This window comes from Paucibacter sp. M5-1, from assembly GCF_027498415.2.
Taxonomy (GTDB): Bacteria; Pseudomonadota; Gammaproteobacteria; order Burkholderiales; family Burkholderiaceae_C; genus Roseateles_E.
On record NZ_JAPZLM020000001.1, the window covers coordinates 4,302,653 to 4,355,632 of the forward strand.

A 52,980-nucleotide genomic window follows, 5' to 3' on the forward strand; every position below is an offset into this window, starting at 1 on the left:
TAGCTGGCCGCCACGCCCCGGTCCAGCACATGTCTGAGCTCGGCCAGCATGCTGGGTGTGCCTATCCATTGAGCCTGACCGGACTCCAGCTCGGCCGCCAGGGCCTGGGTCGAGGAGTCCTTGAAGATCAGCCAGTCCATCACGACCTGGGTGTCGATGACCAGCAGCGGGCGCTCGTCGGGTGTCGGAATCAGCATGGCAGCCCTTGGGTTTGGGCGCGCAGCATACCCTGGCGAAGCGGTCGCTGGCGGGGTCCAACCGAGCCGGCTTGTGTGCTGGCGCCGAGCTGGGCTACAATCGCAGGCTCTTCGGCAGGTCTAGCTGCGTCTACAGCCACCTCTGACTGAAATGAAAACGCACCGCGCCCAGGCGTGGTGCTTTTGTTCGTTTCTAGCGGTGGTGGGGATCTGAGGCGTTTTGAAAGCCATTGGGGCTGCTGCTGCCGAGAGATCTGTGACTTCAAACGGGAACAAGTTACTTATGCCAACTATCAATCAGCTCGTGCGCCACGGCCGTCAGGCCGAGGTCACGAAATCCAAGTCGCCGGCGATGCAGGACTGCCCTCAGCGTCGTGGCGTGTGCACCCGCGTGTACACCACCACGCCTAAGAAGCCGAACTCCGCGCTGCGTAAGGTCGCCAAGGTGCGTCTGACCAACGGTTTCGAGGTCATCTCGTACATCGGCGGTGAAGGCCACAACCTGCAAGAGCACAGCGTCGTGCTGGTGCGCGGCGGTCGTGTCAAGGACTTGCCGGGTGTGCGTTACCACATCGTGCGCGGTTCGCTGGACTTGCAAGGCGTGAAAGACCGCAAGCAGTCGCGTTCCAAGTACGGCGCGAAGCGTCCGAAGAAGTAATCATCAGGTTGTCATGGTGCGGCCCCAGGCTGTCGCCAGATTTTTTGCGGTTTGTGCAGTGCCCAAGGCATGCAGCAGCCGAGTAAGTGGATGGCCCCTGATGTCGGTGGTCGTCCAAGGTCGTCGGGCAGATGCCCGCACCAACTGAAGCAAGAGGAAGATTCCCATGCCACGTCGTCGCGAAGTACCCAAGCGCGAAATCCTGCCGGATCCCAAGTTCGGTAGCGTCGATCTGTCCAAGTTCATGAACGTCATCATGGAATCGGGCAAGAAGGCCGTCGCCGAGCGCATCATTTACGGTGCCCTCGACCAGGTCGAGAAGAAGATCGGCAAGGATCCGCTGGAAGTGTTCATGGTCGCCCTGAACAACGTGAAGCCCATGGTCGAAGTGAAGTCCCGCCGCGTCGGCGGTGCGAACTACCAAGTTCCCGTGGAAGTTCGTCCCGTCCGTCGTATGGCTCTGGCCATGCGCTGGCTCAAAGAGTCGGCCCGCAAGCGCGGTGAAAAGTCCATGGCCCAGCGTCTGGCCAATGAGCTGCTGGAGGCCGCTGAAGGCCGCGGCGGTGCCATGAAGAAGCGTGATGAAGTTCACCGCATGGCCGAAGCGAACAAGGCGTTCTCGCACTTCCGCTTCTAATCTTCCCCGTTCCGGCCGCCTCGGGTTACTACTGACCCGTTGGCGGCTCACTGCATTTGGAGTGACACCATGGCCCGCAAGACCCCCATCGAGCGCTACCGCAATATCGGTATCTCTGCGCACATCGATGCCGGCAAGACCACGACAACCGAGCGCATCCTGTTTTACACGGGTGTGAACCACAAGATTGGTGAAGTGCATGATGGCGCCGCCACCATGGACTGGATGGAGCAAGAGCAGGAGCGTGGCATCACGATCACCTCGGCTGCCACCACCTGCTTCTGGAAGGGCATGGATCTGGCCCGCCCCGAGCATCGCATCAACATCATCGACACCCCCGGACACGTGGACTTCACGATTGAAGTCGAGCGCTCGATGCGCGTGCTGGACGGTGCTTGCATGGTCTATTGCGCCGTGGGCGGCGTGCAGCCTCAGTCTGAGACGGTCTGGCGTCAGGCCAACAAGTACAAGGTGCCCCGCCTGGCCTTCGTCAACAAGATGGACCGCACCGGCGCGAACTTCTACAAAGTCGTCGAGCAGATGAAGGTTCGCCTGAAGGCCAACCCTGTGCCCGTCGTGCTGCCCATCGGTGCCGAGGAAAACTTCCTTGGTGTGATCGACCTGATCAAGATGAAGGCAATCTACTGGGACGATGCCTCCCAGGGCATGAAGTTCGACTATCGCGACATCCCGGCCGAAATGCAGGCCGATGCTCAGAAGTGGCGCGACAACCTGGTCGAGGCTGCAGCCGAGTCCAGCGAAGACATGATGAACAAGTACCTCGAGTCGGGCGAGCTGTCCGAAGAGGAAATTGTTCTGGGCATCCGCACCCGCACCATCGCCGCTGAAATCCAGCCGATGTTCTGCGGCACCGCCTTCAAGAACAAGGGCGTGCAGCGCATGCTGGACGGCGTGATCGACTTCATGCCTTCGCCGATCGATGTGCCGCCGGTGCCGGGCACCGACGAAGACGACCAGCCGACCACCCGCGACGCTTCGGACGAGGCCAAGTTCTCGGCCCTGGCCTTCAAGCTGATGACCGACCCCTATGTCGGCCAGCTGACTTTCGTGCGCGTCTATTCGGGCGTGCTGAAGTCGGGCGATTCGGTGTTCAACCCGATTCGCGGCAAGAAGGAGCGTATCGGCCGTATTCTGCAGATGCACGCCAACCAGCGTGAAGAAATCTCGGAAATTCTGGCCGGCGACATCGCCGCCTGCGTGGGCCTGAAGGACGTGACCACCGGCGAAACGCTGTGCGATCCGGAATCGATCATCACCTTGGAAAAGATGGTGTTCCCGGAGCCGGTGATCTCGCAGGCCGTCGAGCCCAAGACCAAGGCCGACCAGGAAAAGATGGGTATCGCCCTGGGCCGTCTGGCCAAGGAAGATCCGTCCTTCCGTCTGCGCACCGATGAAGAGTCGGGCCAGACCATCATCTCGGGCATGGGCGAGCTGCACCTGGAAATCATCGTCGACCGCATGAAGCGCGAGTTCGGCGTGGAAGCCAATGTCGGCAAGCCGCAAGTGGCCTACCGCGAAACGATCCGCAAGACGGCTTCGGACGTCGAAGGCAAGTTCGTGCGTCAGTCGGGCGGTAAGGGCCAGTACGGCCACGTCGTGCTGACCGTCGAGCCGCAGGAGCCCGGCAAGGGCTTCGAGTTCGTCGATGCGATCAAGGGCGGTGTGGTTCCTCGCGAATACATCCCGGCGGTCGAGAAGGGCATCATTGACTCGCTGCCCAACGGTGTGCTGGCCGGCTTCCCGGTGGTGGACGTCAAGGTCACGCTGACCTTCGGTTCCTACCACGAAGTCGACTCGAACGAAAACGCCTTCAAGATGGCCGCGTCCATGGGCTTCAAGGAAGGCTGCCGCAAGGCTTCGCCGGTGATCCTGGAGCCGATGATGGCCGTGGAAGTCGAAACGCCGGAAGACTATGCTGGTAACGTGATGGGCGATCTGTCCTCGCGTCGCGGCATGGTGCAAGGCATGGACGATATGGTCGGCGGTGGCAAGTCCATCAAGGCCGAAGTGCCGTTGTCGGAAATGTTCGGCTACTCGACGACCCTGCGCTCGATGTCGCAAGGCCGTGCCACGTACACGATGGAGTTCAAGCACTATTCGGAAGCTCCGAAGAATGTGGCTGACGCCATCATTACCGCACGCGGCAAGTAAGTACTGAGCCGAGGCCCGATGGCCTCGGCTTTCCCTATTCGTCTTCGTCGAAGCTCTCCCGTTTGCCAGTCGGCGGGAATCAAGGGTTCGATGGAAACGCTAAACCAACAGACTGGCGCATGCTCTTTTCTGGAGATTTGAAATGGCAAAAGGCAAATTTGAACGCACCAAGCCGCACGTCAATGTGGGCACCATCGGTCACGTTGACCATGGCAAGACCACGCTGACGGCTGCTATTGCAACCGTGCTGTCGAAGAAGTTCGGCGGCGAGGCCAAGGCCTACGACCAGATCGACGCAGCGCCTGAAGAGAAGGCACGCGGCATCACGATCAACACCGCTCACGTTGAGTACGAAACGGCCAATCGCCATTACGCTCACGTGGACTGCCCCGGCCACGCTGACTATGTGAAGAACATGATCACCGGCGCCGCCCAGATGGACGGTGCGATCCTGGTGTGCTCGGCCGCTGACGGCCCGATGCCCCAGACCCGCGAGCACATCCTGCTGGCGCGTCAGGTCGGTGTGAAGTTCATCATCGTCTTCCTGAACAAGTGCGACATGGTCGACGACGCCGAGCTGCTCGAGCTGGTCGAAATGGAAGTGCGCGAGCTGCTGAGCAAGTACGACTTCCCGGGCGACGACACCCCCATCATCAAGGGTTCGGCCAAGCTGGCGCTGGAAGGCGACACGGGCGACCTGGGCGAGCAAGCCATCATGCGCCTGGCCGATGCGCTGGACACCTACATCCCCCAGCCGGACCGCGCCGTTGACGGCACCTTCCTGCTGCCGGTGGAAGACGTGTTCTCGATCTCGGGCCGTGGCACCGTGGTGACCGGTCGCGTCGAGCGCGGCATCATCAAGGTCGGCGAGGAAATCGAAATCGTCGGTATCCGCGACGTGCAGAAGACCACCGTGACCGGCGTGGAAATGTTCCGCAAGCTGCTGGACCAGGGTCAGGCCGGCGACAACGTCGGTATCCTGCTGCGCGGCACCAAGCGTGAAGACGTCGAGCGCGGCCAAGTGCTGGCCAAGCCCGGCTCGATCAAGCCGCACACCCACTTCACGGCCGAGATCTATGTCTTGTCCAAGGAAGAGGGCGGCCGTCACACCCCGTTCTTCAACAACTACCGTCCCCAGTTCTACTTCCGCACGACGGACGTGACCGGTGCCGTGGAGTTGCCGGCGGACAAGGAAATGGTCATGCCTGGCGACAACGTCAGCATCACCGTGAAGCTGATCGCTCCGATCGCGATGGAAACCGGCCTGCGCTTCGCCATCCGTGAAGGCGGTCGTACCGTCGGCTCCGGCGTCGTGGCGACCATCATCGCCTAAGTCTTTTGCGTGACCGGCCCGGACCTGTTGAGGGTTCGGGCCTCACAAACCTCGTGGCCTCGGCCACACGCTCTTTGAAGGAATAGTCATGCAAAAGCAAAAGATCCGCATCCGCCTGAAGGCCTTCGACTACAAGCTGATCGACCAGTCGGCGCTTGAAATCGTCGAAACCGCCAAGCGTACCGGTGCCATCGTCAAGGGCCCCGTGCCCCTGCCGACGCGCATGGAGCGTTTCGACATCCTGCGTTCGCCGCACGTCAACAAGACTTCGCGCGACCAGTTCGAAATCCGCACCCACCAGCGCCTGATGGACATCGTCGATCCGACCGACAAGACGGTTGATGCGCTGATGAAGCTCGACCTGCCTGCCGGCGTCGATGTGGAAATCAAGCTGCAGTGATCGCAGTAGAGCTGTCGGAGATGACAGCTTCAAGAAGGGTGGCCCGCAACGGCCGCCCTTTTTGTTTGGCGATGCCTGGCGCGCCCTTGCGTAATTCCTAGGGTTCACGCTATACTCGCCAGCTTTTCCGCGCTGGTTCGTCCTGCGCGGGATTTGGCGCAGGGTCGGTTCTTGACTTGTCGAGATTCGGCGCTGCACTTATCGGCCCGACCAATCGATGTCGGGTGTACGTAAATGGCTTCCTGTGCGAGCAGAGGGGCTGGAGAAAAACCATGAGTCTAAGCAATCGTCTCGGATTGCTGGGCCGCAAGGTGGGCATGATGCGCATCTTCACGGACGATGGCGACGCCATCCCTGTGACGGTGCTGGATGTGTCCAACAACCGCGTGACCCAGATCAAGACTGTAGAAAACGACGGCTACAGCGCCATTCAAGTGGCGTTCGGTACGCGCAAAGCTTCGCGCGTCACCAAGCCGGAAGCCGGTCACCTCGCGAAAGCGGGCGTTGAAGCCGGTCGTATCCTGAAGGAATTCCGTGTCGACGCCGCCGTCGCCGCCGAATACAAGGCGGGCGCCCAGGTGCCGGTCTCGCTGTTCGCTGCCGGCCAGGCCGTTGACGTGCAAGGCACGTCCATCGGTAAGGGTTTCGAAGGCACGATCAAGCGCCACAACTTCGGTTCGCAACGCGCTTCCCACGGTAACAGCCGCTCGCACAATGTTCCTGGCTCCATCTCGATGGCGCAGGATCCGGGCCGCGTGTTCCCTGGCAAGAAGATGTCGGGCCATATGGGCGACGAAACCGTGACCACCCAGAACCTGGACATCGTGCGCGTTGACGAAGCTCGTCAGCTGCTGCTGGTCCGTGGTGCTGTGCCGGGCGCCAAGAACGGCCACGTGGTCGTGCGTCCTGCTGTCAAGGTCAAGCTCAAGAAAGGAGCCAACTGATGCAGCTCGAGCTCCTGAATGAGCAAGGTCAGGCCACCGCCAAGGTGGATGCTCCTGACACCGTCTTCGCTCGCGATTACAACGAAGCCCTGGTGCACCAGGTGGTCGTGGCCTTCCAGGCCAATGCCCGCCAAGGTACCCGTGCCCAGAAGGATCGTGAACAGGTCAAGCACTCGACCAAGAAGCCGTTCCGTCAAAAGGGAACCGGCCGCGCACGTGCCGGTATGACGTCCTCGCCGCTGTGGCGCGGGGGTGGTCGGATTTTCCCGAACATGCCGGACGAGAACTTCACGCACAAGCTGAACAAGAAGATGTACCGCGCCGGTATGGCCGCCATCCTCTCGCAGCTGGCTCGTGAAGGCCGCCTGTCGGTGGTCGAGGCAATCGATATCGAAGCCCCGAAGACCAAGCTGCTGGCTGCCAAGTTCAAGGCCATGGGTCTGGAGTCGGTGATGCTGATCGCCAACGAAGTCTCCGACAACATGCTGCTGGCCTCGCGCAATCTGCACAACGTGCTGGTTTGCGAGCCGCGCTACGCCGATCCGCTGTCCCTGGTTCACTACAAGAAGGTGTTGGTGACCAAGGCTGCGATGGAGCAACTCAAGGAGATGCTGGCATGAGCGCCCCCACCAAGTATTCCGAAGGCCGTCTGGCCTCTGTGCTGCTGGCTCCCATCGTGTCCGAGAAGGCCACGTCGGTTGCCGAGAAGCACAACCAAGTGTTGTTCAAGGTGCTGCGCGACGCCACCAAGCCCGAAATCAAGGCCGCTGTTGAACTGATGTTCAAGGTCGAGGTCGAGGCTGTGAACGTCGTCAACGTCAAGGGCAAGGTCAAGCGCTTCGGCCGTTCCATCGGTCGCCGCGACCACGTCAAGAAGGCGTATGTGTCGCTGAAGGCGGGCCAAGAGCTCAACTTCTCCGGGGAGGCTGCGTAATGGCCGTCGTTAAAGTCAAACCGACCTCGCCCGGCCGCCGTGCCGTGGTCAAGGTGGTGCACAAGCACCTGCACAAGGGCGCGCCCGAGGCGTCGCTGCTTGAGCCGCAAAAGCAGAACTCTGGCCGTAACAACAACGGTCACATCACGATTCGCCACAAGGGCGGTGGTCACAAGCACCATTACCGCGTGGTCGACTTCAAGCGCAACAAGGACGGTATCCCGGCCAAGGTTGAGCGCATCGAGTACGACCCGAACCGTACGGCCCACATCGCTCTGGTGTGCTATGCCGACGGCGAGCGTCGCTACATCATCGCTCCGCGTGGTCTGGAAGTCGGTGCAACGATCTTGAGCGGCGCGGAAGCCCCGATCAAGGCCGGCAACACGCTGCCGATCCGCAACATCCCGGTGGGTTCGACGATCCATTGCATCGAGATGCTGCCTGGCAAGGGTGCGCAGATCGCGCGTTCGGCCGGCGTGTCCGTGGTGCTGATGGCCCGCGAAGGTGTCTACGCCCAGCTGCGCCTGCGCTCGGGTGAAGTGCGCCGCATCCACATCGACTGCCGCGCCACGATCGGCGAGGTCAGCAACGAAGAGCATCAGCTGCGCCAGTACGGCAAGGCCGGTGCAATCCGTTGGAAGGGTATCCGCCCGACCGTTCGCGGTACGGCGATGAACCCGGTGGATCACCCGCACGGTGGTGGTGAAGGTCGTACCGGCGAAGGCCAAGCGCCTGTGTCGCCGTGGAACACCCTCACGAAGGGCTACCGCACTCGTAACAACAAGCGTACGCAGACGTTCATCGTTTCGCGTCGCAAGAAGTAAAGGGTAGGCCATGACTCGTTCATTGAAGAAGGGCCCGTTCGTTGACCATCACCTGTTGGCCAAGGTCGACAAGGCGGTTGCCAACAAGGACAAAAAGCCTATCAAGACCTGGTCGCGTCGCTCGACGATCCTGCCCGAGTTCATCGGTCTGACGATCGCTGTGCACAACGGCAAGCAACACGTGCCGGTGTATGTGTCTGACCAGATGGTCGGCCACAAGCTGGGTGAATTCGCACTGACCCGCACCTTCAAAGGCCATCCGGCCGACAAGAAGGCCGGGAAGAAGTAAGGATGCCAACGATGGAAACCAAAGCAATCGTTCGCGGCGTTCGCCTCTCGTGTGACAAGGGTCGCCTGGTGGCTGACCTGATCCGCGGCAAGAAGGTGGACCAGGCGCTCAACATCCTGGAATTCACCCAGAAGAAGGCAGCCGTGATCATCAAGAAGGCGCTCGAGAGCGCCATCGCCAACGCCGAGCACAACGACGGCGCTGACATTGATGAACTCAAGGTCACCACGATCTATGTGGAGCAAGGTGCCACTCTGAAGCGTTTCTCCGCTCGTGCCAAGGGCCGCGGTAATCGCATCAGCAAGCCCACCTGCCACATCTTCGTGTCGGTCGGCAACTGAAGGCTGAAAGAAGACTATGGGACAAAAAATCCACCCAACCGGCTTCCGCCTGCCCGTCACCCGTAACTGGGCGTCGCGCTGGTACGCGTCGAACCAGAACTTCGCCACGATGCTGGCCGAAGATCTGCGCGTTCGCGAGTTCCTGAAGGCCCGCCTGAAGAGTGCCGCCGTGTCGCGCATTCTGATCGAACGCCCCGCCAAGAACGCCCGCATCACCATCTACTCGGCACGTCCGGGCGTGGTGATCGGCAAGAAGGGCGAGGACATCGAAAACCTGAAGGCCGAACTGACCAAGCGTCTGGGCGTGCCGGTGGCAGTCAACATCGAAGAAGTGCGCAAGCCCGAAATCGATGCTCAGCTGATCGCCGACTCGATCACCCAGCAGCTGGAAAAGCGCATCATGTTCCGTCGCGCCATGAAGCGTGCGATGCAGAACGCGATGCGCCTGGGCGCCCAGGGCATCAAGATCATGTCTGCCGGCCGTCTGAATGGCATCGAAATCGCTCGTACCGAGTGGTATCGCGAAGGCCGTGTGCCTCTGCACACCCTGAAGGCTGACATCGACTACGGCTTCTCCGAAGCGAAGACCACCTACGGCGTCATCGGCGTCAAGGTCTGGGTCTACCGTGGTGACCGCCTCGCCAATGGCGAAGCGCCGGTGATCAATACGCCGGCAGGTGCCGAAGACGACCGTCGTCCGCGTCGCAACACCCGTCCGGGTGCGCCGACCGGCCGTGGCCGTCCCGGTGGTGATCGTGGTCCGCGTGACGCCGCCCCGGCAGCTGACGCAGGCGCCGCCGGCCAGCCCGCCGCCAAGCGCGTCGTCCGCAAGCCCGCCGCCCCCGTGGCCGGCGAGCCCAAAGGAGAATAAAAAATGCTGCAACCAGCTCGTCGCAAATACCGCAAGGAGCAAAAGGGTCGCAACACCGGTGTTGCAACCCGCGGCGCTGCCGTGTCTTTTGGCGATTTCGGCCTGAAGGCAACTGAGCGTGGTCGTCTGACGGCCCGCCAGATCGAAGCTGCACGTCGTGCGATCTCGCGCCACATCAAGCGCGGTGGTCGTATCTTCATCCGCATCTTCCCGGACAAGCCGATCTCCCAGAAGCCCGCCGAAGTCCGTATGGGTAACGGTAAGGGCAACCCTGAGTACTACGTCGCTGAGATTCAGCCTGGCAAGGTGCTCTATGAAGTCAACGGTGTGCCGGAAGCCCTGGCTCGCGAAGCGTTCACGCTGGCTGCTGCAAAGCTGCCGCTGAGCTGCACCTTCGTGACCCGCCAGGTCGGCAGCTGAAGAGGAAAGACACCATGAAAGCATCTGAACTGCGTGGCAAGGATGTCGCTGCCTTGGAAAAGGAAGTGACCGACCTGCTGAAGGCCCATTTCGGCCTGCGCATGCAAAAAGCGACGCAACAATTGACCAACCACACCGTGTTGGGCAATACGCGCCGTGACATTGCTCGCGTCAAGACCGTGTTGGCCGAGAAGAAGAAGGGAGCCGCGAAATGACTACGCAAGCTCAAGAAAAGAACACGCGTACCCTGATCGGTCGCGTGGTCAGCGACAAGCGCTCCAAGACCGTGACCGTGCTGATCGAGCGCCGTGCCAAGCACGAGCTCTACGGCAAGATCGTGGCCCGTTCCCGCAAGTACCACGCCCATGACGAAAAGGGCGAGTACAAGATGGGTGATGTGGTCGAGATCGCCGAAGGCCGTCCGCTGTCCAAGACCAAGAGCTGGGTCGTGACCCGTCTGGTCGAGAAGGCGCAAGTCGTTTAATCGCCGCTGAAGTCCAGGCTGTTGCGGGGTTTTGTACTCCGCGATGGCTCAGACGGCCGGAACGCTGGAATACTGGCGTCCGGCCGTTTTTCGTTGTGAACAAGGAGATCAACAATGCTGAAAGTCGGAGACAAGCTGCCCGCAGGCACGCTCAATGAGTTCATCGAGGTCGAGGGCAATGGCTGCTCGCTAGGCCCCAATAGCTTTGACATCGAGAAGGCCACCGCCGGCAAGAAAATTGCGATCTTCGCGCTGCCCGGCGCGTTCACGCCTACCTGCTCGGCCCAGCATGTGCCTGGCTATGTGCAGCAGGCCGAGGCCTTCAAGGCGGCCGGTGTCGACGAGATCTGGTGCGTGTCCGTCAATGATGCCTTCGTGATGGGCGCCTGGGGTCGCGAACAGAAGACCGCCGGCAAGGTCCGCATGATGGCTGACGGCAGCGCTGACTTCGCCAAAGCCACCGGCCTGACGCTGGACCTGGTGGCACGGGGCATGGGTCTGCGCTCGCAGCGCTACTCGATGCTGGTCGTTGATGGCGTCGTCAAGTCGCTGAATGTCGAGGCGCCCGGCAAGTTCGAGGTCAGCGATGCTGCCACCTTGCTGGCTCAGGCCAAGGCGCTCTGAACTTTCACGGATCGGGCTGGCATCGCGGGGTCCGCGGTGCTGGCTTGCAAAGTTCTTCGGGGTTAACGCTTGACATGAGCGTAGGCCCTGACGCATAATCCAAAGCTTCGCCGAACGTCAGGCGCACTTTCTAGTGCGTTATGGCCTCGGGTTCGCCCATAACTGCCGGGCGCAAGGGTCTCAAAGATCCGAGCGAACGGTCCACGGGCCCAAGACTGACCGCTGAAGGTGGCTGCAAATTGGTTGCAGCGCTGGACGAGGGAAAAGTTGGGGACAGACATGATTCAAATGCAATCGCGGCTCGACGTCGCGGACAACACTGGCGCTAAATCCGTCATGTGCATCAAGGTGCTTGGCGGGTCCAAGCGTCGTTATGCCGGCATTGGCGACATCATCAAGGTCAGCATCAAAGAAGCTGCTCCGCGCGGTCGCGTCAAAAAAGGCGAGATCTACAGCGCGGTGGTGGTTCGCACTGCCAAGGGCGTGCGCCGCCAAGACGGCTCTTTGGTCAAGTTCGACGGCAATGCCGCCGTGCTGCTGAACGCCAAGCTGGAGCCCATCGGCACTCGTATCTTCGGCCCGGTGACGCGTGAACTGCGTACCGAGCGTTTCATGAAGATCGTGTCGCTGGCGCCTGAGGTGCTCTGAGCACAGCCACAGACAAAGGTATTGCCATGAACAAGATTCGTAAAGGCGACCAGGTCATCGTGTTGACCGGCCGCGACAAGGGCAAGCGCGGCACTGTGTCGCAGCGTGTCGACGACGCCCACCTCGTGGTGGACGGCGTCAATGTCGTCAAGAAGCACGTCAAGCCCAACCCGATGAAGGGCACCACCGGCGGTGTGGTCGATAAGACGATGCCGATCCATCAATCCAACGTGGCGATTTTTAACGCTGCATCCGGCAAGGCCGATCGCGTGGGCATCAAGTTGCTCGCCGATGGCAAGAAGGTGCGCGTTTACAAGTCGACCGGCGAAGAGATCAAGGCTTAAGAGGTCCGACATGGCTCGTTTGCAAGCGTTTTATCGCGAAAAAGTTGTGCCAGGCCTCGTTGAGAAGTTTGGCTACAAGTCGGTCATGGAAGTGCCGCGCATCACCAAGATCACGCTCAATATGGGTGTGAGCGAGGCGGTTGCGGACAAGAAGGTGATGGACCACGCCGTCGGCGACCTCACCAAGATCGCCGGCCAAAAGCCCGTGGTCACCAAGTCCAAGAAGGCAATCGCGGGTTTCAAGATCCGTGAGCAGGTGCCGATCGGCTGCATGGTCACCCTGCGTGGCGTTCAGATGTATGAATTCCTGGATCGCTTCGTGACGGTCGCGCTGCCGCGCGTTCGTGACTTCCGTGGTATCTCGGGTCGCTCGTTCGATGGTCGTGGTAACTACAACATCGGCGTCAAAGAGCAGATCATTTTCCCGGAAATCGATTACGACAAGGTTGACGCGCTGCGTGGTCTGAATATCAGCATCACCACCACGGCCAAGTCGGACGATGAGTGCAAGGCCCTGCTGGCTGCATTCAAGTTCCCGTTCAAGAACTGAGGTGACCTGTGGCAAAACTCTCGATTAAGCAACGTGAGCTGAAGCGCGAACAACTGGTCGCCAAGTACGCCAAGAAGTATGCGGAACTGAAGGCCATCATCGACGACTTCAAGAAGTCGGAAGAAGAGCGCTATGCAGCCCGCCTGGAGCTGCAAAAGCTCCCCCGTAACGCCTACCCGACCCGCCTGCGTAACCGCTGCGAGTTGACCGGCCGTCCCCGCGGCACGTTCCGCAAGTTCGGCCTGGGCCGTAACAAAATTCGCGAGCTGGCCTTCAAGGGCGACATCCCCGGTGTCGTCAAGGCCAGCTGGTAATCGGCAGGTTTAGGAGATTTTCATATGAGCATGAGTGATCCTATCGCCGATATGCTGACTCGCATTCGCAACGCCCAAAGCGTTGAGAAAGCCAGCGTCGTGATGCCTTCGTCTAAGTTGAAGATCGCGATCGCCAAGGTCCTGAAGGACGAGGGTTATATCGATGGATTCGCGGTGCGCGGTGAAGCCGCCCGCCCCGAGTTGGAGATTGCGCTGAAGTATTACGCCGGTCGTCCGGTGATCGAGCGCATCGAGCGCGTGAGCCGTCCCGGCCTGCGCATTTACAAGGGCCGCCACGACATCCCGCAGGTCATGAATGGCCTGGGTGTGGCGATTGTCACCACCCCCAAGGGTGTGATGACCGACCGCAAAGCACGTCAAGCCGGTATCGGCGGCGAAGTGCTCTGCTACGTCGCCTAAGCGCAAGGAGATTTAAACAATGTCCCGCGTAGGAAAAATGCCGGTCGCCGTCCCCGCAGGTGTGGACGTGACGATCACCGCTGAGCAGATCAGCGTGAAGGGTGCCCAGGGCACGTTGGTGCGTGCTGCCAACCCCCAGGTCACCATCAAGAATGAAGCTGGCAAGCTGACTTTCGCCCCCGCCAACGAATCGGCCGATGCCGATGCGCTGAGCGGCACGATGCGCGCACTGGTGGCCAATATGGTCAACGGCGTGAGCAAGGGTTTCGAGAAGAAGCTGAATCTGGTGGGCGTGGGCTTCCGTGCCCAGGCTCAGGGCCAGAAGCTGAACCTGCAGATCGGTTTCTCTCACCCTGTGGTGAAGGACATGCCGGCTGGTATCAAGGTTGAGTGCCCGACCCAGACCGAAATCCTGATCAAGGGCGCGGACCGCCAAGTGGTCGGACAGATCGCCGCTGAAGTGCGCGCCTTCCGTCCGCCAGAGCCCTATAAGGGCAAGGGCATCCGCTATTCCGACGAGAAGGTCTCCCTCAAAGAGACCAAGAAGAAGTAAGGAGCAGCGCAATGTTGACCAAAAAAGAACAGCGCATCCGTCGCTCGCGTCAAACCCGCGCCCGGATTGCAATCCAGCGCGTGGCACGCCTGACGGTGTTCCGCTCCAACCTGCACATCTACGCCAGCGTCATTTCCGACTGCGGCACCAAGGTGCTGGCCAGCGCTTCGACCGCCGAGAAGGAAGTCCGCGCCGAACTGGGTGGCAATGGCAAGGGCGGCAACGTCGCTGCTGCCGTCCTGGTGGGCAAGCGTGTCGCCGAGAAGGCCAAGGCTGCCGGCGTCGAGAAGGTGGCTTTCGACCGTGCAGGCTTTGCCTACCATGGCCGAGTCAAGGCACTGGCCGAAGCAGCCCGCGAAGCCGGCCTGCAGTTCTGACGCAACAAGGAATACGAAATGGCAAAATTTCAACCCCGCGCGCAGACCGAAGGCAATGACGACGGCCTGAAGGAAAAGATGATCGCGGTCAATCGCGTCACCAAGGTGGTCAAGGGCGGCCGTACGCTGTCCTTCGCAGCACTGACGGTGGTCGGCGACGGCGATGGCCGTATCGGCATGGGCAAGGGCAAGGCGAAGGAAGTTCCGGTCGCCGTGCAAAAGGCAATGGAAGCCGCCCGCCGCAATATGGTCAAGGTCGATCTGCGCAATGGCACGATTCACCACAGCGTGAACGGTGACCATGGTGCTGCTCACGTGATGATGATCCCGGCCAAGGCCGGTACCGGCGTGATCGCCGGCGGCCCGATGCGCGCCGTCTTCGAAGTGATGGGCGTGACCGACATCGTGACCAAGAGCCACGGTTCGACCAACCCTTACAACATGGTTCGCGCCACGCTGGACGCTCTGAAGCGTTCCACCACGGCCGCGCAAGTCGCAGCCAAGCGCGGCAAGACAGTTGAAGACATCCTCAACTGAAGCTGCACTGGAGAGACTGATGTCTGACAAGAAAACTTTGACGGTCAAGCTGGTCCGCAGCCCCATTGGTACCCGTGCCTCGCACCGTGCCACCGTGGTTGGTCTGGGTCTGCGTAAGCTGAACAGCACCAGCGTGTTGGAAGACACGCCGGCGGTGCGCGGCATGATCAACAAGATCGCCTATCTCGTGCAGGTGCTGTAAGCGCCACACGAACTGAGGACTAGAAGATGCAACTCAATACCATCAAGCCTGCCGCTGGCGCCAAGCACGCCAAGCGTCGCGTGGGTCGTGGCATTGGCTCCGGTCTGGGCAAGACTGCTGGCCGCGGCCACAAGGGTCAAAAGTCGCGTGCCGGTGGCTACCACAAGGTGGGCTTCGAAGGCGGTCAAATGCCTTTGCAGCGTCGCCTGCCCAAGCGCGGTTTCAAGTCGCAATCGCTGAAGTACAACGCCGAGATCACGCTGAGCGATCTGCAGGTGCTGGCCGGTGACGAGATCGACGTGCTGACCCTGAAGGCCGTCGGCCTGGTTCCCGAACTGGCGAAGACCGTCAAGGTCATCCTGTCGGGCGCTATCAGCCGCAAGATCACGCTGAAGGGCGTGGGCGCAACGGCGGGTGCCAAGGCAGCCATCGAAGCCGCTGGCGGCACGGTCGCTTAATCGAGCTACAGGATAGGCACAGTGGCAACCAACGCAAACCAACTGGCCAAGAGCGGCAAGTTTGGCGACCTCCGTCGTCGGCTTGTGTTCCTGCTGCTGGCGCTGGTGGTGTATCGGATCGGGGCGCATATCCCCGTGCCCGGCATCGACCCGGCCCAGCTGCAGCAGCTCTTCAAGGGTCAGCAGGGCGGCATCCTGAGCCTGTTCAATATGTTCTCGGGCGGCGCGCTGTCCCGTTTCGCTGTCTTGGCGCTGGGCATCACGCCCTACATCTCGGCCTCCATCGTCATGCAGTTGATGACGCATGTGGTGCCGAGCTTGGAAGCGCTGAAGAAGGAAGGCGAAGCAGGGCGCCGCAAGATCACGCAGTACACCCGTTACGGCACCCTGGGTCTGGCCATCTTCCAATCGCTGAGCATTGCGCTGGCGCTGGAGAGCTCGCCGGGTCTGGTGATTGATCCTGGTTTTGGTTTCCGCATGACTGCGGTGACCAGCCTGGTGGCCGGCACGATGTTCCTGATGTGGCTGGGTGAGCAGATCACCGAGCGCGGTCTGGGCAACGGCATCTCGATTCTGATCTTCGGCGGTATCGCTGCGGGTCTGCCGGGTGCGGTGGCCGGGTTGCTGGAGCTGGTGCGGACTGGCGCAATGAGCATCATTGCTTCGATCTTCATCGTGGCCTTGGTGATCGGTGTGACCTACGCTGTGGTCTTTGTTGAACGTGGCCAGCGCAAGATCTTGGTGAACTATGCCAAGCGCCAGGTCGGCAACAAGGTCTATGGCGGTCAAAGCTCGCACCTGCCGCTGAAGCTGAACATGTCGGGCGTGATCCCGCCGATCTTCGCGTCATCCATCATCCTGCTGCCGACCACCGTGGTGAGTTGGTTTGCTACCGGTGATGGCCTGCGCTGGTTGAAAGACCTCGCTGACATGCTGCGTCCGGGCCAGCCGATCTATGTGCTGCTCTACGCTGCTGCCATCGTGTTCTTCTGCTTCTTCTACACGGCGCTGGTGTTCAACAGCCGTGAGACCGCAGACAACCTGAAGAAGAGTGGTGCGTTCATCCCCGGGATCCGTCCCGGCGATCAGACCGCCAAGCATATTGACAAGATCTTGTCGCGACTGACCTTGGCCGGCGCCATCTATATCACCGCCGTCTGTCTGCTGCCTGAGTTTTTGGTTCTGAAGTACAACGTACCGTTCTATTTTGGCGGTACCTCCTTGTTGATCATCGTCGTGGTCACCATGGACTTCTGGGCTCAGGTGCAGTCTTATGTGATGAGTCAGCAGTACGAGTCGCTGCTGAAGAAGGCAAATTTCAAGGCCAGCTGACAAGCTGAGGTAATACCAACGGTTCCAACCGAACCTGAACGGCATGGCGAAAGACGACGTCATTCAGATGCAGGGTGAGATCCAAGAAAATCTCCCCAACGCAACGTTTCGCGTGAAGTTGGAAAACGGGCATGTGGTCCTCGGTCACATCTCCGGCAAGATGCGGATGCACTACATCCGCATCCTGCCTGGAGACAAAGTGACGGTGGAACTCACGCCCTACGATTTGAGTCGTGCTCGCATCGTTTTCCGGGCGAAGTGAGCTTGTTCATTCCCCGGACGCGCTGTTTGAGCGATTTAGAGTAGGTCAAGGAGCAGACCATGAAAGTTTCGGCATCCGTTAAGCAAATGTGCCGCAATTGCAAGATCATCCGCCGCAAGGGCGTGGTGCGTGTGATCTGTACCGATCCCCGCCACAAGCAGCGCCAGGGCTGATTGCTGCACGACACGAGCGAATTAGAGGACGCACATGGCACGTATTGCTGGTATCAACATTCCGCCGCAAAAGCACACTGAGATCGGTCTGACTTCGATCTACGGCATTGGCCGTACGACCGCACAGAAGATCTGCACAACTTGCGGCATCCCGTTCGACAAGAAGGTCAAGGACCTCACCGACGCTGATCTGGAAAAGATCCGTGAAGAAGTGGGCCGCATGACCATCGAAGGCGATCTGCGCCGCGAGATGTCGATCAACATCAAGCGCTTGATGGATCTGGGCTGCTACCGCGGCTTCCGTCATCGCCGTGGCCTGCCGATGCGCGGTCAACGCACCCGCACGAATGCCCGTACCCGCAAGGGTCCGCGCAAGTCGGCTGCGACCGGCAAGAAGTGATCACGCTGCCACAGCATTGAAAGAAGGTTCACATGGCAAAAGCACCTAATAACTCGGCTGCCCAGCGCGTTCGCAAGAAGGTTCGCAAGAACGTTGCCGACGGCGTTGCGCACGTCCACGCTTCGTTCAACAACACCATCATCACGATCACCGATCGTCAAGGTGGCGCTCTGTCCTGGGCCTCTTCCGGTGGTCAAGGCTTCAAGGGCTCGCGCAAGTCGACTCCCTTCGCTGCCCAGGTGGCTGCCGAAGTGGCCGGCCGCGCTGCTCAGGAGCAGGGCATCAAGAATCTGGACGTCAAGATCAAGGGCCCCGGCCCGGGTCGCGAATCGTCGGTGCGCGCTCTGGCCGCATTGGGCATCCGCATCAACTCGATCTCTGACGTGACGCCGGTGCCGCACAACGGCTGCCGTCCTCAAAAGCGTCGTCGTATCTAAACCTCTCGGTTTAGTGCGATAATCGCCGATTCGATTTTCCCAAGCCGGCTGGCGCGCAAGTGCCAGCCGGCCGTTTTGCTGAAGTCGAGGCCTCGTGTGAGCGCAGGCCGACACTTCAATAAGCCCACCGTCTGAGCTGATAAAAACACTGGCCAGACTCGCGCACAAGTCGACGGACTTTGTGCGTCAGATTGAACAAGGACACGCAAAGTGGCACGTTACCTCGGCCCCAAGGCCAAACTTTCCCGCCGCGAAGGCACCGACCTGTTCCTGAAGAGCGCCCGCCGCTCGATCAGCGACAAGGCCAAGTTTGATTCGAAGCCCGGCCAGCACGGCCGCACTTCCGGTCAGCGCACCTCCGACTTCGGTCTGCAACTGCGTGAAAAGCAGAAGGTCAAGCGCATGTACGGCGTGCTGGAGCGTCAGTTCCGCCGCTACTTCGCCGAAGCCGAGCGTCGCAAGGGCTCGACCGGCGTGAACCTGCTGCAACTGCTGGAATCACGTCTGGACAACGTCGTCTACCGCATGGGCTTCGGTTCGACCCGCGCCGAAGCGCGTCAGCTGGTCTCCCACAAGGGCATCACCGTGAATGGCGAAGTGGTCAACATCGCTTCCTACCTGGTGAAGGCCGGTGACACCGTCGCCGTGCGTGAGAAGGCCAAGAAGCAGCTGCGCATCGTTGACGCGTTCAAGCTGGCCGAGTCCATCGGCATGCCTGCCTGGGTGCAGGTGGATGGTACGAAGCTGGAAGGCGTGTTCAAGAAGGCTCCCGACCGCGACGAGTTCGGCGCCGAGATCAACGAATCGCTGATCGTTGAGTTGTACTCGCGTTAATCGAAGTGCTCCGGCCGGGCGGCTCGTCAGGAGCGCGCTCGGCCTTGCCGTTTTCTTCGGCTTTATCTCGTCCGGGCCGGGCCCGTTCCGGCCGCGCCCGGTTGGTCCCTCAGCCTTATCGGTGTAACGAACCGAGGGTATTGAAAGAAAGACCTCATGCAAACAAACCTGCTGAAACCCAAATCCATCAATGTGGAGCCCCTGGGCGGCCATCGCGCCAAGGTGACGCTGGAGCCGTTCGAGCGCGGTTATGGCCACACCCTGGGCAATGCCCTGCGTCGTGTGCTGCTGTCCTCGATGGTGGGTTACGCGCCGACTGAAGTGACGATTGCCGGTGTGCTGCACGAGTACTCGGCCATCGACGGTGTGCAAGAAGACGTGGTTCACATCATGCTGAACCTCAAGGGCGTGGTGTTCCGCCTGCACAACCGCGAAGAAGTGACCCTGGTCCTGCGCAAGGAAGGTGAAGGCCCGGTCACGGCTGCCGACATCCAGACCCCGCACGACGTTGAGATCATCAATCCCGAGCACGTCATTGCCCATCTGTCGCAAGGCGGCAAGCTGGACATGCAGATCAAGGTCGAGAAGGGCCGTGGCTATGTGCCGGGCACGATGCGCCGCTACGGCGACGAGCCGACCAAGAGCATCGGCCGCATCGTGCTGGACGCCTCGTTCTCGCCCGTGCGCCGCGTCAGCTACGCCGTCGAGAACGCCCGCGTCGAGCAGCGTACCGATCTGGACAAGCTGGTCATGGAAATCGAAACCAACGGCGCCATCTCGCCCGAGGAAGCGATCCGCGCTTCGGCCAAGATCCTGGTCGAGCAGCTGGCCGTGTTCGCACAGCTGCAGGGCACCGATCTGGTCGACGCCTTCGACCAGCCGGCCCAGCGTTCCAGCAGCTTCGACCCGATCCTGCTGCGCCCTGTCGATGAGCTCGAGTTGACCGTTCGTTCGGCCAACTGCCTGAAGGCCGAGAACATCTACTACATCGGCGATCTGATCCAGCGCACCGAGACCGAGCTGCTGAAGACCCCGAATCTGGGTCGCAAGTCGCTCAACGAAATCAAGGAAGTCCTTGCTTCGCGTGGCCTGACTCTGGGCGCCCGCCTGGAAAACTGGCCGCCGCAAGGTCTGGACAAGCGTTAATTAGTTTTTGAAAGAGGGTGGCGTTAAGCCACCCGGTGCCCCCGGGCAGTACCTGATACGGCTGCTGGGATCAATCTAGAAAGGAAAAGCACCATGCGTCACCGTAACGGCCTCCGTAAGCTCAACCGCACCAGCGAACACCGCAAGGCAATGCTGCGCAATATGTGCGTCTCGCTGCTGCAGCATGAAGCCATCAAGACCACGGTCCCCAAGGCCAAGGAACTGCGTCGCGTCGTCGAGCCCCTGATCACCCTGGCCAAGGAACCCACGCTGGCCAATCGCCGCCTGGCTTTCGACCGTCTGCGTGACCGCGACATCGTCACCAAGCTGTTCAACGAACTGGGCCCGCGTTTCAAGGCGCGTCCGGGCGGCTACACCCGCATCCTGAAGATGGGCTTCCGTGTTGGCGACAACGCGCCGATGGCCTATGTGGAACTGGTTGACCGCGCTGAAGGCGAGACCGCCGGCGAAGCCGTCGAGTAAATCGGCAGCGCTTGCGCTCCAGCCGTCCCGGTCGGAGTGCTCGTCCTGAGAAGGCCGGCCTGATGCTGGCCTTTTTTACGTCTGTACCCGCAGCAATGGTGACGAAGTCACCGAACTGCGCTATACTGCTAGCTTCAGTCGCGGGGTGGAGCAGTCTGGTAGCTCGTTGGGCTCATAACCCAAAGGTCGTAGGTTCAAATCCTGCCCCCGCAACCAGAGAACATTGAAAAGGGCCGCTTGTCTTTGAGCGGCTTTTTTTGTCGGCGCGATGAGTGGGTCCGACGTTAAGCAAGAACAGTCGCGGGGTGGAGCAGTCTGGTAGCTCGTTGGGCTCATAACCCAAAGGTCGTAGGTTCAAATCCTGCCCCCGCAACCATCAAGTACAAACGCCCTCGCATGCTGCGAGGGCGTTTTGCTTTGTGCGGTTCGATCCGTCAGATCATGCCAGTCAGCGCCTCACCCATCTCGGTCGTCGAGGCCTGGCCCCCCAGATCGCGCGTGCGCGGCCCCTCGACCAGCACCGTCTCGATGGCCTTCAGGATCGCATCATGCGCGGCCCGCTCGCCCAGGAAGTCCAGCATCAGCGCCGCCGACCAGATCATCGCGACCGGGTTGGCAATGTTCTGCCCATAGATGTCTGGCGCCGAACCATGCACCGGCTCGAACAGCGAGGGAAACTTGCGCTCCGGGTTCAAATTGGCCGAGGGCGCCAGGCCAATCGTGCCGGTGGTCGCCGGCCCCAGGTCCGACAGGATGTCGCCGAACAGATTGCTGGCCACCACCACATCAAAGCGCCCCGGCTGCAGCACAAAGCGCGCGCTGAGGATGTCGATGTGCTGCTTGTCCACCGTGACCGCCGGATAGCCCTGTGCCACCGCATCGGCGCGGCCGTCCCACCAGGGCATGCTGATCGCGATGCCATTGCTCTTGGTTGCCACCGTCAGGTGCTTGCGCGCGCGGCTGTCGGCCAGCTCGAAGGCGTACTTCAGCACCCGATCGGTGCCGTGGCGCGAGTAGACCGACTCCTGGATCACGATCTCGCGCTCGGTGCCGGCATACATGATGCCGCCCAGATTGGTGTACTCGCCCTCGGTGTTCTCGCGCACGACGAAGTAGTCGATCTCGCCGGCCTTGCGCCCGGCCAATGGGCAGGGCACGCCGTCGAACAGGCGCACCGGGCGCAGATTGATGTACTGGTCGAACTCGCGGCGGAACTTCAGCAGCGAGCCCCACAGCGAGACATGGTCGGGCACCGTGGCCGGCCAGCCGACCGCGCCGAACAGGATAGCGTCCATGCCCTCGAGCTGGGCCTTCCAATCGTCGGGCATCATCGAGCCGGTCTGGGCGTAGTAGTCGCAGCTGGCCCAGTCGATGTGGGTCAGTGCCAGCTGGAAGCCAAAGCGCTGGGCCGCAGCCTGCAGCGCGCGCAGGCCCTCGGGCATCACTTCCTTGCCGATGCCGTCGCCGGGAATCACGGCGATCTTGTAGGTCTTCATGGGTTCGTTCGCTTTCTTGCTATTGGTTTCAGTAGGCGGCAGAGCTGGGCTGGGCCGGAGGCGCCTCGCCCAGGCCGAACTCGGCGGCCAGACGTCGGCTGGCCTGGGCCAGCAGGCTGACATCGATACCGACCGCGACAAAGCGCGCGCCGAGCGTCAGATAGCGCCGTGCCGCCGCCACATCGCTGGTCAGGGTGCCGGCCGCCTTGCCGCTGGCCGTGATCGTGCGGATGGCCTGCTCGATCGCCGCCTGCACCTCCGGGTGGCCGGGCTTGCCGCGATGGCCCATCGAGGCGGCCAGATCGGCCGGGCCGATGAAGACGCCGTCGACACCGTCCACCGCGCAGATCGCTTGCAGATTGCGCAGCGCCGTGACGGTCTCGGCCTGCACCAGCAGGCAGACCTCGTCATTGGCCTCGTCCAGATAATTCTTGCGCGCATTCCAGCGCGAGACCCGGGCGATTGCCGAGCCGACACCGCGCACGCCCTGCGGCGGATAGCGGCAGGCCGAGACCAGGGCCCGCGCCTGCTCGGCCGTGTCCACCATGGGCACCAGCAAGGTCTGGGCCCCGATGTCCAGCAGCTGCTTGATCAGCGCGGTCTCGCCCTGCACCGCCCGCACCACCGGATGGGCCGGATAGGCGGCCACCGCCTGCAGCGCGGCCAGGGTCGAGCGCACATCGTTGGGCGCATGCTCGCCGTCGATCAGCAGCCATTGGAAACCGGCCGTCGCGCAGATCTCGGCGCTGTAGGACTGGGCCATAGACAGCCACAGACCGATCTGGGCGTCGCCGCGCTGCAGCGCGGCCTTGAAGGTGTTGCTCATGATGTGATCGATCAGGCCAGGCCACCCTGGCAGAGGTATTTGAGATGCATATAGTCGTCCAGGCCCTGGCGCGAACCCTCGCGGCCGTACCCTGATTCCTTGACACCGCCGAAGGGGGCGGCCTCCGCCGCCACCGCACCCTCGTTGATGCCGACGATACCCGCTTCCAGCGCCGCCGCGACACGGTGAATGCGCTGTACGCCCTGTGAGTAGAAGTAGGCAGCCAGGCCGAAGGGCGTGTCATTGGCCAGCGCGATCGCTTCCGCCTCGGTCTTGAATCGAAACAGCGGCGCCACCGGGCCAAAAGTCTCTTCGCCGCAGACCAGGGCCGCGCCCGAGGGTTCGGCCAGCACGGTGGGCGCCACATAGTTGGGGCCTAGCTCCTCGCGCACGCGGATGCCGCCAGTCAGCAGCCGCGCGCCCTGGGCCACCGCATCGCCGATATGCAGCAGGATCTTCTCGACCGCGCGCGCATTGATCATCGGGCCGATCTGCGCATCGGCCTCGGTGGCCGGCCCGACCTTGAGCGCGCTGACCCGCGCCACCAGCTTGTAGGCAAAGGCCTCGAACACCCCGTCCTGCACATAGACCCGGTTCGGACAGACGCAGGTCTGGCCGCCGTTTCGGAACTTCGCAGCCATCAGCCCCGTGACGGCGGCGTCCAGATCGGCATCGTCGAAGACGATGAAGGGCGCGTTGCCGCCCAGCTCCAGCGACAGCTTCTTCAAGGTGGCGGCCGACTCGCGCGCCAGATGCTTGCCCACCGGCGTCGAGCCGGTGAAGCTGATCTTGCGCACGCGCCCGTCCCTGAGCCACTCGTCCACCACCACCGGCGTCTGCGCGCGCGAGGCGCAGACGATATTCAAGACGCCGGCCGGCAGCCCGGCCTGCTCGGCCAGGTACGCGAGCGCCAGCGCGGTCAGCGGTGTGTCCTCGGCCGGCTTGGCCACGACGGTGCAGCCGGCCGCCAGCGCCGGCGCGATCTTGCGGGCGATCATCGCGGCCGGGAAGTTCCAGGGCGTGATCACCGCGACCACGCCGACCGGCTCCTTGATGGCCAGCATCTGCCGGCCCGCCACCGGCGCGGCGATCACATCGCCGCAGATGCGCACGGCCTCCTCGGCAAACCATTCGACATAGCTGGCCGCATACAGCACCTCGCCCTTGCCCTCGGCGAAAGGCTTGCCCTGTTCGCGCGAGATCAGCCGGCCCAGATCGTCCTGGTGTTCCAGGATCAGCGCCAGCCAGCGCTTCAGGATCTGCGCGCGCGCCTTGGCCGGCGTGGCCCGCCAGGCCGGGAAGGCCGCGTGCGCCGCATCGACGGAGGCTTGTGCGTCGGCGGCGGCGCTGTCCGGCACCTCGGCGATCAGGCTTTGATCGGCCGGATTGACGACGGGCAGCCGCGCTGCGGAGGCCGCCGCGCACCAGGTGCCGGCGATGAAGTTCCGGGTGCGCAGCAGCTCGCTATTGCGCAGGGTCAGGTCATGACTCATCGATGGGATCTCAACTCACAATGCCCAAGTGCCAGGGAACGAACTCATGGTCGCCGAGGCCCAGTTTCTCGCTGCAGGTGGCTTCACCGGAAGCCGTGCGCAGGATGTGTTCAAAAATGGCCTGCCCCATCTGCTCGATGCTCAGTCGGCCGTCGATCACCTGGCCGCAGTTGATGTCCATGTCTTCGCCGAGACGCTCGAACATCGGCGTGTTCGAGGCCAGCTTGATCGTCGGTGCTGGCTTGGAGCCGAACATCGAACCGCGGCCGGTGGTGAAGCAGATGATGTTGGCGCCGCTGGCGATCTGGCCGGTGGTGGCCACCGGGTCGTAGCCGGGCGAGTCCATGAAGACGAAGCCGCGCTCGGTGATGGTCTCTGCGTACTCGTAGACCGCGCGCAGCGGCGTCGTGCCGGCCTTCATCGCCGAGCCCAGCGATTTCTCGACGATATTGGCCAGGCCGCCGGCCTGGTTGCCCGGGCCGACCACGCCATTGAACTGGCCGTTGTGGCCGTCCGTGTAGCGCTTCCACCAGTCCAGCCGGTCCAGTAACTTGCGGCCGACGGCCTCGCTGACCGCACGGCGTGTCAGCAGATGCTCGACACCGTGGATCTCCGGCGTCTCCGACAGGATGGCCGTGCCGCCATGGGCCACCAGGATGTCCATTGCCGCGCCCAGCGCCGGATTGGCGCTGATGCCCGAGAAGCCGTCCGAGCCGCCGCATTCCAGGCCTATCTTCAGATGGCTGGCCGGCACCGGCTCGCGCCGGATGTCATTGGCCGCCGGCAGCATGGCCTCGACGGCGGCGATGCCGGCCGCGATCGTCGCCCGCGTGCCGCCGGTCTGCTGCATCACGAAGCTCTTCAGCTGCAGCCCCTCGGCCAGGCCTTGTGAGGCCATCAGCTCCGGCACCTGGTTGCGCTCGCAGCCCAGGCCGACGACGATCACGCCGCCCAGATTCGGGTGGCGCGCATAGCCGGCCAGCGTCCTGCGCAGCACATCGAAATGCTCGCTGGGCGAGGACATGCCGCAGCCGCTGGTCTGCGCGAAAGCGACGACGCCGTCGATGTTCGGATAGGCCGCCAGCCGCTCCGGCGTGAACCACTGGGCCACCTTGTGAATCACGGTGGACGAGCAGTTCACCGAGGCGATCAGGCCGATGTAGTTGCGCGTCGCGACCCGGCCGTCGGCGCGGACGATGCCCATGAACTTGGCACGCTGGTCCTGCGGCAGCAGGGCCACCGGCTTCAGATCGGTGCCGAACTCATAGGCATAGCCCTCGTGCCGCTCCTCGTGGCGGATGTTGTGGGTGTGCAGGTACTCGCCGGCCTCGACCGCGCGTGCTGCGAAGCCGATCACCGTGTCGTACTTCAGCACGGCCTCGCCCTCGGCGATAGCCCGGGCGGCGATCTTGTGGCCGGCCGGCACCTGGGCACGGGCCCGGGCGGCCAGACCCGGCAGCGCCTCGCCCAGCGCGATGGCGCGGCGCGCGATCAGCACATTGTCCCGCGCGTGCAGGCGTATCAGCGGCGCATCGTTCATGGTGTTCAGCCCTTGGCCAGCAGCTCGCGCAGCTTCAGCCGCTCGATCAAGACCTTTTCCTTGACCACGGTCTGGGCCACGTATTTCTCATAGTCCGGGCCGTCCAGATACATCAGCGGCGCGTCGATCTTGTCGCAGGCCGCGGCGAACTCGGGGCTGGCGGCCGCCTGCTTGAAGGCGGCGCGCAGCCTGGCCAGGATGGCCGGGTCCAGGCCTTTCGGGCCGCCGATGCCGTTGGGCGCATCGACGACGACCGGATAACCCTGCTCGCTGATCGTGGGCACCTCCTTGAAGTCGTTGGTGCGCTTGGCGCCCAAGGTGCCCAGCAGGCGCAGCTTGCCCGACTGGACATGGGGCGCCCAGGAGGTCGAGTCGATCAAGAGGTTCACCTCGCCGGCCAGCACGCCCTGCAGCGCCGGCGCGCCGCCCTTGTAGGGGATGTGCAGCATCTCGATGCCGGCGGCCTGTGCGAACTCCTCCATGCCCACATGGGTGGCGCCGGCGACACCGGCGCTGGCATAGGTAAGCTTGCCCGGATTGGCCTTGGCATAAGCCACCAGTTCCTTGATGTCCTTCCACGGCGCCGAGGCCTGGCAGACGATGCCGAAGGTCTGGCCGGAGACGCGGGCGATATAGCTCAGGTCCTTCAGCGGATCCAGTGGCACGCTGCCCAGCTGCGAGAAGCGGGCCACCGAGATCGGGATCTGGCCGATGGTGTAGCCGTCGGCCTTGGCCGAGGCCATGCTGCGCAGACCCAGCATGCCGGAGGCGCCGGCCTTGTTGTCGACGACGATGGTCTGACCCAGGGTCTTGGCGGCCACGGCGCAGAGCGCGCGCATCGTCGCGTCGGCGGTGCCACCGGCGGGCCAGGGGCAGACGAAGGTGATCGCCCGCTCGGGATAGCTGCTGGCCAGCGCGCGGCCGAAGGGCAGGGCCAGGGCGGCGGCGGTGCCGAGAACGAACTGGCGTCGGCTGGATCCTTTGATCGTCATGGTGCTTGTCTCCTGCTGGTTTGTGATCTGGCTTTGGCCCATTGTTGGCGCTCTTATCATGGCGATCCAATGAGGAATAGGACTGTCTTCTTGCCGGATTCGGCATGTAGCGGAAAACAGCCATGAGCAAGATCGACCGCGTGATGCGCTCCAACCTGAAGCTGCGCCATCTGCAGCTGCTGGTGGCGCTGGACCAGTTCCGCCATCTGGGCCGGGCCGCGGAGTTCCTCGCGCTGACCCAGCCGGCCGTCTCCAAGACCCTGGCCGAGATCGAGCGCCTGTTCGAGCTGGACCTGTTCGTCCGCTCGACCCGTGGCACCGAGCCCACCGCCTATGGCCTGGCCGTGGTGCGCTTCGCGCGCTCGGTGCTGTCGGACTATGAGCGCACCCGCGACGAGATCGCCGCGGTGGCCAGCGGCGCGGCCGGGCGCACCAGCGTCGGTGCGATGGTGGTGGCCACGCCGGTGCTGCTGGCGCGCGCGGTGGCGCTGCTGAAGGCGCGCTCGGCCCAGACCACGGTGGCGATCGAGGAGGGCGACCTGACCCGCCTGCTGCCGCGCCTGCGGGTCGGCGAGCTGGATCTCTTCGTCGGCCGGCTCGAGCCCGGCTATGCGGCGCCGGACCTGGAGATGGAAGCGCTGTACGAGGAGCCGATGTGCATCGTCGCGCCGGCCGACCATGGGCTGGCAGGCAAGACCCGACCCCGCTGGGCCGATCTGGTTGGCGAGCCCTGGGTGATGCCGCCGCCCTGGGCCTCGTCGCGCATCAAGCTGAACCAGCAGTTCTACAAGAACGGGCTGAACCCGCCGGCCGACATCATCGAGTCCGCCTCCTTCCTGGTCACCTTGAACTTCATGCAGCAGCGCCGCGCCCTAGGCTTCTGGGCCCGCTCGGTGGCCCTGCACTTCGAGCGTCAGGGCCTGGTGAAGGTGCTGAAGATCGCGGTCGGCATCGAGCTGCCGCCGGTGGGCATCATCACGATGCGCGGCCGGCTGCGCACGCCGGCCAGCGAGCAGCTGATGGCCTGCCTGCGTGAGGCGGCCCTCACCAATTCTGCGACCAGCGCGCCGACAGCAGCCAGGTCCGCCCCGGCGCCGGCTCGAAGAAGCGGCCGTTCCCCTCGTTGACGATGACGCTGCCGACATAGTTTCGGTCGGCCATGTTCTCGATGCGGCCCAGCAGCTCCAGCCGGCCCGGGCCTAGTCTGGTTTGCCAGCGCGCGCGCAGGTTCAAGAGCCCGTAACCGGCGGCCGCGTCGCTGTTGATGTCATTGACCTGCTGGCGGCCCTGGGCGCGGCCTTCCAGCGCCAGTTGGGTGCTCGCGCTCGCGTCCCAGGCCAGCTCGGCGTAGGCGCTGCGCGAGATCGTGCCGGCGATGCGCCGGCCCGGCGCGACGAGCAGGGTTGGATTGGTGCAGGGCGCGGCGGCGCAGATCGTGAAGCCGTCGCGGTAGCGCGCGTCCAGCCAGCTCAGCGCGAACTGGCTGCGCCAGCCGCGTGCAATCTGCCAGCGCAGGTCCAGCTCGGCGCCCTCGCGGCGTGTGCGGCCGACATTGCGAAATGTGGCGCGGCCGCCGCTATTGCTGGCCACGCCGATCTCGTCGCGGCTATTGGCCTGGAACAGCGCCGCATCCAGGGCCAGCTCGGGCGCCGGCCGCCATTTGGCGCCCAGCTCCAGCTGGCGGCTGGTCTGGGCCCGCAGGCCGCTGTTGAAGCCGGCCTGGCCGTCGTTGCGATAAGCCAGCTCGCCCTGGGTCGGCGACTCGAAGCCGCGGCCCAGGCTCAGATAGGTGTTGAGCGTGGGCAGCGCGCGCCACTGCAGCGCGGCGAAGGGGTTGGTGTAGCGGTAGCTCTGGCGGCCCGAGTCGTCCGGGTTGGCCCCGACGATGTAACGGTCGCGGGCCTTGAACTCGGTCTCGCCGCGGCGCAGGCCCAGGCTGGCCTGCCAGCGTGCGCTCAGCTCGATATCGGCCTGGGCATAGAGATCGCGGCCGCCCAGGCGGTTGCGCTCATCGCGCCGCAGCCGGCCGGTCACGCCCAGCAGCCGGGTCTCGGCCGGGCCGGCGCTGAAGTTCTCGTAGCCGCGCCGGTCCTCGTCGCTATCGTCCAGATTGGCGCCCAGTACCAGGCGGGCGCGGCGCTCGTCGGCCAGGGGCCATTGCCAGACCAGGCGGCCGTCGATACCGTAGTAGTCGCGCTCGAAAGCAATCACGCCGCCGGGCTGGCGCTCGCTGGCCAGTTGGGTGGCGACGGGAATCGACTGCCATTGCGTCACCTCGCGGCGCCCGATATGGGCGCTGAGCAGCAGTTGCTGCAGCGCACCGGCATCGGCGAAGCGGTGCCGCCAGCTGGCGCCGAGCTGTTGCTGGCGGGTGCTCTTGCGGGTGTTGTAGCGGTCCGGCTCGCCGGCCTCGTCCTGCGGCAGGGCCAGGCCTATGGTTTGCTGCGGGTCGGCCGTCAGCTGGGCCCGGTTCAGGCCCAGTGGATCCTGGGCCGGTTGGTCGATCGCGTTGAAGATCAGCACGACGCGGTCCTGCGCGCCGTCCCAGGCCAGGCGCAGATTGGCAAGATCGCGGCGGCTGGCGCTCTGGCGCCGGAAGCCATCGGTCTCGAAGCGGGAGAGCTGGGCGCGCACGCTGAAGGGCCGCGCCTCGCTGGCCGGCAGCTCTACACCCAGGCGCCATTGGCGCAGGCCGTTGCTGGCGATATCGCTGTCCAGCAGCAGGCGGCGCTCGGTCGGCGCGGCGCTGTGCAGCAGGATGGCCCCGCCCGAGCTGTTGCCATAGAGGGCCGAGAACGGCCCACGCACCACCTCGACGCGCTGCGCCCCGGCCAGGTCGAAGTGCGAGACCTGACCCTGGCCGTCCGGGCCGCTGGCGGGAATGCCGTCGCTGTAGAGCCGCAGGCCGCGCACGCCAAAGCTGGCACGGGCGCCGAAGCCGCGCGAGCTCAGCTGCAGGTCCTGGGCATAGTTGTGGCGCTGGTTCGCGACCAGGCCGGGCACGCGCTGCAACGCCTCGCTGAGATTGACCATCGCGCCGGCATTGCGCAGCTGCTCGGCGTCGACGACGCTGACCGCGAAGGGCGTGTCGAACAGGCGCTGCTCGACGCCGCCGCTGTCCAGCACGACACGCTCCAGCGTGTGGGTTTGGGCCTGCGCGCCGGCACTCAGCAGCAGCATCCCGGCCGCGGCGAACTCAGTTCGGCGCATGGGCTTCGATGCGGATGGCGGCGTACCAGGCGGCCAGATTGGCGATATCGGCGTCGCTGAGCGGCTTGGCCATCACCGCCATCACCTCGTGCAGGCGCGCGCCACTGCGGTAGGCCTTCAGCTGGCTGCTCAGATAGATGGCGCTCTGGCCGGCCAGATGCGGGGCGTCGGGCTGGCTGGACAGGCCCAGCGGGCCATGGCAGACCGCGCAGGCCTGCGCCTTGGCCCGGCCGGCCGCGATGTCCTGGGCCCCGGCCGGCAGCGCGGCCAGCAAGGCGATAAAGAGGAGTGAACGCATGGCTTTGGAAGTAGAGGGCCCACCGCGAGGTGGGCCCGGTTCACGAGAGCTCAGGGCGCAGAATAACTGACGCGGTAGAGCGCACCGGCGAAGTCGTCGCTGATCAGCAGCGAGCCATCCTTCATCACCGCGACATCGACCGGCCGGCCGCGGTACAGGCCGTTCTCGTCCAGCCAGCCCTCGGCGAAGACCTCGGTCTTGTCGGCCGTGCCGTCGGCCTTCAGCGAGGTGAACAGCACCAGCGCGCCGACCGGCTTGGTCCGGTTCCACGAGCCATGCTGGGCCGAGAAGAAGCCGCCCTGGTACTTGGCCGGGAACTGCTTGCCGGTGTAGAAGCTCATGCCCAGATCGGCCGCATGGGCGATGGTGTAGACCTGCGGGTCGGTGATATTGGCCGGCAGCGGGTCCTTGTCATAGCCATGTTCGGTGATGCGGGTCTTGCCCTGGCGCCAGGGGTAGCCGAAGAACTGGCCCTTGGCGGTGATGCGGTTGATCTCGCCGGCCGGGATGTCGTCGCCCATGCCGTCGGTCTGGTTGTCGGTGAACCAAAGCGTGCCGTCCTTGGGGTTGAAGTCATGGCCCACCGAGTTGCGGATGCCGGTGGCATAGACCTCGCGCTTGCTGCCATCGAAGGCGTTCATGCGCACCATGCCGCCAATGCCCCACTCGTTGTAGAGCTTGAGCTTGTCGCGTGGCTGCACATTGAAGGGCTGGCCCAGCGAGACGTAGAGCAGGCCGTCCGGGCCGATCTTGCAGACCCGGGCGCCGTGGTTGAAGCTCTCCTCCTCGGGCGGGATCAGCTTGCCTTGGCCGACCACCTCGATCACCGCGACATCCGGGCCCTCGTAGAAGAACTCGGCGGCCGGGAAGTTCAGCACGCGGTTGTGTTCGGCGACGATCAGGAAGCCGTCCTTGGTCCAGCAGACACCGTTCGGGTTCGTGAACTTCAGCGAGGGCGCGAAGCTCTTGACCTCATCGGCGACACCGTCGCTGTTGCGGTCGGTGACGGCCCAGACCGAGGTCTTGCGGGTGCCGACGAAGAGCATATTGGTGTTGGGCGCCACCGCCATATGGCGGGCGTCGGGCACCACCGCATAGAGCTCGATCTTGAAGCCGGGCGGGAGCTTGATGCGCTTGAGGTTCTCGCGGATCGCATCGGCATTGCGGCCGGTCTGCGGTACGGTGGGGATGTTCAGGTCGGTGGTGGCCACCTTGAACTGCTTGAGCTTGTCGATGTTCGGCTGGGCCAGGGCCGTCGAGGCGATCAGCGCCAGGGCCGCGAGCGCCGCTTGTTGGATGGGCATGGTTGTCGTCTCCGGTTTGTTGTGGTGTCGATGCCGCACTCGGGGCACGGCGCTTTGGTCACCGCAAAGCGCGTACCAGGCCGGCTTCCCAGGGCGTAGCGCCGGAAAGCTGTTCAGTCTTGGCACAGTGGCCCTGGCACCCGTACAGATTCTGTGCAATTGCCGCAGCGCCGGTGGACCTGCTACCGTCGCCAGCCAGAACCGGCATTGATCGGTCAGCCAGGAGACAGACGATGGCAGACAGCGAGCGTACGTTGGCGCACGCGCGGGCCTTGCGCTCGCGAGGCATGGCTTGGATGCCGCCGGAAGGCATGCCGCCGGCCGCCATCCTCGACAGCTGGGCCCGCTGTGCGCGCGCCGGCCTGGCGATCGATGGCGCGCCGCAGCGCCAGGTGGTCGAGGGCATGGAACTGGCGCGCCGGCGCGAGCATGCCGCGCTGGTGCGGCGTCTGGCCCAGGCCGAGCTGGAGACCCTGTCGCAGCAGATCGCCGGCTCCAACTTCCTGCTGGCCTTTGCCGACCGCGACGGCGTCATCCTCGACCTCTATGCCGACAACCGTTTCGCGATGAGCGATGCCGATGCCGGCATCCTGGCCGGCAGCTGCTGGAGCGAGCAGCTCTGCGGCACCAACGGCCTGGGCACGGCCCTGGCCACCGGGGCGCCGGTCGCGGTAACCGGGCCGGAGCACTATTTCCTGAAGCTCGGCGACATCTCCTGCAGCGCCGCGCCGGTGCGCGATGCGCTGGGCGAGATCGTCGGCGTGCTCGATGCCTCGTCTTACTACGCCTCGCGCCAGCAGCACACCCAGGTGCTGGTCAAGATGGCCGCCACCCAGATCGAGAACAGCCTGCTGCTGCAGCAGATGCGCAGCCATCTGATACTGGCCTTGCATCCGCGCGCCGAGTTCCTGGCCACGCTCAGCGCCGGCCTGCTGGCCTTCGACGAGCGCGGCCGGCTGCTGGCGCTGAACCAGCGCGGCGCGGTCCTGCTGTCGGGGCTGGAGGCGCGTCGCGGCGCCTCGTTCGAGGAGCTGTTTGGCGAGCCCTTCGATCTGATGCTGGCGCGCCTGCACCGCCAGCCCGAGCTGCAGCTGCGCGATGCGCTGGGCAGCTCGCTGGTGGCGCGCGTGATCGCCCGTCCGCTGCCGCAGCGGCCATCGGCCGCTGCGCCGTCGGTCGCACCGGCGGCGGCACTGTCCGGGCCTTCGCCGGCCCCGCTGCCGGAGATGCTGGCCGAGGATGCGTCGGTGGCCGAGGCCTGCCGCGTGCTGCGTGCCGCCGTGGCCATGCGCGCGCCCATCCTGATCCAGGGCGAGACCGGCACCGGCAAGGAGCTGCTGGCGCGGCGCGCTCATGAGCTGAGCGGGCGGCGCGGCGAGTTTGTCGCGGTCAATTGCGGCGCGCTGCCGGCCGAGCTGTTCGAGGCCGAGCTGTTCGGCTATGTCGGCGGCGCCTTCACCGGCGCGCGCCGCGAGGGCAATGCCGGCCTGATCGCCAGCGCCGACGGCGGCAGCCTGCTGCTCGACGAGGTCGGCGAGCTGCCGCTGCCGCTGCAGGCCGTGCTCTTGCGCTTTCTCGACGACCAGCTGCTGCGCCCGGTCGGTGGCATTGCGGCCCGCAAGGTCGATGTGCAGCTGCTGGCCGCCAGCCATGTGGATCTGGAGGCCGAGGTGGCCGCGCGGCGCTTCCGCGACGACCTGCTGTACCGGCTCAACACCATCAAGATCGCGCTGCCGCCGCTGCGTTGCCGCAGCGATTTCGCGCTGGCGGTGCGCAGCGTGCTGGCCGGGCTGGACGCACGGGCGCAGATCAGCGAGGCCGCCATCGCGCGCCTGCAGCGCCATGGGTGGCCGGGCAATTTCCGCGAGCTGCGCGCGGTGCTGACGCGGATGCTGCTGCATCGCCAGGGGCAGGTCCTGACGCCGGACGATGTGGCTGCCCAGTTGCCGGCGGTCGCCGGCCTGGCTGGCTCGGCGCTGCAGCGCCACGGAACCGAGCTGGTGCTGCGCGAGTACGAGCGCTGCGGCCGCAGCGTCAGCCGCACCTCGCGCCAGCTGGGCATCTCGCGCACCACCGTCTACCGCCATCTGCGCGAGGCGGCCGACGCCGCCCTGCTCAGGAGCTAGGCGCGCCGGCCGACCCAGCGCACAAAGGCCAGCAGGCACAGCAGTTGCGTGCCGGCATAGACGAGCGCAAACAGCCAGTAGCTCGGTTCGTCGGCGGGGGTAGCCTCGGGCGGCGCCGGCAGGCTGCTGCCCCATATCAGCAGCAGCAAGGGCAGCATCAGCAGGCAGGCGAACAGATGCACAAGAGTCTGGCGCGGCGGTGTCGCCGCGGCCATCGCCGCCAGGCCCAGGGTCGGCGGCAGCGCGCAGATCGCCAGCTGCCAGGGTGTCGGCGCGAGGCCTTGCAGCCAGCGCCAACCGGGCAGCGCGGCACCGGCCAGCAGCAGCAGGGTGCAGGTGACCGCGCCGATGCCACGCAGATCGGCCGGCAGGGCCTGCTGCTTGGCCTGTTGCCGCACGCCTTGGCGGTTCACAGCTGCCGCGCCAGTGCACCCAGTGCGTAGTCCTGGCCCTTGTTGGCGCGCGCACCGGATTGTTCCAGCTGCCCGTTCTGCACCCAGAAACCGTCGCCGCCATTGCGCAGGGCCTGGACGCGGCGCAGCCGCACCGGCTGCGAGGCCGAGGTGTTGGCGTGCAGGCCGGGGCCGGCGTTGTCGCTCAGCAGCACATCGTCGACGGTGGCGCGCGCGTCCAGGCGCAGGCCGGTGCCGGCAAAGCCGCGCACATGGCCGTTGTGCACGCGCACATCGGCCGCGCTGACCTGCAGGCCGGCCAGGTCCGCGCGCGGCGCGGTGTCGCATTCGGTGCCATCGACCTCGACGCTGCACAGCACCGGGCCGCGCAGGCTGAAGCCGCCCAGGTCGAGCTCGACACCGGGCGCGCTGATCACGATGCCGCTGCGGCCGGCCGGCACGTCGATGGTCGCGCTCAGGCGGTAGCGGCCGGGCCGGTCCAGGCGCAGCGGGAACTCGGCGATCTGCGTGATCAGCTGTGGCTCATCGCGCGCCGGCGCGCCGGCCCAGGCGGAGAAGAAGGCCGCAGCGGCCAGGGCGGCCAGGGCCGGGAGGGTGGCAAGCCAGCGGTGTCGGGCGGGGTGTTGCATGGTCTGTCCTTCGCGGCGCCGGCATCGGCGCGTTGGAAGGCAGTCTGCGAGCCGCTGGCTTCAGCGGCGTTTCCGGGCCCGGCTCAGGCTGTTTCTTTTGTTGCCGGCCGGGCGCTGGGCCAGGCGCGCATCGCGGCGGCGGCGGTGGCCAGCAGGCTTTCGTGGCTGGCGCCGTCCTTGGCCTGGATGGACATGCCCTGGTAGACCGTGCTGTAGAAGCTGGCCAGCGCGGCGGCGTCGGTGTCGGCCGGCAGCTCGCCGTCGCGTATGCCCTGCTCGATGCGGCAGCGCAGGCCGCTGTCGGCGGCGGCGCGGCGCTTGGCCAGCGCCGCCTGGATATGGGCCGAGGCCTCGGAGCAGTTGGTGGCGGCCATCACGACCATGCAGCCGCGCGGGTGGCAGGGCCGGGTCAGCTCCTCGGCGGCTTCCTCCAGCAGGCGCTTGATCGCGCCATGGGCGGTCGGTTCCTCTTCCAGCGCGCGCGGATAGCCGCCGGCCGGGCCCAGCGCATAGCGCTCGATGGCCTCGAGGAACAGGCGCTCCTTGTCGCCGAAGGCGGTGTAGAGGCTGGGCGCGGTGATGCCCATCGCGGCGGTCAGCTCGGCAATCGAGGCCGCTTCATAGCCACGCTGCCAGAACACATGCATGGCTTGCTCCAGCGCCTTGTCCCGATCAAAGGACAGGGGCCGGCCGCGTGGCTTGCAAACCTTGGCGTCGTTGATTTCCATAGTGATCGATAATAAATCTCTTGACGCCATAAAACAAGGCGACTACATTGCAGTCCATAAATCGTAATGGTCATTATGAATATGGATTTAGCGCACATCATGACACGCTTTCACCGCTCCGCCTGTCGCCGCTGTTGATGCGGTCCAGGGCCGCAGCCGGCTGAGCCTCCGGGTCTCGGCCTAGGCGCCCAGCCCCCCTCTTTTTGCTCCCGTTTCGTCGTTTTCGCGCAGACCCGCCGAGGTCTGGGTGAGGCCGCTGCATTGCTTCTCAAAAAACATCCGCCAGGAGTTCATCCCATGTCTCAGAACCACACCCCGTCTCGTGGCCGCCGCCTGTGGCTGGCCGGCTCCACCTTCACCGCGCTGACCGCGATCGCCGCCGTCAGCGCGGCCTTCTTCGGACTCAACCAGGCCGCCGAGGCCGAAAGCCCGCCGGCTGCGCCGCCGGCTACTCCGGTTTCGGTAGCTGCCGTCCAGTCCAGCGAAGTGGCCACCTGGGACGAGTTCTCGGGCCGGCTCGAAGCGATCGAGCGCGTCGAGCTGCGTCCGCGCGTGCCGGGCACCGTGCAGGCCGTGCATTTCCGCGAGGGGGCGCTGGTCGGCAAGGGCGATCTGCTGATTACCATCGATCCGGCTCCCTACGCCGCCGAAGCCGAGCGCGCCGAAGCCCAGGTGGCCGCCGCCCAGGCCCGGGCGCTGAACGCGCAGACCGAGCTGGCCCGCGCCAAGCGCTTGCTGGCCGAGCAGGCGATCGCGCAGCGCGAGTTCGATGAGCGCAGCTCGGTGCTGCGCGAGGCCGAGGCCAATCTGCGCGCCGCCCAGGCCGGCCTGCAGTCCGCCAGGCTGAATCTCTCTTACACCCAGGTGCGCGCGCCGGTGTCGGGCCGGGTCGGCCGGCTCGAGATCACCGTCGGCAACCAGGTGGCCGCCGGCCCCGGCGCGCCGCTGCTGACCACCTTGATGTCGGTCAGCCCTATCTATGCCAGCTTCGATGCCGACGAGCGCGTGATCGCCAAGGCGCTCGCCGAGCGCAACAAGCTCGAGCGCATCCCGGTGCAGATGGGCACGCTGGGCCAGGACGGCACGCCGCTGGAAGGCCGCTTGCAGCTGATCGACAACCAGGTCAATGCCAAGAGCGGCACGGTGCGGGTGCGCGCGATCTTCGACAACAAGGACGGCAGCCTGATGCCCGGCCAGTTCGCCCGCGTGCGCCTGGGCCAGTCCGGCAAGCAGCAGGCCCTCTTGATCAATGAGCGCGCGGTCGGCACCGACCAGAGCAAGCGCTTCGTGATGGTGGTCGGCGCCGACAACAAGGCCGAGTACCGCGAGGTGACGCTGGGCGCGCCCGCTGGCGGGCTGCGCATCGTCAGCAGCGGCTTGAAGGCCAATGAGCGCATCGTCGTCAACGGCCTGCAGCGCGTGCGTCCCGGCTCGTTGCTGGCGCCGAGTTCGGTCGCGATGGATGCGAAGCCAGAAGTGCAAGCGAAAGAAAAAACCGCAGCCAAGACCGCGGACAAGAGCTGATCAGGCAGGAACCTCACCATGAACTTATCCAAATTCTTCATCGACCGGCCGATCTTCGCCGGCGTGATCTCGGTGCTGATGGTGCTGGCCGGCCTGATCGCCGTGCGCGCACTGCCGATCTCCGAGTATCCCGAGGTCGTGCCGCCCTCCGTGGTGGTGCGCGCCAACTATCCCGGCGCCAACCCCAAGGTGATCGCCGAAACCGTGGCCACGCCGCTGGAGGAAGCGCTCAACGGCGTCGAGGACATGCTCTATATGGGCAGCCAGGCGACGACCGACGGCTTGATGACCCTGACCGTCACCTTCAAGCTGGGCACCGACCCGGACAAGGCCCAGCAGCTGGTGCAGAACCGCGTCTCGCAGGCCGAGCCGCGCCTGCCCGAGGAGGTCCGGCGCCTGGGTGTCACGACGATCAAGAGTTCGCCCGACCTGACCATGGTCGTGCACCTGCTGTCGCCGAGCGGCCGCTACGACATGACCTATCTGCGCAATTACGCGCTGCTGAACGTCAAGGACCGGCTGGCGCGGCTGCAGGGCGTCGGCGATGTGCAGCTGTTCGGCTCGGGTGACTACTCGATGCGCGTCTGGCTCGACCCGCAGAAGGTGGCCCAGCACAGCCTCTCGGCCGGTGACGTGGTCGCCGCGATCCGTGGCCAGAACATCCAGGCCGCCGCCGGCGTGATCGGCGCCTCGCCGGGTCTGCCGGGCGTGGACATGCAACTCTCCATCAATGCGCAAGGCCGGCTGCAGAACGAAGAGGAATTCGGCGACATCATCGTCAAGACCGAGGCCTCGGGTGCGGTGACACGCCTGCGCGAACTCGGCCGCATCGAACTCGGTGCCTCGGGTTATGCCTTGCGCTCGCTGCTGGACAACAAGGACGCGGTGGCGGTGCCCATCTTCGCGGCCCCGGGTTCCAACGCGATCCAGATCTCCGACCAGGTGCGCGCGACGATGGCCGAGCTGCAAAAGAGCATGCCCGAGGGTGTCGAGTACAGCATCGTCTATGACCCGACGCAGTTCGTGCGCGCCTCGATCGAATCGGTGGTGCACACCTTGCTGGAGGCCGTGGCCCTGGTGGTGCTGGTCGTGATCCTGTTCCTGCAGACCTGGCGCGCCTCCATCATCCCGCTGCTGGCGGTGCCGGTGTCGGTGGTGGGCACCTTCGCGGTGATGCATCTGTTCGGCTTCTCGATCAACGCGCTGAGCCTGTTCGGCCTGGTGCTGGCGATCGGCATCGTGGTCGACGATGCCATCGTTGTGGTCGAGAACGTCGAGCGCAATATCGAGGCCGGCCTGAGCCCGCGCGACGCCACCTACCGCGCGATGCGCGAGGTCTCCGGCCCCATCATCGCGATTGCCCTGGTGCTGGTCGCGGTGTTCGTGCCGCTGGCCTTCATCAGCGGCCTGACCGGCCAGTTCTACCGCCAGTTCGCGCTGACCATCGCGATCTCGACGGTGATCTCGGCGATCAACTCGCTGACCCTGTCGCCGGCGCTGGCGGCGATGCTGCTGCGTGGCCATGACGCGCCCAAGGACGCGCTGACCCGCGGCATGGACAAGGTCTTCGGCCGCTTCTTCCGCGCCTTCAATCGCGTCTTCAAGCGCGGCTCCGAAGCCTATGGCGGCGGCGTGCAGCGCGCCATCGCCCGCAAGGCGGTAATGCTGGCGCTGTACGGCGGCCTGGTGCTGTTGACCGTGGGCCTGTTCAAGGCCGTGCCCGGCGGCTTTGTGCCGGCGCAGGACAAGCAATACCTGATCGGCTTTGCCCAGCTGCCCGATGGCGCGACCTTGGACCGCACCGAGGACGTGATCCGCCGCATGAGCGACATCACCTTGAAGACGCCGGGTGTCGAGCATGCGATCGCCTTCCCCGGCCTGTCGATCAACGGCTTCACCAACAGCTCGAACTCTGGCATCGTCTTTGTGTCGCTGAAGCCTTTCGAGGAGCGCACCAGCAAGGAGTTGTCGGCCGGCGCGATTGCCGGTGCGATGAATGCGCAGTTCGGCCAGATCCAGGACGCCTTCGTCGTGATGTTCCCGCCCCCGCCGGTGCAGGGCCTGGGCACGACCGGTGGCTTCAAGCTGCAGCTGGAAGACCGCGGCGGCCTCGGCTACGAGGCGCTGGATCAGGCGGTCAAGGCCTTCATGGCCAAGGCCTACCAGACGCCCGAGCTGGCCGGCATGTTCTCCAGCTACCAGGTCAATGTGCCCCAGCTCTATGCCGATATCGACCGCACCAAGGCGCGCCAGCTGGGCGTCGCGGTGACCGATGTGTTCGACACCATGCAGATCTACCTCGGCAGCCTGTATGTCAACGACTTCAACAAGTTCGGCCGGACCTACTCGGTGCGCGTGCAGGCCGATGCCGCCTATCGCGCGCGACCCGAGGATGTGGGCCAGCTGAAGGTGCGCTCCAACACCGGCGAGATGGTGCCGCTGTCGGCGCTGATGACGGTGCAGCACTCCTTCGGCCCCGAGCGGGCGATGCGCTACAACGGCTTCCTGTCGGCCGACATCAACGGCGGCCCGGCCCCGGGCTTCAGCTCGGGCCAGGCCCAGGACGCGATCAAGCGCATCGCGGCCGAGACCCTGCCGCCCGGCATCACTTATGAGTGGACCGAGCTGACCTACCAGGAAATCATTGCCGGCAACTCGGCGCTGTGGATCTTCCCGCTGGCCATCCTGCTGGTCTTCCTGGTGCTGGCCGCGCAGTACGAAAGCCTGACCCTGCCGCTGGCGATCCTGTTGATCGTCCCTATGGGCCTGCTGTCCGCGATGACCGGCGTCTGGCTCTCGGGCGGGGACAACAATGTCTTCACCCAGATCGGGCTGATGGTGCTGGTGGGGCTGAGTGCGAAGAACGCGATCCTGATCGTCGAGTTCGCCCGCGAGCTGGAGTTCGCCGGCCGCAGCCCCCTGGAGGCCGCGATCGAGGCCGCCCGCCTGCGCCTGCGTCCGATCCTGATGACCTCGCTGGCCTTTGTGATGGGCGTGCTGCCTCTGGTGCTGGCCACCGGCGCTGGCGCCGAGATGCGCTCTGCGATGGGCGTGGCGGTGTTCGCCGGGATGATTGGCGTGACGGCCTTCGGCCTGTTCCTCACGCCGGTGTTCTATGTGCTGCTGCGCCGCCTGACCGGCAACCGACCGCTGAAGCTGCATGGCGATGCCGACGCGCATCTGGAAGCCTTTGCCGGTTCCGAAGAGATGCACGACAAGCTCACGCATCAGGCGCATGCCGCCGGCACCTCGACCAAGCCTCTGCCCGCGGCCCCGCGCCACGAGCACGAGTGAAGGAGAACAAGATCATGATCAGCAAGAAACTACTGATGACACCGCTGCTGGCCGTGCTGGTGCTGGCCGGTTGCGCCAGCGTGCCGGTGGCTGAGCCCCATGCGCTGCCGACCACGCCGGCCTCGTTCAAGCACAAGGCCCTGCCGGCCAGCGCCACGCTGGCTCAGGCTGACTGGTGGAAGACCTTTGCCGACCCGCAGCTCGATGCACTGACCGAGCGCGCGCTGGCCCACAACACCAGCCTGCAGCAGGCGGCCGCGCGCCTGGCCCAGGCCCGGGCGCTGCTGCGCAGCACCGAGGCGAACCGGGCGTTGCAGCTCGGCGCCAGCGCCGGCGCCAGCCGCCAGGGCGGTGATGCGGCGCGCGCGGCCGGCAGCGCCGGCACGGTCTACACGGCCGGCGTCAATCTCTCCTATGAGATCGACGTGATGGGCCGGCTCAGCAAGGCCAGCAGCGCGGCCGCGCTCGACGCCCAGGCCAGCGAGCAGCTGCTGCAAAGCGCTCGCCTGCTGGTGCAGGCCGATGTGGCGCAGGCCTACTTCGCGCTGCGCGCGCTGGACGCCGAGCGCGCGCTGATGCGCGAGACGGTGGCCGCCTACCAGGACACCTTGCGGCTGACCGAGCGCCGCCATGCTGCCGGCGATATTGCCGAGCTCGATGTGGTGCGGGTGCGCACCGAGGTCGCGGCCACGCAGTCCCAGGCGCTGGCGCTGGACCGTCGCCGGGCCGAGCTGGAGCATGCGCTGGCCGTGCTGGCCGGCGAGCTGCCCAGCAGCTTGAGCGTGGCCGAGGGCGTCTGGGTCGAGACCTTGCCGAACGTGCCGGCCGGCCTGCCCAGCACGGTGCTGGAGCGCCGCCCCGATGTGGCAGCCGCGCAGAGCGCGATGCGTGCCGCGCAGGCACGCCTGGGTGTCGCGCAGACTGCCTGGTTTCCCAGCCTGGCGCTGACGGCCTCGGCCGGCGGTGCCTCGCCCGAGCTGTCCGATCTGTTCAAGAGCTCGGCCGGCCTGTGGGGCCTGAACGCGCTGCTGAACCTGCCCATCCTGGACGGCGGCCGCCGCGAGGCCGGCGTGCAGAGTGCGGCGGCCCAGCTGGACCTGGCGGCGGCTGGCTATCGCGAGCAGGTGCTGCAGGCCTTCCGCGATGTCGAAGACCAGCTCTCGGCCCTGACCCTGCTGCAGGCCCAGGCCGAGGTGCAGGCCCAGGCCGTGGCCTCGGCCACCCGCGCGCTGCAACTCTCCGACTCGCGCTACCGCAACGGCCTGGTCAGCCAGCTGGAGCTGCTCGACGCGCGCCGCAGCGAGCTGGCGAATCGCCGCCAGGCGCTGCAGGTGAGGGCGGCGCAGTACCAGTCCACGGTGGGTTTGATTAAGGCGCTGGGGGGCGGCTGGGGCTGAAATCGCCGCGTCGCATGTCTTGAAAAAAGGGCTGGGTGAGAATGAGTCACCCGGCCCTTTTTCATCCGTTTCATTTTTGGACTCGCCCGCTGCATGCGCTCACTGATAGAACTGCTTGTTGCCCACGGCGTGCTGCTGGTCTTTCTCGTGACCCTGGCGGCACGTGCCGGCGCACCCCTGCCGGCCGCGCCGCTGCTGGTGGTGGCGGGCGGCTTGGCGGCCGAGGGCACGCTGTCGGGCTGGGCGGTGCTTGTCGTGGCGGTGCTGGCCAATATTGCCGGCGATGCGGTCTGGTTCGTGGCCGGCCAGCGTCAGGGCCATCGCGTGATGAAGCTGCTGTGCCGCATCTCTCTGTCGCCCGACGCCTGCGTGCGCCAGAGCGAGGGCCTGATCCTGCGCTGGGGCGGCCGTGCCCTGCTGGCCGCCAAGTTCCTGCCCGGCGTCTCGGTGGTCGCCGCGCCGATGGCCGGTGCCCTGGGCATGAGCTGGCGGCGCTTCATCGCCTATGACTTCGTCGCAGGCCTGTTGTGGAGCGGCGCCTTTGTGCTGTTGGGCCTGATGCTGTCCGACCAGATCCAGCAGGTGCTGGACATGCTGGCCGGCGCTGGCTATGTCGCACTGGCCGCCCTGGCCCTGATCGTCGCCGGTCTGATCCTGCGGCGCTGGTGGCAGCGCCGCCGCTTCGCGCGCCGCACCCGTGGCGGCCGTCGCATCAGCATTGCCGAGGCCGCCGCGCTGCAGGACCGGGGCGAGGCGCCGGTATTCATCGACGTGCGCGCCGCCGGCGGTCGCGCGGTGGACCCGCGCCACATCCCCGGCGCCCTGCTGCTGGAGATCGACCAGATCAAAAGCCACGCCGCCAGCCTGCCCCGCGACCGCGAACTCATCCTCTACTGCAACTGCCCCAACGAGGTCACGGCGGCGCTGGCGGTGACGGTACTGGCCGAGGCAGGCGTCACGCGGGCGCGGGCGCTGGTGGGAGGGCTGGATGGGTGGGTGGGGGCGGGGAGGGCGGTGGCGGGGGCGTGAGATGGTGATCGCGTCTTGCCCCTCTTGCTGCTCTGACCCGTTCGGCCGTGGGCGATTCGAAGTGCTGAATCGGGTGCTTTGTTTGGAAACGACCCGACCCCGCTTCAAGTGGTGAGCCCCAGCCATCGCCCGCAGCGCTCGAACTCCCATACGCACGGCCGCACCAGCGCCCTTCATCGCTTGGCCGGCCACGCACCCGCTCGCCGGGTACGGCGTCGACGACGCGCTGATCGGACGCGATGCTCCCCTCTTTGGTGGGGGCGAGTGGTAGAGATCGTGCGGCTAGACTGGCGGACGAATCAGGGTTGGATCGCATGCTGAGATACATCGCCATTGCTGTCGCCGCTTTGGTCGGAACGGTTGACCACGGTCGCCTTTTCGCGATGGTGGTGATCGCCTTCTGCTTGGTCTGCGCTGTCTACTGGCTCGCACTGCCGACGGTATTGCCTTTGTGGCCTGCGGTGCTTGTCATGGCTCTCGCTCTGGCCGCAGGGCTGGCCTGGGAGCATCGTGCGGCGAAAGACGGCAGAGCATTGCACTGATGGACAACCTGCAAGGACAACAAGCTCGGCGGGACGGTGGCCTGACGCTGGCGCGCAATGTCGCCCTGGTGCTCGTTGGCGGCCTGGTGGCGATGCTCCTGCTCTTGTTCATTGTCGTTTTGCTCGTCTGGTTCTAGCTGATGCAAGCAACTGCCATACAACAGGCCCCGAGGGTGTCGACTCTGCGTCCGCTTCTGATTTAGACAGCGGGGCATAGAAGGTGTCGAACAGTGCCGTGAAAAAGGTCAGCCCCTGGATGTTCTGGGGTTTTGTCCCGTTGTCGATAGTGCCGCTGCTACATAGCGTGCCCAGCACATACGAGCAATTGGTTCATGAGCGACGGGTCAAGCAGTACGGCGCGGTCGTGTCGGGGCTTGTCGTCGGGCATGAGCAACTGCCTGGCGGCGGGCGCGGGTGCAGATCGCGCGTGACGGTCGCTTACGAAGTGGCCAAGAAGCGCTACGAACTCGCATCGACTGTCTGCGGGGCAAGTCTCGAAGCACTACCGGTAGGGCAAGCCATTGATGTCCGATACATTTCCGGTTCTCCCGCACGAGCGATGTTGTCAGCTCCCCGGGTCGATGCCAGCGCCGACGGTTGGCGCGGCCTGGCGATTCAGCTGGGCATACCGTTGGCTCTGGGCTGGCTCGGGTGGGTCGCGCGCAAGCGGCAACGAGAATCCTCTCCAGACACCGTACTGAAGTGAACTACGCGAGCTCACCGATCCGCTGGCTGCTGCAAGGGCCGCTGCTCTTCACGCCCCAGGGCTGGGTCGTGCTGGCATCGGCACTGACGTACTGGTCCTGGGGCGCCTATGTGTGGATAACGGGCCAGGTGCCGTTGTTCTGGAAAGATGCATCCGACGCCTTGACCCTGCTGCTGGCCTGGCCCTTTGTCGTCTTCCTGTGCTACGTGCGAAGCTCCTCGCCGCATTCTCAGGCGTCTTGGTGGGAGACCTTTCACCTTCTTCTCTGTGTGCTGGCCTTGCCCGTGTTTGCGCTGATTCGCGCCTGGTAGTCGCTCGGTGCGATCCTCGGCGTGCAGCGCCAGAAAGAGTTCGTTGACTGAGGGGGCTCGTCGGGTTGTACGCGACCAACGATCACGCCGCCGCCGTCCCCTTCGCCAGCCTCGCCACCAGCTTCATCAAGGTCGGCACGCGGCGCTTGCCGTGCATGCCGCGTACCCGCGCCTTGGCAGCGCCGAGGTCGATGCCGGCGCAGCTGATGAGCAGCGGGCGGGTTTCTTCCTCCCGGATCAGCTCGAACTGCGCGGGCAGGCCGGGCAGGGCGGTCTTGCAGATGCCGACGATGGCGACCTGGCCGCCCAGTGCGTGGAACAGATGCTGGCCCAGGCCCGCGGTTTCCTGCGCGTCGAGATGGACGGCGCCGTTGATCACGATCAGCTCGGGCGCCAGCGCATGCTCGCGCAGCAGCTGCAGCATGCAGGGCAGATCGCGCAGGTCAAGCTGCCCGCCGCGCGGCGCGGGCTCGACATGGGCGATGCGGGTGCTGAAGCTGCGCAGCGGCTCGAACGCATCCCAGGCCTCGAAGGCCACGGCGGCAGCGATGGCGCCGCCTGCACTGTGGTGGTGAACATCTATCGCCAGTTTCATTGCTCAGCTGCGTTTGTCCTCGGGCCGGCGGCATTGTCGCGCGCCCGAGCACTCAGGCCCGTGCCACCGGCCACTCGACGACAAAGGTGGTGCCGACATCGGGCCGGCTGCGCACCTGGATATGGCCGCGCAACGCATCAATCATCTGCTTGACGATCACCAGACCCAGGCCGGTGCCCTGTACATGGCTATCGCGCTCACGGCCCAGGCGGTTGAAGGGCTGGAACAGCTGGGCCTGCTGCGCGGCCGTCAGCCCGACGCCGGTGTCCTCGACCTCGATATGCAGCTGATCCTGGCGCAACGACAGCCGGGCCCGCACATGGCCGCCGGGGCGGTTGTACTTGATCGCATTGCTGAGCAGATTCGACAAGACCTGGCGCAGGCGCTTGCCATCCGAGACGACGACATGGTGGCCGTTCTCGGTCGCCAGGTCCAGGCTGACCTGGCGCGCCTCGGCCGACTGCGAAACCATGTCGCGGCAGTCCTGCAGCACGGTCTGCAGATTCACCGGCTCGCGCTCGATGCGCATCACACCGCTCTCGATACGGGCGATGTCCAGCACATCATCGACCAGGCGCAGCAGATGCCAGCCGGCGGTCTCGATATGCTGCAGCCACTCCTGCTGCTTGGCCGACAGGGCCTCGGCCTGGTTACCCATCAGCTGGGCAAAACCCAGCACCGCATTCAGCGGTGTGCGCAGCTCATGGCTCATGCGCGACAGGAACTCGCTCTTGGCGCGATTGGCCTGCTCGGCGGCCTCGCGGGCGCGGTCGGCGTCCTGCAGGCGCAGGCGCTCGGCGGTCTCCAGCTCCAGCTGATGGGTGCGCTCCAGCACGCGCGCCTCCAGCTCGTGGCTGAGCTGCTCCAGCCTGGCCTCGGCGGCGCGCCGCTCGGCCACCTCGCGCGCCAGCCGATCGACCATCTTCTCCAGCGTCTCGGTGCTGGGCAGGCGCAGCGCCTGCGGCATCAGCCACCACAGGCCGATCGCGGTGACCAGCGAGACCGCCGCCGTGGCCGCCTTGACATAGCCCTGCAGCCAGTAGGCCGGTGTCCAGATCGTCAGGATGTCCACCACATGGGTGCTGCCGCACAGAAAGATGAAGGCCGAGAACAGCACGAAGATCCAGTTGAACTTCAGATCGCTGCGCCGCTTGACGAAGACCATCAGCGCCAGCGGGATAGAGAAATAGGCCAGCGCCGTCAGCGCATCCGCGCCCACCATCAGCCCTAGCAGGTCCGGGCTCCACTGGAAACACACACCATGGGGCAGGAATCCCTGGCTGGCGGTCCATTGCAACAGGCTCTGGCTCATCGGGAGCTCCCTTGATCGACGTCAAGCTGCTTTATGCGCCCGACGCGGCGGCGAGGCAAGCGCAGTTGCATGGGTTACGCTGCACCGATGAACACCCTGCCTGTGCGTTTGCTGCCCGGTGACGACCTGCGTGCCGCGCTGGAGGCGGTGCTGGCCGCCCAGGGCGGCAGTGCCGCCTTTGTGCTGAGCGGCATCGGCAGCCTGAAGCCGGCGCGACTGCGCCTGGCCGGTGCCGAGCAGATCATCGATTTGACGGATGACGTCGAGATCCTGACCCTGGCCGGCAGCCTGGCGGCCAATGGCTCGCATCTGCACATCAGTGTGTCGGACCGCCAGGGCCGTGTGCTGGGCGGCCATGTGGCGCCCGGCTGCATCGTCCATACGACGGCCGAAGTGCTGCTGGCCCTGCTGCCGGACTGGCAGCTGCGCCGCGAGCCCGACGCCGCCACCGGCTATGCTGAGTTGCAAATCCGTCCTCTCTCTGATTGACACATGACCGAATTCGCATGGGCCCTGGTCGGCCCAGGCAAGATTGCCCGTCGTTTTGCCTCCGCCGTGCAGCAGCTGGATGGCACCCGCTTGCACAGCGTGCTGGGCCGAGACGCGGCCCGCGCCCAGGCCTTTGCCCGGGAGTTTTCCGCCGCCCGCTCGACCACCGATCTGGCCGCGCTGCTGGCCGACCCGGCGGTGGACGGCGTCTATGTGGCCACACCGCACTCCGAGCATGGCGAGATCGTGCGCGCCTGCCTGGAGGCCGGCAAACCGGTGCTGTGCGAGAAGCCGCTGGTGCCGGGTCTTGCCCAGGCCGAGCCGCTGGTGGCGCTGGCGCGTGAGCGCGGCCTGTTCCTGATGGAAGCGGTGTGGACCCGCTTCCTGCCGGTCTATACCGAGGTCTTGCAGGGCTGGCTGCGCGCCCAGCTGATCGGCGAGCTGCGCGGCATCCAGTCCAGCTTCTGCTTTCCTGCCCCCTACCAGAGCGGCAGCCGCCTGTTCGACCCGGCCCTGGCCGGCGGGGCGCTGCTGGACATCGGCATCTACAACCTGACGGTGACGCGCTGGGTGCTGCGGCAGGCGCTGGGCGTCTGCCCCGAGCCGCTGGCGCTGCGTGCCGAGGGCGTGCTGGCGCCGACCGGCGTCGATCAGCGCGTCAACGCGACGCTGAGCTTCCCAGGCGGCCTGGTCTCGCAGTTCATCTGCGGCATCGACGGCAGCTCCGACAACGCGCTGCACATCCTCGGCACGCGCGGCAGCATCACCTTGCCGCACAACTTCTGGCAGGCCACCGAGGCGCGGCTGCAGCTGCACGGCGAGCCGCCGCAGACCGTGGCCGCGCCGTTTCGCATCAACGGCTTCGAGGGCGAGATCGAGGAAGCGATGCGCGGCATACGCGCCGGACTGATAGAGAGCCCGCGGATGCCGCATGCCGAAAGCCTGGCGACTCTCGCCTGGATGGACGAGATCCGGCGCCAGCTGGGCGTGCGCTATCCCTTCGAGTGAGGGCCTTGCGGCGACAATGCGCCGATGAAAGCACCCAAGAGACTGCAGGCCCTGATCGATGAGGGGCTGATCGACGCGGTGCAGCGCCAGCTGATGAGCGGCAAGGAAGCGACCGTCTATGTCGTGCGCTGCGGCGACGAGATCCGCTGTGCCAAGGTCTACAAGGAGGCCACCGAGCGCAGCTTCCGCCAGGCCGTCGACTACACCGAGAACCGCAAGGTCAAGAACAGCCGCCAGGCCCGAGCGATGGCCAAGGGCACCCGCTACGGCCGCCAGGCCACCGAAGCGGCCTGGCAGAGCGCCGAGGTCGACGCGCTCTACCGCTTGGCCGGTGCCGGCGTGCGCGTGCCCCGGCCCTACAACTTCCATGAGGGCGTGCTGTTGATGGAACTGGTCACCGATGCCGACGGTGACGCCGCGCCGCGCCTGAACGATGTGCTGTTCACGGCCGAGGAGGCACAGACCCATCACACCAGCCTGATCAGCGAGGTCGTGCGCATGCTCTGCGCCGGCGTCGTGCACGGCGATCTGTCCGAGTTCAACATCCTCTTGGCGGCCGACGGCCCGGTCATCATCGACCTGCCGCAGGCGGTGGACGCGGCCGGCAACAACCATGCGATGCGCATGCTGCTGCGCGATGTCGGCAATCTGCGCGACTTCTTCGGCCGCTTCGCGCCGGCGCTCTTGAGCACCGACTACGGCCCCGAGATCTGGGCCTTGTTCCAGCGTGGCGCGCTGACGCCCGAGACCCCGCTGAGCGGCCGCTTCGAGCGCAAGCTGGCGGCGGTGGACCTCGGCGCGGTGCTGCGCGAGATCGACGACGCGCGCGACGAGGAGGCGGCGCGGCGGCTGAGGATGCAGATGGGTTGAGCAGGGTGTGTCGCACGCAGGCATCGTGTTACGTTTTTTAAGATTCGGGCGCTGGCCCCGTTTCATGGGAGATGGCGGGCGTGAGGGAGGCGCCAGGGCGTTATTCCCAATCGCCAGCGCTGAGCGGGCGCTCCCAGAATGCCGCCAAGCGCAGCGAGGGACGCTTTCGGTGACTCAGCGATTTCCACAACAGACAGACCCAGCAGCAGGGACACAAGGCCGCCACCCGCCGACCGGCTGGGGCGGCCGTGCGCTGGTCTGTGCGTGCCTGGCGCTCGGCGGGCTGGCGCCGGCCTGGGCCGCGCCGGCCGGCGCGCTGGCGGACAAGCCGGCCGCCGAGCTGAATGTCTTGCACTGGTGGACCTCGGCCAGCGAGCGTGCGGCGGCCGACCATGTGGCGGCGCGCATGGCCGAGATCGGCCTGCGCTGGGTCGACGGCGCGGTGGCCGGCGGCGGTGGCGGCGCGGCCATCAAGGTGCTCAACGAGCGCACGCTGCGCCGCATGGCGCCCAAGGTGGCGCAGCTGAATGGCCAGTCGATGAGCGAGTGGGCCGATATGGGCCTGCTGCTGGAGCTCGACGGCGTGGCCCAGCGGCGCCAGTGGAGCCGCGTGCTGTTCCCGCAGGTGATGGCGCAGCTGACGGTGCGTGAGCATGTGGTGGCCGCGCCGCTGGGCATCCACCGCATCAACAACCTCTATCTGAACAAATCGCTGTTCCGCCAGCACAGGATCGAGCTGCCGAGTGACTGGGACGGGCTGGAGCGCGCCGCTGCCCGGCTGCGTGCCGCCGGCGTGAGCCCGGTGGCCTTCAGCGACGAGCCCTGGCAGGTGGCCACCGTGTTTGAGGCCTTGCTGCTCAGCGAGGCCGGGCCGGCGCTGTACCGGCGCATGCTGGTGCAGCGCGATCCGGCGGCTTTTGGCGACCCGGCGCTGGAGCGGGCGTTCAAGCGCCTGCGCGTCTGGCGCAGTCTGGCCGGCCCGGCGCCGGCCGTCACCGCGCCGGCCAGCGGCGCCGCAGTCGCCGCGCCCGGCGAGCGTCCCTGGACCGAGCTGGTGGCCGACTTCGCGGCCGAGCGCTCGGCCATGCTGATCATGGGCGACTGGGCGCGTGGCGAGCTGGGCATGCTGGGCCTGGAGGGTGGCCGGGATTTCGAGTGCAAGGCCGTGCCCGGCACGGCCCAGGTCCATCTCTTCAGCATCGACACGCTGGCGATGCTGGCCGGCGGCAGCCCGGCGCAGGCCGAGCAGGAAAAGATGGCCGAGCTGCTGGGCAGCGCCGCGCTGCAGCTGGGCTACAACCGCATCAAGGGCTCGGTGCCGGTGCGCCGCGATGTGCCGGTCGACGAGCTCGACCCCTGCGCCCAACAGTCCTTCCACCTGTTCGCCAACCCCGCGACGCCGCGCGTGCCCAGCCTGGTGCACCGGATGGCCTTCGGCGAGGTGGGCAAGAATGCCATCATCGAGACGGTGCATCGCTTCGCTCTCGATCCCAGCCAGACACCGGCCGCCGCGCAGCGCAAGCTGCAGGGCCTGCTGCGGGCGCTGAGCCCCGCCGCTGCCACGGCGGCCCCGAACCCCAGGAAAGCCGCGCCATGACCCGCACCATCCTGATCGTCGACGACGACCAGAAGATCCGCACCCTGCTGAAGACCTATCTGGAGAAGAACCAGTACGCGGTGCTCTTGGCCCATGATGGCGCCAGCTTCATGGCCGAGTTCGAGCGCCATCGCGACGAGATCAGTCTGTGCATCCTCGACGTGATGCTGCCCGATACCGAGGGCTTTGCGCTGTGCCAGGCGGTGCGGCGGCGCTCCGAGGTGCCGGTCATCATGCTGACCGCCAGCGCCGAGGAGACCGACCGCATCATCGGCCTGGAGCTGGGCGCCGACGACTACATCGGCAAGCCCTTCAACCCGCGCGAGCTGCTGGCCCGCATCAAGGCCATCACCCGGCGTACCGGCCAGGAGCGCAGCCAGGCGCCGCGCTACTACCGCTTCAACGGTTTCTCGCTGGACCTGCTGGAGCGCAGCCTGATCGACCCGGACGGCAGCGCCAGCGCGTTGTCGGGCATGGACTTCCAGCTGCTCAAGCTGCTGGTCGAGCACCCCGGCGAGGTGCTGGAGCGCAGCCGCCTGGCCGAGGTCACGCGCGGCCGCGACCTCGGCCCGCTGGACCGTTCGCTCGATGTGCAGATGAGCCGGCTGCGCCAGCGCCTGCAGGACGATGGCAAGCAGCCGGCCCTGATCAAGACGGTGCGCGGCTCGGGCTATGTGTTCGCGACCACGGTGACGGTGGGCCATGCGCCCTGAGCGGGGGCCTGGAGCCGGCCGGTGGCGCGGCACCGGCTGGCCGCAGCGCTTCAGCGGCTTCTTGTTCGACAGCCTGCAGGGCCGCTTCGTGCTGGCGATGCTGGGGGGGCTGGCCCTGGTGCAGCTGCTGATCAATCTGCTCTGGTACAGCCAGATCGAGCAGCGCACCAAGCGCCAGACCGAGCAGGCCGCCCACCATGTGGCCAGCGGCGCCTTGGGGGCGCTGCGCGCCTTGCGCGAGCTGCCGGCGGCCTACCGGCCGCTGCTGATCGAGCAGCTGCGCACCATGGGCGGCACGCGCTTTCTGGTGTTCTTCAACCAGGCCGAGGTGGCGATCCGGCCGCTGCCCGAGCAGGCGCTGGCGCGGCTGCTGGAGGCGCGGGTGCGCGAGGAGCTGGAGTCCCGGCTGGCCGCCGGCACGGCGCTGCGCGTGACCCTGGCCTCGCCGCTGGGCCTGCAGGTCGGGCCCGGCGGCGCGCTGCTGGCCGATCTGCCCGACAGCTGGGTCGATCCCTCGCTGCTGGCGCCGGAGCGGCCGGCGCCCTTTCTGGTGATACAGGTCGAGACCGAGCCGGGGCAGTGGCTGTATCTGAGCAGCGCGCTGCCCGACCCTTATTTCCTCGAACAGCTGGAGTTCTTCAGCTGGCAACGCCTGACCCCGCAGCTGCTGACCCTGGGCCTGGCCCTGCTGCTGACGCTGATCGCCGCGCGGGCGCTGACCCGGCCGCTGGCCGGCCTGAGCCGGGCGGCGGCGCGCGTCGGCCGCAAGGCCGCGCCCGCGCCGCTGCGCGTCAGCGGCACCTCGGAGGTGCGGCGCGCGATCCAGGCCTTCAACGAGATGCAGGAGCGCATCCGCCGCTACCTCAGCGACCGCGAGCGCCTGTTCGCGTCGATCTCGCATGATCTGCGCACCCCGATCACCCGCCTGCGCCTGCGCAGCGAGTTGCTCGACGACCCGGCGCTGCAGGACGCCTTCCACGAAGACCTGGACGAGCTCGACATGATGGTCAAGACCGCGCTGCAGATCGTCAAGGACACCGACATCCACGAGAACCGCGTGCCGGTGCGTATCGACCTGGTGCTGCAGAAGATGGTGCGCGATGCCCGCATGGCCGGCCAGCGCATCGAGCTGCAGGACCGCCCGCTGACCGTGTTCGGCAAGCCGCTGGCGCTCAAGCGGGCGATCGGCAATCTGCTCGACAACGCGATCTTCTACGGCGCCAGCGCCGGCACGCCGGAACCCAGCGGGCATCACGCGGAGCTGCTGATGAGCGAGGGCGAGGCGGGCAGCCCCGATGAGGGTCAGGTCTTGCTGACGGTGCGCGACCATGGGCCTGGCGTGCCCGAGGCCGCGCTGGCCGAGCTGGGCCAGCCCTATACCCGGCTGGCCCATGGGGCGCGGCTGCGCGAGGAGGGGCTGGGCCTGGGCCTGTCCATCGTGCGCGATATCGTCGCCGACCATGGCGGCTCGCTGCGCTTTCGCAACCATCCGCAGGGCGGCTTCGAGGTCTGCCTGGCCCTGCCGGCGCCCGGGCCTTGATGCCCCGACCTCAGCCCCGACCCCAGCGCCGCAGCCGGTGGCCGATCAGCGCATAGAACAGGATGAAGCCGTAGCAGGGCAGCAGCAGCCAGTAGGCAGCCTGGGCCTGGCCCGTGTCGGCGAGCCGACCATAGCCCATCGGCAGCAGCGCGCCGCCGGCAATGCCCATGATCAGCAGGGCCGAGCCGCTGGCGGTGTAGCGGCCCAGCCCGTCCAATGCCAGCGGCCAGATCGCCGGCCAGACCAGGGCATTGGCCAGGCCCAGCAGGGCCAGGAACATCACCGTGTCCGGCACCGGCGGCACGCCCGCCCAGCCCAGCAGCGCCAGCGACAGCCCCGTCGAGCTCTTGGACGCCAGGGTCACGCCGGCCGTGCACGCCAGGCCGGCCAGCGCCGACAG

65 protein-coding genes and 2 tRNA genes (2 of these 67 only partly in view) are annotated in these 52,980 nt (G+C 65.7%); 52 read left to right on the top strand and 15 right to left on the bottom strand.

The annotated features are described in order from the left end of the window. On the bottom strand, positions 1 to 197 hold the start of the coding sequence (locus O5M90_RS20335; protein ID WP_269838272.1) for a putative toxin-antitoxin system toxin component, PIN family. The gene continues 265 nt to the left of window position 1, outside the view; 197 of the gene's 462 nt are visible here — the first part of the coding sequence; it begins with the start codon at positions 195 to 197; its stop codon lies beyond the left edge, outside the window. Positions 198 to 480: 283 nt separating this feature from the next. Between O5M90_RS20335 and rpsL the strand changes: the two genes are divergently transcribed. From rpsL to O5M90_RS20515, 36 genes are all read left to right on the top strand, one after another. Beyond that, positions 481 to 855, top strand: a complete 375-nt coding sequence (rpsL, locus tag O5M90_RS20340) for a 30S ribosomal protein S12 (RefSeq protein WP_137945770.1) — start codon at positions 481 to 483, stop codon at positions 853 to 855. A gap of 166 nt (positions 856 to 1,021) precedes the next feature. Then, complete coding sequence (gene rpsG, locus O5M90_RS20345; RefSeq protein WP_119046632.1) at positions 1,022 to 1,492, top strand: 30S ribosomal protein S7; 471 nt, start codon at positions 1,022 to 1,024, stop codon at positions 1,490 to 1,492. A 69-nt stretch (positions 1,493 to 1,561) separates the two neighbouring features. Continuing rightward, positions 1,562 to 3,664, top strand: coding sequence for an elongation factor G (gene fusA, locus O5M90_RS20350; RefSeq protein ID WP_137945771.1), 2,103 nt, complete (start codon positions 1,562 to 1,564; stop codon positions 3,662 to 3,664). Positions 3,665 to 3,806: 142 nt separating this feature from the next. Further along, entirely contained in the window at positions 3,807 to 4,997 is a 1,191-nt protein-coding gene (gene tuf, locus O5M90_RS20355; RefSeq protein WP_262971603.1) for an elongation factor Tu, read from the top strand. Positions 4,998 to 5,085: 88 nt separating this feature from the next. Then, a complete protein-coding gene (gene rpsJ, locus O5M90_RS20360) occupies positions 5,086 to 5,397 on the top strand; it encodes a 30S ribosomal protein S10 (protein ID WP_056194266.1) in 312 nt (103 codons plus the stop codon). Between the two features lie 272 nt (positions 5,398 to 5,669). Then, positions 5,670 to 6,341 (top strand): 50S ribosomal protein L3, encoded by a 672-nt coding sequence (gene rplC, locus O5M90_RS20365; RefSeq protein ID WP_269838271.1) that lies wholly within the window; start codon positions 5,670 to 5,672, stop codon positions 6,339 to 6,341. Continuing rightward, the gene (rplD, locus tag O5M90_RS20370; RefSeq protein WP_137945241.1) at positions 6,341 to 6,961 is read left to right on the top strand and encodes a 50S ribosomal protein L4; all 621 of its coding nucleotides are present in this window, start codon (positions 6,341 to 6,343) and stop codon (positions 6,959 to 6,961) included. The genes rplC and rplD overlap by 1 nt, the downstream gene beginning before the upstream one ends. After that, positions 6,958 to 7,275, top strand: coding sequence for a 50S ribosomal protein L23 (gene rplW / locus O5M90_RS20375; protein WP_137945240.1), 318 nt, complete (start codon positions 6,958 to 6,960; stop codon positions 7,273 to 7,275). The genes rplD and rplW overlap by 4 nt, the downstream gene beginning before the upstream one ends. Then, on the top strand, positions 7,275 to 8,099 hold the full coding sequence (gene rplB, locus O5M90_RS20380) for a 50S ribosomal protein L2 (protein WP_137945239.1): 825 nt from the start codon (positions 7,275 to 7,277) through the stop codon (positions 8,097 to 8,099). Before rplW ends, rplB begins: the two co-directional genes overlap by 1 nt. Positions 8,100 to 8,109: 10 nt before the next feature. After that, a complete protein-coding gene (rpsS, locus tag O5M90_RS20385; RefSeq protein WP_133703194.1) occupies positions 8,110 to 8,388 on the top strand; it encodes a 30S ribosomal protein S19 in 279 nt (92 codons plus the stop codon). A gap of 11 nt (positions 8,389 to 8,399) precedes the next feature. Further along, on the top strand, positions 8,400 to 8,729 hold the full coding sequence (rplV, locus tag O5M90_RS20390; protein WP_137945238.1) for a 50S ribosomal protein L22: 330 nt from the start codon (positions 8,400 to 8,402) through the stop codon (positions 8,727 to 8,729). 16 nt (positions 8,730 to 8,745) lie between these two features. Continuing rightward, entirely contained in the window at positions 8,746 to 9,600 is an 855-nt protein-coding gene (gene rpsC / locus O5M90_RS20395) for a 30S ribosomal protein S3 (RefSeq protein WP_137945237.1), read from the top strand. Positions 9,601 to 9,603: 3 nt separating this feature from the next. After that, positions 9,604 to 10,020 (top strand): 50S ribosomal protein L16, encoded by a 417-nt coding sequence (rplP, locus tag O5M90_RS20400; RefSeq protein ID WP_137945236.1) that lies wholly within the window; start codon positions 9,604 to 9,606, stop codon positions 10,018 to 10,020. Between the two features lie 14 nt (positions 10,021 to 10,034). Further along, the gene (gene rpmC, locus O5M90_RS20405) at positions 10,035 to 10,235 is read left to right on the top strand and encodes a 50S ribosomal protein L29 (RefSeq protein WP_137945235.1); all 201 of its coding nucleotides are present in this window, start codon (positions 10,035 to 10,037) and stop codon (positions 10,233 to 10,235) included. Beyond that, positions 10,232 to 10,504, top strand: coding sequence for a 30S ribosomal protein S17 (rpsQ, locus tag O5M90_RS20410; protein WP_137945234.1), 273 nt, complete (start codon positions 10,232 to 10,234; stop codon positions 10,502 to 10,504). Before rpmC ends, rpsQ begins: the two co-directional genes overlap by 4 nt. A gap of 114 nt (positions 10,505 to 10,618) precedes the next feature. Next, positions 10,619 to 11,128: a peroxiredoxin gene (locus tag O5M90_RS20415; protein ID WP_137945233.1), complete on the top strand. Its 510-nt coding sequence runs from the start codon at positions 10,619 to 10,621 to the stop codon at positions 11,126 to 11,128. A gap of 279 nt (positions 11,129 to 11,407) precedes the next feature. Then, a complete protein-coding gene (gene rplN / locus O5M90_RS20420; RefSeq protein WP_137945232.1) occupies positions 11,408 to 11,776 on the top strand; it encodes a 50S ribosomal protein L14 in 369 nt (122 codons plus the stop codon). Between the two features lie 26 nt (positions 11,777 to 11,802). Then, a complete protein-coding gene (gene rplX / locus O5M90_RS20425; protein WP_137945231.1) occupies positions 11,803 to 12,120 on the top strand; it encodes a 50S ribosomal protein L24 in 318 nt (105 codons plus the stop codon). A gap of 10 nt (positions 12,121 to 12,130) precedes the next feature. Continuing rightward, positions 12,131 to 12,670: a 50S ribosomal protein L5 gene (gene rplE, locus O5M90_RS20430; protein ID WP_137945230.1), complete on the top strand. Its 540-nt coding sequence runs from the start codon at positions 12,131 to 12,133 to the stop codon at positions 12,668 to 12,670. Between the two features lie 8 nt (positions 12,671 to 12,678). Then, a complete protein-coding gene (gene rpsN / locus O5M90_RS20435) occupies positions 12,679 to 12,984 on the top strand; it encodes a 30S ribosomal protein S14 (RefSeq protein ID WP_137945229.1) in 306 nt (101 codons plus the stop codon). A gap of 24 nt (positions 12,985 to 13,008) precedes the next feature. Continuing rightward, positions 13,009 to 13,404, top strand: a complete 396-nt coding sequence (gene rpsH, locus O5M90_RS20440) for a 30S ribosomal protein S8 (protein ID WP_137945228.1) — start codon at positions 13,009 to 13,011, stop codon at positions 13,402 to 13,404. A gap of 19 nt (positions 13,405 to 13,423) precedes the next feature. Then, complete coding sequence (rplF, locus tag O5M90_RS20445) at positions 13,424 to 13,957, top strand: 50S ribosomal protein L6 (protein ID WP_137945227.1); 534 nt, start codon at positions 13,424 to 13,426, stop codon at positions 13,955 to 13,957. Between the two features lie 11 nt (positions 13,958 to 13,968). Next, positions 13,969 to 14,334, top strand: coding sequence for a 50S ribosomal protein L18 (gene rplR, locus O5M90_RS20450; protein ID WP_262971600.1), 366 nt, complete (start codon positions 13,969 to 13,971; stop codon positions 14,332 to 14,334). 18 nt (positions 14,335 to 14,352) lie between these two features. Then, complete coding sequence (rpsE, locus tag O5M90_RS20455) at positions 14,353 to 14,871, top strand: 30S ribosomal protein S5 (RefSeq protein WP_137945225.1); 519 nt, start codon at positions 14,353 to 14,355, stop codon at positions 14,869 to 14,871. A gap of 19 nt (positions 14,872 to 14,890) precedes the next feature. Further along, positions 14,891 to 15,073: a 50S ribosomal protein L30 gene (gene rpmD / locus O5M90_RS20460; RefSeq protein ID WP_137945224.1), complete on the top strand. Its 183-nt coding sequence runs from the start codon at positions 14,891 to 14,893 to the stop codon at positions 15,071 to 15,073. Positions 15,074 to 15,099: 26 nt separating this feature from the next. After that, positions 15,100 to 15,531 (top strand): 50S ribosomal protein L15, encoded by a 432-nt coding sequence (gene rplO, locus O5M90_RS20465; RefSeq protein WP_137945223.1) that lies wholly within the window; start codon positions 15,100 to 15,102, stop codon positions 15,529 to 15,531. Between the two features lie 21 nt (positions 15,532 to 15,552). Further along, positions 15,553 to 16,863, top strand: coding sequence for a preprotein translocase subunit SecY (gene secY / locus O5M90_RS20470; RefSeq protein WP_137945222.1), 1,311 nt, complete (start codon positions 15,553 to 15,555; stop codon positions 16,861 to 16,863). 43 nt (positions 16,864 to 16,906) lie between these two features. Then, complete coding sequence (gene infA, locus O5M90_RS20475; protein WP_137945221.1) at positions 16,907 to 17,125, top strand: translation initiation factor IF-1; 219 nt, start codon at positions 16,907 to 16,909, stop codon at positions 17,123 to 17,125. Between the two features lie 59 nt (positions 17,126 to 17,184). Continuing rightward, entirely contained in the window at positions 17,185 to 17,298 is a 114-nt protein-coding gene (gene rpmJ, locus O5M90_RS20480; RefSeq protein WP_056194202.1) for a 50S ribosomal protein L36, read from the top strand. Positions 17,299 to 17,332: 34 nt separating this feature from the next. After that, positions 17,333 to 17,698 (top strand): 30S ribosomal protein S13, encoded by a 366-nt coding sequence (gene rpsM / locus O5M90_RS20485; protein ID WP_137945220.1) that lies wholly within the window; start codon positions 17,333 to 17,335, stop codon positions 17,696 to 17,698. 32 nt (positions 17,699 to 17,730) lie between these two features. Beyond that, positions 17,731 to 18,135, top strand: a complete 405-nt coding sequence (gene rpsK / locus O5M90_RS20490; RefSeq protein WP_133605042.1) for a 30S ribosomal protein S11 — start codon at positions 17,731 to 17,733, stop codon at positions 18,133 to 18,135. 210 nt (positions 18,136 to 18,345) lie between these two features. Next, positions 18,346 to 18,969 (top strand): 30S ribosomal protein S4, encoded by a 624-nt coding sequence (rpsD, locus tag O5M90_RS20495; RefSeq protein WP_137945219.1) that lies wholly within the window; start codon positions 18,346 to 18,348, stop codon positions 18,967 to 18,969. A 156-nt stretch (positions 18,970 to 19,125) separates the two neighbouring features. Continuing rightward, a complete protein-coding gene (locus O5M90_RS20500; RefSeq protein ID WP_124448780.1) occupies positions 19,126 to 20,115 on the top strand; it encodes a DNA-directed RNA polymerase subunit alpha in 990 nt (329 codons plus the stop codon). Between the two features lie 93 nt (positions 20,116 to 20,208). Further along, positions 20,209 to 20,598, top strand: a complete 390-nt coding sequence (gene rplQ / locus O5M90_RS20505) for a 50S ribosomal protein L17 (RefSeq protein ID WP_137945218.1) — start codon at positions 20,209 to 20,211, stop codon at positions 20,596 to 20,598. 139 nt (positions 20,599 to 20,737) lie between these two features. After that, positions 20,738 to 20,814 (top strand) — tRNA-Met (locus tag O5M90_RS20510). Between the two features lie 83 nt (positions 20,815 to 20,897). Continuing rightward, a tRNA-Met gene (locus O5M90_RS20515) sits at positions 20,898 to 20,974 on the top strand. A gap of 58 nt (positions 20,975 to 21,032) precedes the next feature. Here O5M90_RS20515 and O5M90_RS20520 read toward each other — a convergent pair. Genes O5M90_RS20520 through O5M90_RS20540 form a run of 5 tightly spaced genes read right to left on the bottom strand, consistent with a single transcriptional unit; the run spans position 21,033 to position 26,945 of the window. Beyond that, positions 21,033 to 22,094, bottom strand: coding sequence for a tartrate dehydrogenase (locus O5M90_RS20520; RefSeq protein ID WP_269838270.1), 1,062 nt, complete (start codon positions 22,092 to 22,094; stop codon positions 21,033 to 21,035). Positions 22,095 to 22,122: 28 nt separating this feature from the next. Further along, positions 22,123 to 22,920, bottom strand: coding sequence for a 4-hydroxy-2-oxoheptanedioate aldolase (hpaI, locus tag O5M90_RS20525; RefSeq protein ID WP_269838269.1), 798 nt, complete (start codon positions 22,918 to 22,920; stop codon positions 22,123 to 22,125). Positions 22,921 to 22,931: 11 nt separating this feature from the next. Continuing rightward, on the bottom strand, positions 22,932 to 24,413 hold the full coding sequence (locus O5M90_RS20530) for an NAD-dependent succinate-semialdehyde dehydrogenase (protein WP_269838268.1): 1,482 nt from the start codon (positions 24,411 to 24,413) through the stop codon (positions 22,932 to 22,934). Between the two features lie 10 nt (positions 24,414 to 24,423). Continuing rightward, positions 24,424 to 25,953 (bottom strand): UxaA family hydrolase, encoded by a 1,530-nt coding sequence (locus tag O5M90_RS20535; protein ID WP_269838267.1) that lies wholly within the window; start codon positions 25,951 to 25,953, stop codon positions 24,424 to 24,426. 5 nt (positions 25,954 to 25,958) lie between these two features. Beyond that, positions 25,959 to 26,945: a Bug family tripartite tricarboxylate transporter substrate binding protein gene (locus O5M90_RS20540; protein ID WP_262971594.1), complete on the bottom strand. Its 987-nt coding sequence runs from the start codon at positions 26,943 to 26,945 to the stop codon at positions 25,959 to 25,961. A gap of 122 nt (positions 26,946 to 27,067) precedes the next feature. Between O5M90_RS20540 and O5M90_RS20545 the strand changes: the two genes are divergently transcribed. Continuing rightward, the gene (locus tag O5M90_RS20545) at positions 27,068 to 28,072 is read left to right on the top strand and encodes a LysR substrate-binding domain-containing protein (protein WP_269838266.1); all 1,005 of its coding nucleotides are present in this window, start codon (positions 27,068 to 27,070) and stop codon (positions 28,070 to 28,072) included. Here O5M90_RS20545 and O5M90_RS20550 read toward each other — a convergent pair. Genes O5M90_RS20550 through O5M90_RS20560 form a run of 3 tightly spaced genes read right to left on the bottom strand, consistent with a single transcriptional unit; the run spans position 27,990 to position 31,757 of the window. Then, positions 27,990 to 30,155 carry a TonB-dependent receptor family protein gene (locus O5M90_RS20550; RefSeq protein WP_269838265.1) on the bottom strand — a complete coding sequence of 722 codons (2,166 nt, stop codon included), beginning with the start codon at positions 30,153 to 30,155 and terminating at the stop codon, positions 27,990 to 27,992. The genes O5M90_RS20545 and O5M90_RS20550 overlap by 83 nt on opposite strands. Further along, entirely contained in the window at positions 30,142 to 30,453 is a 312-nt protein-coding gene (locus O5M90_RS20555; RefSeq protein ID WP_269838264.1) for a c-type cytochrome, read from the bottom strand. The genes O5M90_RS20550 and O5M90_RS20555 overlap by 14 nt, the downstream gene beginning before the upstream one ends. 50 nt (positions 30,454 to 30,503) lie before the next feature. Beyond that, a complete protein-coding gene (locus O5M90_RS20560; protein WP_269838263.1) occupies positions 30,504 to 31,757 on the bottom strand; it encodes a PQQ-dependent sugar dehydrogenase in 1,254 nt (417 codons plus the stop codon). A gap of 233 nt (positions 31,758 to 31,990) precedes the next feature. Between O5M90_RS20560 and O5M90_RS20565 the strand changes: the two genes are divergently transcribed. Further along, on the top strand, positions 31,991 to 33,883 hold the full coding sequence (locus O5M90_RS20565) for a sigma-54-dependent Fis family transcriptional regulator (RefSeq protein ID WP_269838262.1): 1,893 nt from the start codon (positions 31,991 to 31,993) through the stop codon (positions 33,881 to 33,883). Here O5M90_RS20565 and O5M90_RS20570 read toward each other — a convergent pair. The 3 genes from O5M90_RS20570 to O5M90_RS20580 form a co-directional block, all read right to left on the bottom strand. Further along, positions 33,880 to 34,296: a hypothetical protein gene (locus tag O5M90_RS20570; RefSeq protein WP_269838261.1), complete on the bottom strand. Its 417-nt coding sequence runs from the start codon at positions 34,294 to 34,296 to the stop codon at positions 33,880 to 33,882. The genes O5M90_RS20565 and O5M90_RS20570 overlap by 4 nt on opposite strands. After that, the gene (locus tag O5M90_RS20575) at positions 34,293 to 34,925 is read right to left on the bottom strand and encodes a hypothetical protein (RefSeq protein ID WP_269838260.1); all 633 of its coding nucleotides are present in this window, start codon (positions 34,923 to 34,925) and stop codon (positions 34,293 to 34,295) included. The genes O5M90_RS20570 and O5M90_RS20575 overlap by 4 nt, the downstream gene beginning before the upstream one ends. 83 nt (positions 34,926 to 35,008) lie before the next feature. Beyond that, the gene (locus O5M90_RS20580) at positions 35,009 to 35,653 is read right to left on the bottom strand and encodes a TetR/AcrR family transcriptional regulator (protein WP_137945724.1); all 645 of its coding nucleotides are present in this window, start codon (positions 35,651 to 35,653) and stop codon (positions 35,009 to 35,011) included. Between the two features lie 297 nt (positions 35,654 to 35,950). Between O5M90_RS20580 and O5M90_RS20585 the strand changes: the two genes are divergently transcribed. The 8 genes from O5M90_RS20585 to O5M90_RS20620 all read left to right on the top strand — a co-directional run bounded on the left by O5M90_RS20585 (position 35,951) and on the right by O5M90_RS20620 (position 44,456). Further along, on the top strand, positions 35,951 to 37,177 hold the full coding sequence (locus O5M90_RS20585) for an efflux RND transporter periplasmic adaptor subunit (RefSeq protein ID WP_269838259.1): 1,227 nt from the start codon (positions 35,951 to 35,953) through the stop codon (positions 37,175 to 37,177). 18 nt (positions 37,178 to 37,195) lie between these two features. Then, entirely contained in the window at positions 37,196 to 40,471 is a 3,276-nt protein-coding gene (locus tag O5M90_RS20590) for an efflux RND transporter permease subunit (RefSeq protein WP_137945722.1), read from the top strand. 14 nt (positions 40,472 to 40,485) lie between these two features. Further along, on the top strand, positions 40,486 to 41,868 hold the full coding sequence (locus O5M90_RS20595; RefSeq protein ID WP_269838258.1) for an efflux transporter outer membrane subunit: 1,383 nt from the start codon (positions 40,486 to 40,488) through the stop codon (positions 41,866 to 41,868). 93 nt (positions 41,869 to 41,961) lie between these two features. Further along, on the top strand, positions 41,962 to 42,897 hold the full coding sequence (locus O5M90_RS20600) for a VTT domain-containing protein (protein WP_262971584.1): 936 nt from the start codon (positions 41,962 to 41,964) through the stop codon (positions 42,895 to 42,897). A 314-nt stretch (positions 42,898 to 43,211) separates the two neighbouring features. After that, positions 43,212 to 43,439 (top strand): hypothetical protein, encoded by a 228-nt coding sequence (locus tag O5M90_RS20605; protein ID WP_269838257.1) that lies wholly within the window; start codon positions 43,212 to 43,214, stop codon positions 43,437 to 43,439. Further along, positions 43,439 to 43,576: a hypothetical protein gene (locus tag O5M90_RS20610; RefSeq protein WP_269838256.1), complete on the top strand. Its 138-nt coding sequence runs from the start codon at positions 43,439 to 43,441 to the stop codon at positions 43,574 to 43,576. Before O5M90_RS20605 ends, O5M90_RS20610 begins: the two co-directional genes overlap by 1 nt. A 98-nt stretch (positions 43,577 to 43,674) precedes the next feature. Next, positions 43,675 to 44,145, top strand: a complete 471-nt coding sequence (locus O5M90_RS20615) for a DUF3592 domain-containing protein (RefSeq protein WP_269838255.1) — start codon at positions 43,675 to 43,677, stop codon at positions 44,143 to 44,145. Further along, complete coding sequence (locus tag O5M90_RS20620; RefSeq protein WP_269838254.1) at positions 44,142 to 44,456, top strand: hypothetical protein; 315 nt, start codon at positions 44,142 to 44,144, stop codon at positions 44,454 to 44,456. The genes O5M90_RS20615 and O5M90_RS20620 overlap by 4 nt, the downstream gene beginning before the upstream one ends. A gap of 82 nt (positions 44,457 to 44,538) precedes the next feature. Here O5M90_RS20620 and O5M90_RS20625 read toward each other — a convergent pair whose 3' ends face one another. Next, a complete protein-coding gene (locus O5M90_RS20625) occupies positions 44,539 to 45,051 on the bottom strand; it encodes an endonuclease V (protein WP_269838253.1) in 513 nt (170 codons plus the stop codon). Between the two features lie 52 nt (positions 45,052 to 45,103). Then, entirely contained in the window at positions 45,104 to 46,363 is a 1,260-nt protein-coding gene (locus O5M90_RS20630) for a sensor histidine kinase (RefSeq protein ID WP_262971580.1), read from the bottom strand. An 87-nt stretch (positions 46,364 to 46,450) separates the two neighbouring features. On the opposite strand from O5M90_RS20630, the gene O5M90_RS20635 reads away from it, so the two are divergent. From O5M90_RS20635 to O5M90_RS20660, 6 genes are all read left to right on the top strand, one after another. After that, positions 46,451 to 46,852 (top strand): PPC domain-containing DNA-binding protein, encoded by a 402-nt coding sequence (locus O5M90_RS20635; protein ID WP_269838252.1) that lies wholly within the window; start codon positions 46,451 to 46,453, stop codon positions 46,850 to 46,852. Positions 46,853 to 46,855: 3 nt separating this feature from the next. Further along, a complete protein-coding gene (locus O5M90_RS20640) occupies positions 46,856 to 47,860 on the top strand; it encodes a Gfo/Idh/MocA family protein (RefSeq protein ID WP_269838251.1) in 1,005 nt (334 codons plus the stop codon). A 24-nt stretch (positions 47,861 to 47,884) separates the two neighbouring features. Further along, positions 47,885 to 48,730, top strand: coding sequence for a PA4780 family RIO1-like protein kinase (locus tag O5M90_RS20645; protein ID WP_262971578.1), 846 nt, complete (start codon positions 47,885 to 47,887; stop codon positions 48,728 to 48,730). Between the two features lie 169 nt (positions 48,731 to 48,899). Beyond that, positions 48,900 to 50,327 (top strand): ABC transporter substrate-binding protein, encoded by a 1,428-nt coding sequence (locus O5M90_RS20650; protein WP_269838250.1) that lies wholly within the window; start codon positions 48,900 to 48,902, stop codon positions 50,325 to 50,327. Further along, entirely contained in the window at positions 50,324 to 51,040 is a 717-nt protein-coding gene (locus tag O5M90_RS20655) for a response regulator (RefSeq protein ID WP_137944729.1), read from the top strand. Before O5M90_RS20650 ends, O5M90_RS20655 begins: the two co-directional genes overlap by 4 nt. Beyond that, entirely contained in the window at positions 51,030 to 52,580 is a 1,551-nt protein-coding gene (locus O5M90_RS20660; protein WP_440402308.1) for an ATP-binding protein, read from the top strand. The genes O5M90_RS20655 and O5M90_RS20660 overlap by 11 nt, the downstream gene beginning before the upstream one ends. 10 nt (positions 52,581 to 52,590) lie before the next feature. On the opposite strand, the gene gluP is transcribed toward O5M90_RS20660, so the two are convergent. Next, positions 52,591 to 52,980, bottom strand: partial view of a glucose/galactose MFS transporter gene (gluP, locus tag O5M90_RS20665; RefSeq protein ID WP_269838248.1) — the 3' end only. Its footprint extends 939 nt past the window's final position; only the last 390 of its 1,329 coding nucleotides appear in the window; its start codon lies off the right edge, out of view — the gene reads right to left on this strand; it ends in the stop codon at positions 52,591 to 52,593.

What these genes read in the sequence shown, in the direction of transcription:
- O5M90_RS20655 (WP_137944729.1), top strand. Translation starts at nt 50,324, where the DNA reads ATGACCCGCACCATCCTGATCGTCGACGACGACCAGAAGATCCGCACC.
- rpmJ (WP_056194202.1), top strand. Translation starts at nt 17,185, where the DNA reads ATGAAAGTTTCGGCATCCGTTAAGCAAATGTGCCGCAATTGCAAGATC.
- O5M90_RS20530 (WP_269838268.1), bottom strand. Translation starts at nt 24,413, where the DNA reads ATGAGTCATGACCTGACCCTGCGCAATAGCGAGCTGCTGCGCACCCGG.
- O5M90_RS20635 (WP_269838252.1), top strand. Translation starts at nt 46,451, where the DNA reads ATGAACACCCTGCCTGTGCGTTTGCTGCCCGGTGACGACCTGCGTGCC.
- rpsJ (WP_056194266.1), top strand. Translation starts at nt 5,086, where the DNA reads ATGCAAAAGCAAAAGATCCGCATCCGCCTGAAGGCCTTCGACTACAAG.
- rplX (WP_137945231.1), top strand. Translation starts at nt 11,803, where the DNA reads ATGAACAAGATTCGTAAAGGCGACCAGGTCATCGTGTTGACCGGCCGC.
- rpsL (WP_137945770.1), top strand. Translation starts at nt 481, where the DNA reads ATGCCAACTATCAATCAGCTCGTGCGCCACGGCCGTCAGGCCGAGGTC.
- rpsH (WP_137945228.1), top strand. Translation starts at nt 13,009, where the DNA reads ATGAGCATGAGTGATCCTATCGCCGATATGCTGACTCGCATTCGCAAC.
- O5M90_RS20610 (WP_269838256.1), top strand. Translation starts at nt 43,439, where the DNA reads ATGGACAACCTGCAAGGACAACAAGCTCGGCGGGACGGTGGCCTGACG.
- rpmD (WP_137945224.1), top strand. Translation starts at nt 14,891, where the DNA reads ATGTCTGACAAGAAAACTTTGACGGTCAAGCTGGTCCGCAGCCCCATT.
- O5M90_RS20500 (WP_124448780.1), top strand. Translation starts at nt 19,126, where the DNA reads ATGCAAACAAACCTGCTGAAACCCAAATCCATCAATGTGGAGCCCCTG.
- O5M90_RS20585 (WP_269838259.1), top strand. Translation starts at nt 35,951, where the DNA reads ATGTCTCAGAACCACACCCCGTCTCGTGGCCGCCGCCTGTGGCTGGCC.
- rplR (WP_262971600.1), top strand. Translation starts at nt 13,969, where the DNA reads ATGTTGACCAAAAAAGAACAGCGCATCCGTCGCTCGCGTCAAACCCGC.
- tuf (WP_262971603.1), top strand. Translation starts at nt 3,807, where the DNA reads ATGGCAAAAGGCAAATTTGAACGCACCAAGCCGCACGTCAATGTGGGC.
- infA (WP_137945221.1), top strand. Translation starts at nt 16,907, where the DNA reads ATGGCGAAAGACGACGTCATTCAGATGCAGGGTGAGATCCAAGAAAAT.
- O5M90_RS20555 (WP_269838264.1), bottom strand. Translation starts at nt 30,453, where the DNA reads ATGCGTTCACTCCTCTTTATCGCCTTGCTGGCCGCGCTGCCGGCCGGG.
- O5M90_RS20415 (WP_137945233.1), top strand. Translation starts at nt 10,619, where the DNA reads ATGCTGAAAGTCGGAGACAAGCTGCCCGCAGGCACGCTCAATGAGTTC.
- rplV (WP_137945238.1), top strand. Translation starts at nt 8,400, where the DNA reads ATGGAAACCAAAGCAATCGTTCGCGGCGTTCGCCTCTCGTGTGACAAG.
- rpsS (WP_133703194.1), top strand. Translation starts at nt 8,110, where the DNA reads ATGACTCGTTCATTGAAGAAGGGCCCGTTCGTTGACCATCACCTGTTG.
- O5M90_RS20625 (WP_269838253.1), bottom strand. Translation starts at nt 45,051, where the DNA reads ATGAAACTGGCGATAGATGTTCACCACCACAGTGCAGGCGGCGCCATC.
- O5M90_RS20640 (WP_269838251.1), top strand. Translation starts at nt 46,856, where the DNA reads ATGACCGAATTCGCATGGGCCCTGGTCGGCCCAGGCAAGATTGCCCGT.
- O5M90_RS20535 (WP_269838267.1), bottom strand. Translation starts at nt 25,953, where the DNA reads ATGAACGATGCGCCGCTGATACGCCTGCACGCGCGGGACAATGTGCTG.
- rplW (WP_137945240.1), top strand. Translation starts at nt 6,958, where the DNA reads ATGAGCGCCCCCACCAAGTATTCCGAAGGCCGTCTGGCCTCTGTGCTG.
- rplB (WP_137945239.1), top strand. Translation starts at nt 7,275, where the DNA reads ATGGCCGTCGTTAAAGTCAAACCGACCTCGCCCGGCCGCCGTGCCGTG.
- O5M90_RS20540 (WP_262971594.1), bottom strand. Translation starts at nt 26,945, where the DNA reads ATGACGATCAAAGGATCCAGCCGACGCCAGTTCGTTCTCGGCACCGCC.
- O5M90_RS20550 (WP_269838265.1), bottom strand. Translation starts at nt 30,155, where the DNA reads ATGCGCCGAACTGAGTTCGCCGCGGCCGGGATGCTGCTGCTGAGTGCC.
- rpsG (WP_119046632.1), top strand. Translation starts at nt 1,022, where the DNA reads ATGCCACGTCGTCGCGAAGTACCCAAGCGCGAAATCCTGCCGGATCCC.
- rplO (WP_137945223.1), top strand. Translation starts at nt 15,100, where the DNA reads ATGCAACTCAATACCATCAAGCCTGCCGCTGGCGCCAAGCACGCCAAG.
- fusA (WP_137945771.1), top strand. Translation starts at nt 1,562, where the DNA reads ATGGCCCGCAAGACCCCCATCGAGCGCTACCGCAATATCGGTATCTCT.
- O5M90_RS20645 (WP_262971578.1), top strand. Translation starts at nt 47,885, where the DNA reads ATGAAAGCACCCAAGAGACTGCAGGCCCTGATCGATGAGGGGCTGATC.
- rplP (WP_137945236.1), top strand. Translation starts at nt 9,604, where the DNA reads ATGCTGCAACCAGCTCGTCGCAAATACCGCAAGGAGCAAAAGGGTCGC.
- rplD (WP_137945241.1), top strand. Translation starts at nt 6,341, where the DNA reads ATGCAGCTCGAGCTCCTGAATGAGCAAGGTCAGGCCACCGCCAAGGTG.
- rpsM (WP_137945220.1), top strand. Translation starts at nt 17,333, where the DNA reads ATGGCACGTATTGCTGGTATCAACATTCCGCCGCAAAAGCACACTGAG.
- rplE (WP_137945230.1), top strand. Translation starts at nt 12,131, where the DNA reads ATGGCTCGTTTGCAAGCGTTTTATCGCGAAAAAGTTGTGCCAGGCCTC.
- rplF (WP_137945227.1), top strand. Translation starts at nt 13,424, where the DNA reads ATGTCCCGCGTAGGAAAAATGCCGGTCGCCGTCCCCGCAGGTGTGGAC.
- O5M90_RS20595 (WP_269838258.1), top strand. Translation starts at nt 40,486, where the DNA reads ATGATCAGCAAGAAACTACTGATGACACCGCTGCTGGCCGTGCTGGTG.
- O5M90_RS20580 (WP_137945724.1), bottom strand. Translation starts at nt 35,653, where the DNA reads ATGGAAATCAACGACGCCAAGGTTTGCAAGCCACGCGGCCGGCCCCTG.
- rplQ (WP_137945218.1), top strand. Translation starts at nt 20,209, where the DNA reads ATGCGTCACCGTAACGGCCTCCGTAAGCTCAACCGCACCAGCGAACAC.
- rpsE (WP_137945225.1), top strand. Translation starts at nt 14,353, where the DNA reads ATGGCAAAATTTCAACCCCGCGCGCAGACCGAAGGCAATGACGACGGC.
- O5M90_RS20545 (WP_269838266.1), top strand. Translation starts at nt 27,068, where the DNA reads ATGAGCAAGATCGACCGCGTGATGCGCTCCAACCTGAAGCTGCGCCAT.
- O5M90_RS20590 (WP_137945722.1), top strand. Translation starts at nt 37,196, where the DNA reads ATGAACTTATCCAAATTCTTCATCGACCGGCCGATCTTCGCCGGCGTG.
- rpmC (WP_137945235.1), top strand. Translation starts at nt 10,035, where the DNA reads ATGAAAGCATCTGAACTGCGTGGCAAGGATGTCGCTGCCTTGGAAAAG.
- O5M90_RS20600 (WP_262971584.1), top strand. Translation starts at nt 41,962, where the DNA reads ATGCGCTCACTGATAGAACTGCTTGTTGCCCACGGCGTGCTGCTGGTC.
- O5M90_RS20605 (WP_269838257.1), top strand. Translation starts at nt 43,212, where the DNA reads ATGCTGAGATACATCGCCATTGCTGTCGCCGCTTTGGTCGGAACGGTT.
- O5M90_RS20560 (WP_269838263.1), bottom strand. Translation starts at nt 31,757, where the DNA reads ATGCCCATCCAACAAGCGGCGCTCGCGGCCCTGGCGCTGATCGCCTCG.
- rplN (WP_137945232.1), top strand. Translation starts at nt 11,408, where the DNA reads ATGATTCAAATGCAATCGCGGCTCGACGTCGCGGACAACACTGGCGCT.
- O5M90_RS20660 (WP_440402308.1), top strand. Translation starts at nt 51,030, where the DNA reads ATGCGCCCTGAGCGGGGGCCTGGAGCCGGCCGGTGGCGCGGCACCGGC.
- hpaI (WP_269838269.1), bottom strand. Translation starts at nt 22,920, where the DNA reads ATGAGCAACACCTTCAAGGCCGCGCTGCAGCGCGGCGACGCCCAGATC.
- O5M90_RS20630 (WP_262971580.1), bottom strand. Translation starts at nt 46,363, where the DNA reads ATGAGCCAGAGCCTGTTGCAATGGACCGCCAGCCAGGGATTCCTGCCC.
- O5M90_RS20575 (WP_269838260.1), bottom strand. Translation starts at nt 34,925, where the DNA reads ATGCAACACCCCGCCCGACACCGCTGGCTTGCCACCCTCCCGGCCCTG.
- rplC (WP_269838271.1), top strand. Translation starts at nt 5,670, where the DNA reads ATGAGTCTAAGCAATCGTCTCGGATTGCTGGGCCGCAAGGTGGGCATG.
- O5M90_RS20520 (WP_269838270.1), bottom strand. Translation starts at nt 22,094, where the DNA reads ATGAAGACCTACAAGATCGCCGTGATTCCCGGCGACGGCATCGGCAAG.
- rpsQ (WP_137945234.1), top strand. Translation starts at nt 10,232, where the DNA reads ATGACTACGCAAGCTCAAGAAAAGAACACGCGTACCCTGATCGGTCGC.
- rpsK (WP_133605042.1), top strand. Translation starts at nt 17,731, where the DNA reads ATGGCAAAAGCACCTAATAACTCGGCTGCCCAGCGCGTTCGCAAGAAG.
- O5M90_RS20565 (WP_269838262.1), top strand. Translation starts at nt 31,991, where the DNA reads ATGGCAGACAGCGAGCGTACGTTGGCGCACGCGCGGGCCTTGCGCTCG.
- rpsC (WP_137945237.1), top strand. Translation starts at nt 8,746, where the DNA reads ATGGGACAAAAAATCCACCCAACCGGCTTCCGCCTGCCCGTCACCCGT.